The sequence below is a fragment of the Paraburkholderia sp. BCC1885 genome (assembly GCF_900996235.1).
Classification (GTDB): domain Bacteria; phylum Pseudomonadota; class Gammaproteobacteria; order Burkholderiales; family Burkholderiaceae; genus Paraburkholderia.
Map to the genome: position 1 here is coordinate 1 of NZ_CAAJGM010000077.1, position 57,671 is coordinate 57,671.

General features: G+C 62.0%; 49 protein-coding genes and 1 riboswitch (1 of these 50 running past the window's edge). Of the genes, 29 read left to right on the forward strand and 20 right to left on the reverse strand.

All coding sequences use genetic code 11. The features are described from left to right. Positions 1–481 precede the first annotated feature (481 nt). The 3 genes from FQ755_RS06040 to FQ755_RS06050 form a co-directional block, all read right to left on the reverse strand. Positions 482–886, reverse strand: a complete 405-nt coding sequence (locus FQ755_RS06040; protein ID WP_144152122.1) for a hypothetical protein — start codon at positions 884–886, stop codon at positions 482–484. 106 nt (positions 887–992) lie between these two features. Further along, positions 993–2,255: a multidrug effflux MFS transporter gene (locus FQ755_RS06045; RefSeq protein ID WP_144152125.1), complete on the reverse strand. Its 1,263-nt coding sequence runs from the start codon at positions 2,253–2,255 to the stop codon at positions 993–995. Between the two features lie 224 nt (positions 2,256–2,479). After that, the gene (locus FQ755_RS06050) at positions 2,480–3,685 is read right to left on the reverse strand and encodes a porin (RefSeq protein ID WP_313957424.1); all 1,206 of its coding nucleotides are present in this window, start codon (positions 3,683–3,685) and stop codon (positions 2,480–2,482) included. Between the two features lie 801 nt (positions 3,686–4,486). Here FQ755_RS06050 and FQ755_RS06055 point away from each other — a divergent pair. From FQ755_RS06055 to FQ755_RS06075, 5 genes are all read left to right on the forward strand, one after another. Further along, complete coding sequence (locus FQ755_RS06055) at positions 4,487–5,440, forward strand: ABC transporter substrate-binding protein (RefSeq protein WP_222105719.1); 954 nt, start codon at positions 4,487–4,489, stop codon at positions 5,438–5,440. A gap of 160 nt (positions 5,441–5,600) precedes the next feature. Continuing rightward, complete coding sequence (locus tag FQ755_RS06060) at positions 5,601–6,560, forward strand: aliphatic sulfonate ABC transporter substrate-binding protein (protein ID WP_144152430.1); 960 nt, start codon at positions 5,601–5,603, stop codon at positions 6,558–6,560. Positions 6,561–6,620: 60 nt separating this feature from the next. Then, a complete protein-coding gene (locus FQ755_RS06065; RefSeq protein ID WP_144152131.1) occupies positions 6,621–7,553 on the forward strand; it encodes a LysR family transcriptional regulator in 933 nt (310 codons plus the stop codon). Between the two features lie 205 nt (positions 7,554–7,758). Further along, positions 7,759–8,526 (forward strand): SDR family NAD(P)-dependent oxidoreductase, encoded by a 768-nt coding sequence (locus tag FQ755_RS06070; protein WP_144152134.1) that lies wholly within the window; start codon positions 7,759–7,761, stop codon positions 8,524–8,526. 32 nt (positions 8,527–8,558) lie between these two features. Next, positions 8,559–8,855 carry an ArsR/SmtB family transcription factor gene (locus FQ755_RS06075; protein ID WP_144152137.1) on the forward strand — a complete coding sequence of 99 codons (297 nt, stop codon included), beginning with the start codon at positions 8,559–8,561 and terminating at the stop codon, positions 8,853–8,855. 12 nt (positions 8,856–8,867) lie between these two features. Here FQ755_RS06075 and FQ755_RS06080 read toward each other — a convergent pair whose 3' ends face one another. Beyond that, positions 8,868–9,500 (reverse strand): TetR/AcrR family transcriptional regulator, encoded by a 633-nt coding sequence (locus tag FQ755_RS06080; protein ID WP_144152140.1) that lies wholly within the window; start codon positions 9,498–9,500, stop codon positions 8,868–8,870. 233 nt (positions 9,501–9,733) lie between these two features. On the opposite strand from FQ755_RS06080, the gene FQ755_RS06085 reads away from it, so the two are divergent. Further along, entirely contained in the window at positions 9,734–10,045 is a 312-nt protein-coding gene (locus FQ755_RS06085) for a hypothetical protein (RefSeq protein WP_144152143.1), read from the forward strand. 291 nt (positions 10,046–10,336) lie between these two features. Further along, positions 10,337–12,199, forward strand: a complete 1,863-nt coding sequence (ilvD, locus tag FQ755_RS06090; RefSeq protein ID WP_144152146.1) for a dihydroxy-acid dehydratase — start codon at positions 10,337–10,339, stop codon at positions 12,197–12,199. A gap of 109 nt (positions 12,200–12,308) precedes the next feature. Here ilvD and FQ755_RS06095 read toward each other — a convergent pair whose 3' ends face one another. After that, entirely contained in the window at positions 12,309–14,567 is a 2,259-nt protein-coding gene (locus FQ755_RS06095; protein ID WP_260858352.1) for a TonB-dependent receptor, read from the reverse strand. A 276-nt stretch (positions 14,568–14,843) separates the two neighbouring features. Then, positions 14,844–15,025: riboswitch (yybP-ykoY riboswitch) on the forward strand. Between the two features lie 14 nt (positions 15,026–15,039). Between FQ755_RS06095 and FQ755_RS06100 the strand changes: the two genes are divergently transcribed. Further along, on the forward strand, positions 15,040–15,630 hold the full coding sequence (locus FQ755_RS06100; RefSeq protein ID WP_144152149.1) for a TMEM165/GDT1 family protein: 591 nt from the start codon (positions 15,040–15,042) through the stop codon (positions 15,628–15,630). Positions 15,631–15,714: 84 nt separating this feature from the next. Here FQ755_RS06100 and FQ755_RS06105 read toward each other — a convergent pair whose 3' ends face one another. Together FQ755_RS06105 and FQ755_RS06110 are read right to left on the reverse strand one after the other, a co-directional pair. Then, positions 15,715–16,368: an ureidoglycolate lyase gene (locus tag FQ755_RS06105; protein WP_144152151.1), complete on the reverse strand. Its 654-nt coding sequence runs from the start codon at positions 16,366–16,368 to the stop codon at positions 15,715–15,717. An 81-nt stretch (positions 16,369–16,449) separates the two neighbouring features. Further along, on the reverse strand, positions 16,450–17,751 hold the full coding sequence (locus FQ755_RS06110) for an aspartate aminotransferase family protein (RefSeq protein WP_144152154.1): 1,302 nt from the start codon (positions 17,749–17,751) through the stop codon (positions 16,450–16,452). 78 nt (positions 17,752–17,829) lie between these two features. On the opposite strand from FQ755_RS06110, the gene FQ755_RS06115 reads away from it, so the two are divergent. Continuing rightward, positions 17,830–18,714 (forward strand): LysR family transcriptional regulator, encoded by an 885-nt coding sequence (locus FQ755_RS06115; protein WP_144152157.1) that lies wholly within the window; start codon positions 17,830–17,832, stop codon positions 18,712–18,714. 61 nt (positions 18,715–18,775) lie between these two features. Here the strand turns inward: FQ755_RS06115 and FQ755_RS06120 are convergent, their stop codons facing one another. After that, positions 18,776–19,870, reverse strand: a complete 1,095-nt coding sequence (locus FQ755_RS06120; RefSeq protein ID WP_144152160.1) for an MBL fold metallo-hydrolase — start codon at positions 19,868–19,870, stop codon at positions 18,776–18,778. An 84-nt stretch (positions 19,871–19,954) separates the two neighbouring features. On the opposite strand from FQ755_RS06120, the gene FQ755_RS06125 reads away from it, so the two are divergent. Next, a complete protein-coding gene (locus FQ755_RS06125; RefSeq protein WP_144152164.1) occupies positions 19,955–20,569 on the forward strand; it encodes a TetR/AcrR family transcriptional regulator in 615 nt (204 codons plus the stop codon). Positions 20,570–20,578: 9 nt separating this feature from the next. Here the strand turns inward: FQ755_RS06125 and FQ755_RS06130 are convergent, their stop codons facing one another. After that, complete coding sequence (locus FQ755_RS06130; RefSeq protein WP_144152167.1) at positions 20,579–22,000, reverse strand: aldehyde dehydrogenase family protein; 1,422 nt, start codon at positions 21,998–22,000, stop codon at positions 20,579–20,581. 100 nt (positions 22,001–22,100) lie between these two features. On the opposite strand from FQ755_RS06130, the gene FQ755_RS06135 reads away from it, so the two are divergent. Then, the gene (locus FQ755_RS06135) at positions 22,101–23,048 is read left to right on the forward strand and encodes a LysR family transcriptional regulator (RefSeq protein WP_144152170.1); all 948 of its coding nucleotides are present in this window, start codon (positions 22,101–22,103) and stop codon (positions 23,046–23,048) included. Between the two features lie 40 nt (positions 23,049–23,088). Here the strand turns inward: FQ755_RS06135 and FQ755_RS06140 are convergent, their stop codons facing one another. Then, a complete protein-coding gene (locus FQ755_RS06140) occupies positions 23,089–23,946 on the reverse strand; it encodes an alpha/beta fold hydrolase (protein ID WP_144152173.1) in 858 nt (285 codons plus the stop codon). 242 nt (positions 23,947–24,188) lie between these two features. Further along, on the reverse strand, positions 24,189–24,407 hold the full coding sequence (locus FQ755_RS38010) for a hypothetical protein (protein WP_260858353.1): 219 nt from the start codon (positions 24,405–24,407) through the stop codon (positions 24,189–24,191). On the opposite strand from FQ755_RS38010, the gene FQ755_RS06145 reads away from it, so the two are divergent. Then, the gene (locus tag FQ755_RS06145) at positions 24,397–26,199 is read left to right on the forward strand and encodes a putative bifunctional diguanylate cyclase/phosphodiesterase (RefSeq protein ID WP_260858354.1); all 1,803 of its coding nucleotides are present in this window, start codon (positions 24,397–24,399) and stop codon (positions 26,197–26,199) included. The genes FQ755_RS38010 and FQ755_RS06145 overlap by 11 nt on opposite strands. Positions 26,200–26,220: 21 nt before the next feature. Here FQ755_RS06145 and FQ755_RS06150 read toward each other — a convergent pair whose 3' ends face one another. Next, positions 26,221–26,673, reverse strand: coding sequence for a MarR family winged helix-turn-helix transcriptional regulator (locus FQ755_RS06150; RefSeq protein WP_144152178.1), 453 nt, complete (start codon positions 26,671–26,673; stop codon positions 26,221–26,223). A gap of 104 nt (positions 26,674–26,777) precedes the next feature. On the opposite strand from FQ755_RS06150, the gene FQ755_RS06155 reads away from it, so the two are divergent. The 5 genes from FQ755_RS06155 to FQ755_RS06175 all read left to right on the forward strand — a co-directional run bounded on the left by FQ755_RS06155 (position 26,778) and on the right by FQ755_RS06175 (position 31,207). Further along, positions 26,778–27,743, forward strand: a complete 966-nt coding sequence (locus FQ755_RS06155) for a zinc-binding alcohol dehydrogenase family protein (RefSeq protein ID WP_144152181.1) — start codon at positions 26,778–26,780, stop codon at positions 27,741–27,743. Positions 27,744–27,950: 207 nt separating this feature from the next. Next, positions 27,951–28,454, forward strand: a complete 504-nt coding sequence (gene msrA / locus FQ755_RS06160; RefSeq protein WP_144152184.1) for a peptide-methionine (S)-S-oxide reductase MsrA — start codon at positions 27,951–27,953, stop codon at positions 28,452–28,454. 391 nt (positions 28,455–28,845) lie between these two features. Beyond that, complete coding sequence (locus FQ755_RS06165) at positions 28,846–29,217, forward strand: GFA family protein (RefSeq protein WP_144152187.1); 372 nt, start codon at positions 28,846–28,848, stop codon at positions 29,215–29,217. A gap of 264 nt (positions 29,218–29,481) precedes the next feature. Then, positions 29,482–30,525 carry an alpha/beta fold hydrolase gene (locus tag FQ755_RS06170; RefSeq protein WP_144152190.1) on the forward strand — a complete coding sequence of 348 codons (1,044 nt, stop codon included), beginning with the start codon at positions 29,482–29,484 and terminating at the stop codon, positions 30,523–30,525. 286 nt (positions 30,526–30,811) lie between these two features. After that, positions 30,812–31,207: a hypothetical protein gene (locus FQ755_RS06175; protein WP_186308430.1), complete on the forward strand. Its 396-nt coding sequence runs from the start codon at positions 30,812–30,814 to the stop codon at positions 31,205–31,207. Here FQ755_RS06175 and FQ755_RS06180 read toward each other — a convergent pair. Beyond that, entirely contained in the window at positions 31,204–31,605 is a 402-nt protein-coding gene (locus tag FQ755_RS06180; RefSeq protein WP_144152193.1) for a VOC family protein, read from the reverse strand. The genes FQ755_RS06175 and FQ755_RS06180 overlap by 4 nt on opposite strands. Between FQ755_RS06180 and FQ755_RS06185 the strand changes: the two genes are divergently transcribed. Then, complete coding sequence (locus FQ755_RS06185; protein ID WP_144152195.1) at positions 31,604–31,804, forward strand: hypothetical protein; 201 nt, start codon at positions 31,604–31,606, stop codon at positions 31,802–31,804. The two genes, FQ755_RS06180 and FQ755_RS06185, sit on opposite strands and share 2 nt — an antisense overlap. Before the next feature lie 57 nt (positions 31,805–31,861). Here the strand turns inward: FQ755_RS06185 and FQ755_RS06190 are convergent, their stop codons facing one another. Next, entirely contained in the window at positions 31,862–32,506 is a 645-nt protein-coding gene (locus FQ755_RS06190) for a TetR/AcrR family transcriptional regulator (protein WP_144152197.1), read from the reverse strand. 298 nt (positions 32,507–32,804) lie between these two features. Here FQ755_RS06190 and FQ755_RS06195 point away from each other — a divergent pair, with 298 nt between their 5' ends. The 4 genes from FQ755_RS06195 to FQ755_RS06210 all read left to right on the forward strand — a co-directional run bounded on the left by FQ755_RS06195 (position 32,805) and on the right by FQ755_RS06210 (position 38,090). Next, a complete protein-coding gene (locus FQ755_RS06195; RefSeq protein WP_186308431.1) occupies positions 32,805–33,803 on the forward strand; it encodes a DUF1571 domain-containing protein in 999 nt (332 codons plus the stop codon). Between the two features lie 487 nt (positions 33,804–34,290). Beyond that, positions 34,291–37,026, forward strand: coding sequence for a DNA-binding protein (locus FQ755_RS06200; protein WP_144152201.1), 2,736 nt, complete (start codon positions 34,291–34,293; stop codon positions 37,024–37,026). 121 nt (positions 37,027–37,147) lie between these two features. After that, on the forward strand, positions 37,148–37,660 hold the full coding sequence (locus tag FQ755_RS06205; RefSeq protein WP_144152203.1) for a low affinity iron permease family protein: 513 nt from the start codon (positions 37,148–37,150) through the stop codon (positions 37,658–37,660). A 136-nt stretch (positions 37,661–37,796) separates the two neighbouring features. Next, complete coding sequence (locus tag FQ755_RS06210; RefSeq protein ID WP_144152205.1) at positions 37,797–38,090, forward strand: hypothetical protein; 294 nt, start codon at positions 37,797–37,799, stop codon at positions 38,088–38,090. 19 nt (positions 38,091–38,109) lie between these two features. On the opposite strand, the gene glgA is transcribed toward FQ755_RS06210, so the two are convergent. Then, complete coding sequence (glgA, locus tag FQ755_RS06215) at positions 38,110–39,693, reverse strand: glycogen synthase GlgA (protein WP_144152207.1); 1,584 nt, start codon at positions 39,691–39,693, stop codon at positions 38,110–38,112. A 444-nt stretch (positions 39,694–40,137) separates the two neighbouring features. Here glgA and FQ755_RS06220 point away from each other — a divergent pair, with 444 nt between their 5' ends. Then, positions 40,138–41,172: an alpha/beta hydrolase gene (locus tag FQ755_RS06220; protein WP_144152209.1), complete on the forward strand. Its 1,035-nt coding sequence runs from the start codon at positions 40,138–40,140 to the stop codon at positions 41,170–41,172. Positions 41,173–41,215: 43 nt separating this feature from the next. On the opposite strand, the gene FQ755_RS06225 is transcribed toward FQ755_RS06220, so the two are convergent. The 5 genes from FQ755_RS06225 to FQ755_RS06245 form a co-directional block, all read right to left on the reverse strand. After that, entirely contained in the window at positions 41,216–42,778 is a 1,563-nt protein-coding gene (locus FQ755_RS06225) for a methyl-accepting chemotaxis protein (protein WP_144152211.1), read from the reverse strand. A gap of 50 nt (positions 42,779–42,828) precedes the next feature. After that, complete coding sequence (locus FQ755_RS06230) at positions 42,829–45,186, reverse strand: EAL domain-containing protein (protein ID WP_144152213.1); 2,358 nt, start codon at positions 45,184–45,186, stop codon at positions 42,829–42,831. A gap of 24 nt (positions 45,187–45,210) precedes the next feature. Next, entirely contained in the window at positions 45,211–45,837 is a 627-nt protein-coding gene (locus tag FQ755_RS06235; RefSeq protein WP_144152215.1) for a methylamine utilization protein, read from the reverse strand. 138 nt (positions 45,838–45,975) lie between these two features. Continuing rightward, entirely contained in the window at positions 45,976–47,532 is a 1,557-nt protein-coding gene (locus tag FQ755_RS06240) for a methyl-accepting chemotaxis protein (RefSeq protein ID WP_144152217.1), read from the reverse strand. Between the two features lie 269 nt (positions 47,533–47,801). Continuing rightward, entirely contained in the window at positions 47,802–48,965 is a 1,164-nt protein-coding gene (locus FQ755_RS06245; protein ID WP_144152219.1) for a sensor domain-containing diguanylate cyclase, read from the reverse strand. A 203-nt stretch (positions 48,966–49,168) separates the two neighbouring features. On the opposite strand from FQ755_RS06245, the gene FQ755_RS06250 reads away from it, so the two are divergent. From FQ755_RS06250 to FQ755_RS06275, 6 genes are all read left to right on the forward strand, one after another. Beyond that, positions 49,169–49,570 (forward strand): DUF302 domain-containing protein, encoded by a 402-nt coding sequence (locus FQ755_RS06250; protein ID WP_144152221.1) that lies wholly within the window; start codon positions 49,169–49,171, stop codon positions 49,568–49,570. A 112-nt stretch (positions 49,571–49,682) separates the two neighbouring features. After that, on the forward strand, positions 49,683–49,895 hold the full coding sequence (locus FQ755_RS37185) for a hypothetical protein (protein WP_186308432.1): 213 nt from the start codon (positions 49,683–49,685) through the stop codon (positions 49,893–49,895). Between the two features lie 59 nt (positions 49,896–49,954). Then, entirely contained in the window at positions 49,955–51,769 is a 1,815-nt protein-coding gene (locus tag FQ755_RS06260; protein WP_144152224.1) for an ABC transporter transmembrane domain-containing protein, read from the forward strand. Positions 51,770–52,696: 927 nt separating this feature from the next. After that, positions 52,697–54,472: a hypothetical protein gene (locus FQ755_RS06265; RefSeq protein ID WP_144152226.1), complete on the forward strand. Its 1,776-nt coding sequence runs from the start codon at positions 52,697–52,699 to the stop codon at positions 54,470–54,472. A gap of 275 nt (positions 54,473–54,747) precedes the next feature. Next, on the forward strand, positions 54,748–55,758 hold the full coding sequence (gene deoC / locus FQ755_RS06270) for a deoxyribose-phosphate aldolase (protein ID WP_144152228.1): 1,011 nt from the start codon (positions 54,748–54,750) through the stop codon (positions 55,756–55,758). A 13-nt stretch (positions 55,759–55,771) separates the two neighbouring features. Next, positions 55,772–57,671, forward strand: partial view of an aldehyde dehydrogenase family protein gene (locus tag FQ755_RS06275; protein WP_144152230.1) — the 5' portion only. Its footprint extends 497 nt past the window's final position; only the first 1,900 of its 2,397 coding nucleotides appear in the window; the start codon lies at positions 55,772–55,774; its stop codon lies off the right edge, out of view.

The window sequence follows — 57,671 nt, forward strand, 5'->3', positions numbered from 1 at the left end:
CTTTCAGTTTTGTTCACCGGCATGAGGGGCCGGACAGAGACGTTTGCGAACTATTGATTTGAGATATGGCAGTACCCCCTGGAAGGTGAAACGCGTCGTGAGACGCGTGATCCGGGCGGCAATCCGACCTTTGGAACCCGTGCGGGCGACAGGGCGAACAACCCCGGCGCCATTCTTCACGTAAGAGCGTCCCGGCCTTGCAAAGGTCTTGTTCGAGCAGGGCTTTTCCCATTTCAGGTCGGCACCGTGATCGTGCAGGGGTGCGATGATCTGTCCTTCGCGAAGATGGTTGACCTGCGTGAGCGAGCTTGGCGGCGTGTCCGGTGCTGTGCCTCGAAATTTTCGCGGGCGGACCGGTGCTCGCATAGAGTTTTGGCGCGGCTTGCCGAAGCTGGTCGGCCCGTTCACCATCTGTGCGAAGTCGCGAATCTGTGAGAATGCCTTTTGGTCCCCTTTCAGGCAACTGGCTCGGCAGGCGCGCCTACTCCCCGCACTTGAAGTCTTGTTTCGGCACCACGATGATCACCGCGTGCACTTCGCCATGATCGAGCTCGACGCGCGTGGCGACCGTCGTCGTCGCGCTATCGCTGTCGTCGTACACGCTGGCCTTTTCGTGCTGCAGGTTGGTGAGGCCGGTACAACCTGTCGCCCGGCCGTCGTCCCCGACCTGGCATTGAATCGGGTTGTCGGTCACGTAGCGATATTTGTCCCGATCCGGCAGCGCCATATATTCACGAATGCTTTGCGCCGATCCGCCCACGCCGTTCACATATCCGCTATCGCACGGCTGTTGGGATGCATTGCCGGCGTCCGGCGTGGCGGCTAGCACGGCCGTGCTGGCGGCCGTCAGGCACGCCGCGAAGATGGCTGCAAGAAGGTATTTCATGGCGCGGATCGCAGAGATGGGATCGGAGTGCTGGATTGTAGTGGCATTTGACGCAGGCAGCCTGAAAAAGCCGCTGCCTGCCACCGTGCACGCGTGTGTGATGTGGCTATGCCGCTTCTTCGTTGCCGCACACCACAGGCTCGGGTGTCGTTCGCGCCAGGTGCCTCAGCAGCTTCGTCACCATGACGACAACGGTTAGCGCGAGAACCACGAAGAACACCGCGAGCGGTGTCAGGTCCTGCACGGAAACGAAGCCGGCGAGCCCCATCATCGCAGACGACACCAGCAGCAACGCACATCCAAGAATCGCGCTGGTCAGCCCGGCGATATGCGGGAACAGCGAGTTGCCCTTGGCCATCAGCGTGGGATACATCGCGCCGGCACAGAAGCCCATGACGAGCACGGGCGTGGCGAGTGTCCAGACCCGCAGGCCGACCGTCAGCGCCAGCACCAGCATGGCGAGCGAGGCTGCCGCCATCAGGCGCGTGCCGATGCGCAGACGCTGCTCCGTGCTCGGCAGACGCGGGCCGTGCAAACGGTTCGACAGACCGCCCATGAAGTACATCAAGCCGATACCGAGCGCGAGGTAGCCGAAATAAGTGGGCGGTTTGTGCAAGGTGTTCTGCACCATGAACGGCCCGACGATGTTGAACACCAGCAGGATGCTGTAGCACAGCCCCTGGGCGAGAAAGCAGCTCTGGAACACCGGGCTCGAAAGCACCTTGCCGGTATTCTTCAGCAGTGTGCGCGGTTCCAGGCGCACCGCTCGCGGCAGGGTCTCGCGATAGCGCCACACCAGCACCCACATCACCACCGAATAGACGAGCAGGAACACGAGGCAGGCGCGCCAGCCAAACCAGGTCTGCAGATGGGCGCCTATCACGGGTGCGATGATCGGCGCGAGGCCCCAGGCGGTGGCCATATAGGTGTAGGCGTGGATCAGCGTCTGTCCCGAGAACGAATCGGTGATGATCGCCTTGGCGAGCAGGTTGGTGCTGGCGATACCGAAGCCTTGCAGGCAGCGCGCCAGCAGGAAGGTTTCCAGATTCGGCGCGGCGAGCGACAGCAGGCAGCCGATCGTGAAGATGACGAGGCCGAAAGCCAGTACGGGCTTGCGGCCGTGCGCGTCGGCGATCGGCCCGAAAATAAGCTGGCCTAGCGCGTAGGCCGCCATGTAGCCGGATACGCTCGACTGGATCGCCTGCGGCGAGGTCGCGAAGTAGCGCGCCATGGTGGGCAGCGCGGGAACGTAGATGTCAATCGCGAGCTGCCCGGCGGAGGCGAACAGGCAGATCAGGACCAGCAGAAAACGCGGCGAGTTCGGCGTGCGGGCAGGCGTGCCGGCGCGCTCAGGGAGAGTGTGGGTCATGACAGCAATGAAGGGCGGATTCGGGCGGCGTGACGGCGCTCGGTGCGGCTGTGGCTCGCAGCGTGCGTGGCGCCATTGCCCTGCATTGTGCCTGTAGTCGCGCGAATCGGCTTGATTGCCGTCGTTGACGGTAGGGTTGCCGGTAAACGGAAGTGGCCCGGCGCAACAGCACCGGGCCACTGTCTATCAGATCAGCCGCTCAGTAGAGCGGCCGGCCTGCCACTTTAGAAGCGGTGAGTAATGCCGAAGATACCAGCGAGCTGGTGCTTGTCAGCCGAGTACGAGCTGCCGCTCAGGTCGGCAACGGCTGCCTTGCCCGTCGAGTCGATACCCGAAGCCAGTTCGTAGAAGCCGATTGCGTACAGGGAGGTGCGCTTCGACAGCGAGTAGATTGCGCCCAGGTTGAACTGGTTGTACTTCGCGCTGCCCAGATCGTCTGCACCACCGTTGTGCGTATAGATGTACGCGCCGGCCAGCAACAGGGACGGGTTCACCTGGAACTTCAGGTTGACTTCGCCCGAGTTGAACGTCGCCGTGCCGCCCACGTACTTCGGAGCCGCGATCTGGCCCACTGCGTTGACCGAACCGAGGTTCTGGAATTGCGTGTTCGAGTACAGCAGGCCGATCGTTGCCGGTCCGATTGCGTACGAACCGCCCGCCACGATGATCTGCTGCGAACCCGCCGAAGCGTAGCCACCGAAGATCTTGTTGTTCATGTTGTCGTTGGCGGAGGCGCTCGGCGTCGTGCTCGGCGACGACGAATTGCCCTGGTTGCCGAAGTACGAGTAGTACGGGTCCTTCACGAACGTATAGCCGGCGCCGAGGCTGATCGGGCCGTTCGAGTATGCAACCGATGCGTCGAAAATCGAGTTCTGCGAGAACTGGCCAGCCACGCCGCCCAGGCTATACAGCACGCCGGCTTGCAGGCCATTGTAGTTCGGGCTCACGTACTTGATCGAGTTCTGGATGCGGTTCGACGTATCGACGTTGTCGACGTCGTTCGCACGCGTGCCGTAACCGAGGCCCGAAGCGGCCCAGTCGGCGCCCGAGGCGAAGTTGGCGGTCAGGTCGTTGCTGACCGAGTATTGACGGCCGAGGGTGACCGTACCGAACTGCTTGCTGCTCAGACCGACGAAGGCTTTACGGCCGAATTCCAGGCCGCCTTGCGACAGTCCGCCCGTAGCCGTGGTGAAGCCGTTTTCCAAATCGAACACTGCCGACAGGCCGCCGCCCAGATCTTCAGAGCCTTTCAGGCCCCAACGCGACGAAGTTGCCTGCGAAAGTGCGTACTCGTGCAGACCCTTGATGTTGTTGTTGATCAGGATACCGGTGTCGACGATCCCGTAGAGAGTCACACTGCTTTGTGCTTGAGCGGAGCCGGCAACCGCGCCAAGCGCGAGGAGGGCGACCGTGGTCTTTGTCAGTTTCATCTGTTTTTCACTTTGTTTGAGTAAGGATCTCTCGCACGTGCGGCGAATTTGACCCGTTGATGTCAACGTCCCGAGGCCCGGATAATATGTACTCCGACATAAATTGAGCCCCCGGCTGACTTGCCAGGCGCAAGAACAGATGACCAAAAACGCTGCTCTTGCCAATTCATCAGGCTTGCGACAGTCCCCGCCTCAGGTCGAAGGTTTTGCCGGTGCCCAATTGAATTGCAGCGAATATAGCTAATGCATAATTGCGCGGGAACCGTTAATTTTGGAATGTATCCTGCTTACAACAACGCATGAATGTCATCCATCAATTCGTCATGTGCTTATGCGATAGCTACGGTAAGCGGCGCTGTGAATCGTCGGCGAAACGCCTGCCGGCCGGCCTCAGCGGGATGGGCACGCTACCTTTGCGGACGGTTTCGTCGTGGGCGGGACCGCTGTTTTAGCGGTCGCCGTGGCGCGTAGTCTGTTAAGAAATCACTTAACATAATTGCCCCGGCGTTTCGAATATGCGGGCGTGTGTCGCGGATTGGACACAGGCGCTGCGCGCTTAAACCCATTGCGCGGGTTTCAGGTTTTCGTGTACGCGCGCGAGGCGCGTTGGCGGCACGGCGCGCGAGACGCTTAGCGCCGCTACATATATGCATATGCTCAAACGGCATTTATCCGGCATGGATCGCGGCCTGTAGACTACGCGCCAATCGCACGAAGCATTTCAACGAAGATATGAAAATCGGCATCCGGGGTTCGGCGGTCACGCGTTTCGCGCAGGCCATGGTTCTTGGCGGGGCGGTGATGCTCGGCAGCGCCGCGCACGCTGAAGGCAAGATCAGCATTGCACAGCAGTTCGGCATCGGTTATCTGATTCTCGATGTCGTCCAGGATCAGCACCTGATCGAAAAATACGGCAAGCAGGAAGGGCTCGACATCAAGGTCGAGTGGCGCACCATTTCCGGCGCGACAGGTATGAACGAGGCGCTGCTTGCCGGTGCGCTGGATGTCGTGTCGGCGGGCGTGCCGCCCATGCTGACGGTATGGGACCGCACGCTGGGCCGGCAAAACGTCAAGGCGGTCGCCGCGCTCGGTTCGATGCCCAACTATCTGCTGACCAACAATCCCAGCATCAAAACACTCAAGGACTTCACCGATAAGGACCGCATTGCCGTGCCGGCGGCCGGTGTCGGTTTCCAGTCGCGCACGTTGCAGATCGAAACGGCTAAAGTCTTTGGCGACAGCGAATATAAAAAATTCGACACCATCTCGGTCAGCTTGCCGCATCCCGATGCGACCGCCGAGTTGATTGCGGGCCACACGGAAATCGACGCGCACTATTCGAGCCCGCCGTTCCAGTATCAAGCGCTCGAGCATCCCAACGTGCACAAGGTGCTGAGTTCGTATGACACGCTTGGCGGTCATGCGACCTTCAACGTGCTCTATACCACGCAGAAGTTTCACGACGAAAATCCGAAGACCTATCGCGCCTTCTATGAGGCGCTGGTCGAAGCCGCGCGGATCATCAACAGCGACAAGAATGCGGCTGCTGCAGCTTATATCCGCGTCGAGCACTCGAACTTGCCCTTGCCGTTAGTGCAGAAGATCGTCAACGATCCGGAAATCGAATTCACGGTTTCACCGCAACGCAGCTTCGTCTATGCGAGCGCGCTCAATCGTCTCGGTGTCCTGAAGAATAAGGCCGGGTCGTGGAAGGATTACTTCTTTCCTGAGGCGTACGCGTTGCCGGGCAGCTGAGTTTTGCGCGGATCGCGTGTCGTTATGCGCGGGGATACTAAGCATAGTTGAAACGCTTGCTTATCCGGACGATGCGGGGTTGCTACGATCACAGGTTGTATTGACCTGACCGGAATCCTGAGCCGTGACACTTTCTATTTTTCGATGGTTCGCGCGCGTGATGCTGGCCTCACTGCTTGTGATGAGTGACGTCCATGCGCAAAGCGCCGCCGCCCCGACGCCCATAAAACTGCGGATCGGCTATCAAAAGTCGTCTACGCTCATCACCATTCTGAAAGCGCGCGGCTCGCTCGAGCAGGCGTTAGCGCCGCTGGGCGTGAGTATTACGTGGAACGAATTTGCGAGCGGCTTGCCGCTGACCGAAGCACTCAATGCCGATGCCGTGGACCTGAGTGCCGATGTCGCGGACACGGTGCCGGTATTTGCTCAGGCTGCCCACGCGCGCTTCGTGTATGTGGCGCAGGAAGCGCCCTCGCCAGGCGCCCAGGCCATCATCGTCAAGCGCGACGGGCCATTGCATACGCTTGCTGACCTCAAAGGTCAGCGCATTGCGGTGACCAAGGCCGCCGGCAGCCATTATCTGCTGCTGGCGGCGCTGGCGAAGGCGGGGCTCACGCCCGCCGACGTGCACATCAGCTATCTGACGCCCGCCGACGGACGCGCTGCGTTCGAGCGCGGCAGCGTCGATGCATGGGTCACCTGGGACCCTTATGTCGCCGCAGTCGACAAAGCGCCGGACGTGCGCATCCTCGCTAACGGCGATGGCCTCGCGTCGTATCAACGGTACTACCTTGCGTCCACCAGTTTTGCGACCGCACATCCTGAGGTGATCGGCACGGTGGTCGCGCAATTGACCTCGGCAGGGGAATGGACGCGCGCGCATCCCGACGATGCGGCGAAGCTCCTTGCGCCGATCTGGGGGCTCGACGCTGCAACGATCGAACGCGCCAACGACCGCCGCAGCTACGCGGTGCGCCCGGTGGATGCACACGTTTTCGCCGAGCAGCAGAAGATTGCCGACACCTTCTACCATGCGGGATTGCTGCCGGCCCCCGTCGATACCTCCGCGGCGCTGCGCTGGAATTTCACTGCGAAACGCGCTGAAGCGATAGGCGGTTAAGCTGCAGCGATCCCCGGTAAACTGTGCAGTCCGATTCGACAGTTTGCAGGAGACGCCCGCATGGACCGCATGACCGCGATGGAAACCTTCGTGACCGTGGTGGACGCCGGTTCATTTTCGGCGGCTGCCCGGCGGCTGAAGCTGGGTCAGCCGGCCGTCTCGAAGTCGGTCGCGCAACTGGAAGAGCACCTCGGCGCGCGGCTCCTGCTGCGTTCAACCCGAGGCCTGACGCCGACGGACGCGGGGCAGCGATTTTACGAACACGCCCGCCGGGCGATCGATGAAGCGGACCAGGCCGAGCAGGCGGTGCGCGAATCGTCGGACGGACTCACGGGACGTTTGCGCATCGGTGCCGCTGTCACGTTCGCGCGGCTGCACGTTCTGCCCGCGCTCAAAACCTTCCTCGACCAGCACCCGAAACTGAGCATCGACATCATTCTCGACGACCGCTCGGTGGATCTGCTCGAACAGGGTGTCGACGTGGCGCTGCGCATGGGGACGCTCGACGACTCGACGATGACCGCGAAACGCATCTTGCGGGGCCGGCGCCTCGTGGTCGGAACGCCGCGTTATTTCGCGGAAGCCGGCATTCCGCAAACGCCGGCCGATCTGAGCCGGCATCAGGCGATCGTTTATTCGTTGCGAGGCGGCGGCGAGTTGTGGTCGTTTAGCGGCCACGATGGCGCGCAGGTGTCGGTGGCTGTGTCGGGACGGGTTAGCGTCAGCGCCGCCGAGGGCATCCGCACGGCGGTGCTGGGACACATGGGCCTTGCTGTCGCGTCGGAATGGATGTTCTCTCCCGAACTCGCGGACGGCACCGTGCAGGCGGTTCTCACCGAATGGACGCTGCCGTCCATCGACATCTGGGCCGTCTTTCCGTCTGGCCGCATGGCGACGACCAAAGCGCGCGCCTTCGTCGCATTCGTCGAGCATCTGCTGGGCGAGTACGGCGGCGATGCACAGGCCGATCACAAATTCACCTCAGCCCCGTAGGCGCGAATCTGCGGCGGCGCAATTCGTCAATGCGACGCCGGCGGCTTCGCCTCATTCGATTCCCAAAAGCCTTCCTCAGGCAATAACAGTTATTCCTCGCGAGTGACTACCGCCCGTTTCGACGCCGGTAGACGATACGCCTCAACCCGTGCATGACGCATTGGGCACCCATGCAGGCTCTTCAAAACTCATTCTCGAGGTAATCATGACTCATGCTCTGAAAGGCAAACTGGCACTCGTGACCGGCGCTTCCCGTGGCATCGGCGCGGCCATCGCAGCACGGCTGGCGCGGGACGGCGCCGCGGTTATCGTCCACTATGCGGCGAGCGCGGCGCGCGCCGAGGCGGTGGTCAAGGCCATCCGCGATGCAGGCGGCGAAGCTGAAGCGTTCGGCGCCGATCTGGCCAAGCCCGAGGGCGTGACGGCGCTGATCGATTCGTTGAACGGCGTGTTCGGCGGCAAGTTCGAAGGCCGGCTCGATATTCTCGTCAACAATGCAGGCACCGTCGAATACGGACCGTTCCTCGAATCGTCGGATACGTCATACGACACCCACTTCAATCTGAATGTGCGCGCGCCGATCGAACTGGCGAAGGACGCGGCGAGACGCATGATCAAGACGGGCTGGGGGCGCATCGTCAATGTGGGTTCGGCTTTCGGCGAGGCCGCGCCGCTGCCTGGCGTGACGCTTTACATCGCGTCGAAATTCGCTATTCGCGGCTTTACACGTGGCCTTTCGCGTGAACTCGGCCAGTATGGCGTGACGGTCAATGCAGTCCAGCCGGGTCCGATCGATACCGAACTGGCGCCCCAGCCCGGTACTGAAGCCCACGCCACGATGACGAAGCTCGCCAGTGTGGGCCGTTTCGGCAAGCCCGAAGAAATTGCCGCGGCGGTCGCCTATCTGGCGAGTCCCGAGGCTGGCTACACCACCGGCGAGAGTTTGACGGTCGACGGCGGCTGGATTGCCTGAAGAAGACAATCGGATGGGTTCTGAAGCAGAACATGGACGACGACATCAGAATGCTTGCCTTGAGCGCCATTGCCCACCGGTCGCGCTTGGCGATCTTCCGGATGCTCGTCGTTGCTGGACCGGGCGGTTTGCCTGCCGGCGAGATTTCCGCGCAATTGGGCATCGTGCCGTCCAGCCTGTCTTTCCATCTCAAGGACATGTTGCGCGCAAAGCTGGTATCCGGGCGGCGGGAGGGGACGTTCATTTATTACTCGGTGGCCCGCCACGCCATTCGCGGGGTCATCGATCTTCTGACTGAAAATTGCCTCTCTGACTCCGCGGACCGGTAGCGCGGGCAGCCGTCACTTTCTTTTTCCCTGCTTCGATACCGACGCCAGATACAGCCGGACGAGTTCGCGCATTTCGGCCAGAAGAAGGGCCCGCACCGCGGGCTCTTCATTAGCAATGCCAACGACTCCCTTGAGTATTGGGATCAGCACAACAGCCATGATTTTGGCCTTTGCCGGATTCAAGCCGGGTACCGCCTCGCGCAGAATCTCCGCTATGGCGCCACGCATTACTTCGCGGAAGCGCGCGCGTTCATCGTCATTGCCGCCGCGTGCATCCACCAAAGAGATCGCGAAACTGCGCTGCGTCTGAAGCATCAGCATGAAGTCGACCAATGCGTCGGCCACGCTGTCGAGTGTCATGTCGGGGACCTGCTGCGCCAGTTCGGCGAGGCCGCTCTTGACGTGCAGCATGTAACGCAGCAGCAGCGCGTCGGCGAGCGATTCCTTGGACGGGAAGAACCGGTAGAGCGAGCCGATTGCCGTGCCGGAGCGGGCGGCGATTTCGGTCATCGTAGCCGCGTCGTAGCCCTTTTCGGCGAACACTTCGACGGCGCTCTCCAGGATCGCGGCGACGCGCAGGCGTCCCTTTTCCCTTTTCGGTTCGGACGCGCGCGCGGTTTCTGCGATGGGCTTGGATGAGGGCATGCTGATGGGCCGGTGTGCGAGGATTTGATAGGTATTCCTCGCATAATATCACGCTAGGGAAAGATCACAGATTCGCAAAATACATAGAGGAATAGCGGTGTCAAATTGTTGTCGTTGACATATGCGAGGGTGATCTCTACTATATTTGAGAGGATATCCTCGCAAATATGGGGGACACGGGGCGAACTCCCGCTCACGGTCTTTCGCTCAATCATCCACCCTGTCGAAAATCCATGCACTTCCTCTCCTTGTTCTTTGTCGGCGCTTTCTTCTGCAACTGCGTTCCGCATCTGGTGGCGGGGTTGCAAGGCGCGCCGTTTCCGTCGCCGTTTGCCAAACCGCACGGCGTCGGCAATTCTCCGCCGCTCGTCAATTTTCTTTGGGGCGCGCTCAATCTGGTGATTGCTTTGGTCATCCTGACGCGCAATCCCATCACGCTCGGGGCCAATCTCGAATGTCTGTCGGTGGCGGTGGGGGTGCTCGTGCTTGGCGTCTTTATGTCGGTGCATTTCGGCAAGGTGCGGCGCGAGGGAATCTCCGCTTAAGGTCCACCACGTACCGCCTGTCTCGTGCTGGCCCTACAGCGCGAGGCCGTTGCAGCCGGCTGCAACGGCCTGCTCCAGCCTTGCCGCTGGCCGGTTCACCGCGCCGTTCGCCTTTCCCACGCACTCGCGATCAATTAATACTTTTTTCGACCTAATGACGTCATAAAAATATATTGGACGTCTTACCGGCGCTCTCGCACTATTCGTACAATCCCCGCCTGAACCACGCGCACGACTGCTGGCCGCCGCCGCGGGAATCCACTATTCCAAGCCCCAATACAGAGGATAAAAATGCCTGAATACCGTTCGCGAACTTCGACGCATGGCCGCAACATGGCCGGCGCCCGCGCCTTGTGGCGCGCCACCGGAATGAAGGACGGCGATTTCGGCAAGCCCATTATTGCGGTGGTCAACTCCTTCACCCAGTTCGTGCCGGGCCACGTGCATCTGCGCGACCTGGGCGCGCTGGTCGCGAAGGAAATTGAAGCGGCTGGCGGCGTCGCCAAGGAATTCAACACTATCGCGGTGGACGACGGCATCGCCATGGGTCACGGCGGCATGCTGTACTCGCTGCCTTCGCGCGAGCTGATCGCCGACTCGGTGGAATACATGGTCAATGCGCATTGCGCCGACGCCATGGTCTGTATTTCCAATTGCGACAAGATCACCCCCGGCATGCTGATGGCCGCGATGCGCCTGAACATCCCCGTGGTGTTCGTGTCCGGCGGCCCGATGGAAGCGGGCAAGGTCAAGTCGCCGACGGACGGCCAGGTGATCGCCAAGATCGACCTGATCGACGCCATGATCAAGGCGGGCGACTCGCGCGTGAGCGACGCCGAAGTGGCGGAGATCGAGCGCAACGCCTGCCCGACGTGCGGTTCCTGCTCGGGCATGTTCACCGCGAACTCGATGAACTGCCTGACCGAAGCCATTGGCCTCGCGCTGCCGGGCAATGGCACGATCGTCGCCACGCACGCATGGCGCAAGAGCCTGTTCGAACAGGCCGGCCGTCTGGTCGTCGATCTGTGCCGCCGCTACTATCAGGAAGACGACGCGTCGGTCCTGCCGCGCAGCATCGCCAGCAAGCAGGCCTTCGAGAACGCGATGGCGCTCGACGTCGCCATGGGCGGCTCGACCAATACCGTGCTGCACCTGCTGGCCGCCGCGCAGGAAGGCGGGGTCGACTTCACGATGTCCGACATCGATCGCATCTCGCGCAAGGTGCCGTGCCTGTGCAAGGTCGCGCCCGCCACCGACAAATTCCATATCGAAGACGTGCATCGTGCCGGCGGCATTCCCGGCATTCTCGGCGAGCTGGCGCGCGCGGACCTGCTGGATCTGTCGTGCGGCAACGTGCATAGCGGCACCCTGGGTGAGGCGATCGCCAAATGGGACATCGCCGGCGGCGCCGGTGAAGCGGCGCAGAAGCTGTTCCGCGCCGCGCCCGGCGGTATTCCGACCACGGTTGCATTCAGCCAGGAAGCGACCTTCGCGTCGCTCGATACCGATCGCAAGGCCGGCTGTATTCGCAGCAAGCAGAACGCGTATTCGAAAGACGGCGGCCTCGCTGTGCTGTACGGCAATCTCGCGGAGAAGGGTTGCATCGTCAAGACGGCGGGCGTCGACGAATCGCAATGGATCTTCTCCGGCCGCGCGCGCGTCTTCGAAAGCCAGGACGATGCCGTCGAAGCGATTCTCGGCGACAAGGTGGTGGCGGGCGACGTCGTCGTGATCCGTTATGAAGGGCCGAAGGGTGGTCCGGGCATGCAGGAAATGCTGTACCCCACCTCGTATCTGAAATCCAAGGGGCTCGGCAAGTCTTGCGCACTGTTTACCGATGGCCGCTTCTCGGGCGGCTCGTCGGGGCTGGTGATCGGGCATGCGTCGCCGGAAGCGGCCGAAGGCGGCACGATCGGTCTGGTGGAAGAGGGCGATGTCATCGAGATCGATATTCCCAATCGCAAGATGCATCTCGCGGTGCCGGATGCGGAACTGGCGCGCCGTCGCGAGGCCATGAACGCGCGCGGCGCCGACGCGTGGCTGCCGGCGAGTCGCGAGCGCGTGGTGTCGCAGGCGTTGCAGGCCTATGCGGCATTGGCGACTTCCGCAGATCGCGGCGCGGTGCGCGATCTTTCGCAACTCAAGCGCAAGTAAAAGCCCCAACAAGCGCCGCTGAAATTCAAGCGCGCATCAAGCAAAACGGCCCTGCCGCCACGAGGCGAGCAGGGCCGTTTTTTATCGACCCGCTAAAACGCTAAAGACTTCAGAAATTGCCGTGCAGGTTCACAAATGCGCTCAGCGGCTGACCCACGTAAGCGCCCGCGGCATTCGCCGCGACGAAATAGCGCCGGTCGCCGATGTTGTGAACATTCACGTCGATCCCCCACCTGCGCGTCTCATAGCCGGCTGCCGCATTGACGATCACATACGACGGAATCGAATTGACGTTGGTGATGTCGCTATAGCTCTTCGCCTCGTAATTCACGCCCGCGCCGACGTGAAACCCCGGCATGCCCGCGATCGAGAAATCATAAGTTGTCCAAAGATTTGCCATATACGCCGGCGCGCCTTGCGGATGGTTGCCCACCGACGTGATGCCTTGCGGGTTATCCGTGATCACCGCGTGCTGCGCCGTCACGTTGGCGAGCACATGCCAATGGTCGGTGAGCGCCGCGTCGATGGATGCCTCGCCGCCTTTGGTCCTCTGACTGTCGAACACCACCGACTCCACCCCGTTGAGCGTGACCGCCGCCGCGACGTTATCGCGCGAGACGTCGAACACGGCCGTATTCAGCACGACGCGGTCCTGGAGGAACGAGAACTTGATGCCCGCTTCATACTGCAGCGCCGACTCCGGTGCACCGATACCGTCCTGCGCGTTTTCGGAATTGAAGTTGGTCAGATAGCTCTTCGACACGCCGAAATAAGGCGACATCCACGGCAGCAGCTTGTACAGCGCGCCGAAATTCCAGCTGACAGGCGCGTTGTTTTGCGTTTGTCTGACACCGGCGAGCAACGGCTGGCCATTGGAGTTGAACGCGCCCGGAACCGAGATCGCCGGCGTCAGCGACGTATCCCACCAGTCCTGCCGAATGCCTGCGCGAATCTTCAGCTTGTCGGTCACGTCGATCTGATCGGTGGCGTACAGGCTGTAGTAATTCGCCACCATGTGATCGTCGTCGCACGAATGCTTGGCGTCGCACAGGAAGGTCAGGCCGGCGAGAGACTTCTCCGGCGGCACCGGCGAAAAGGCGTCGGGGATGTTCGGCAGATCGGCGGTGCTGCGCGTCGTATCGATGGTCTGATGCTGGTATTCGAAGCCCGTCAGCAGCGTATGGCCGACGCTTCCGGTTGCAAAACGCCAGACCGGCTCAAGTTGATAGTCGAAGCTGTTGTCGTTGTCGTCCTGCTCGCGCAACTGCCGCCCGACCACCTCATCGCCGACGATCTTCGTGTTGGTGCTGTCGCCGTTGCCCAGCACGTCGAGGGTGCGGTGCAGATAGGAGAAGCGGTTGTTGATCGTCAGGAAGTCGTTGATCTTCCAGGCGTCCGAGATCGTCGGACGAACGTAGTTCTCGTTGGCGAACGCAAACGGCGTCGAGTATTTCGAGTTGATCGACACGTCGTTGATGGGCGTGCCGTGGAAATAGATCAGGCCATACGAGTCGGGCGTTTCATGCGTCTGCCGCAGATCGAGCGCGAAATCGATCGTATGGTTGCCCAGTTGCCATTGGAATGCCGGGCGGATTTCGTCGTCGCGGCTGTACAGGTCACGGAAACCGTCGGCGCGCGAAAACGTCGCGTCCACGCGATAGTTGAGTCCTGCAATGCCAGTGGGACCGGTGATGTAGTCGCTGTTCGAGACGGTGCCGTATGAGCCTGTCTCAAGGCTTGCACCGACATGAAACTCCGGCGACGGCGTGTAGTGGACGAGGTTGATGGTGCCGCCCGGCGGCCCGCTGCCGAACAGCGCGGAACCCGGGCCTTCGAGAATCTCGACGCGCTCGACGCCGTTCAGCGAATGCGAGATGCCGCCGAGCAGATCGCCGTCGGAGAAGCCGTCCTCGTAGATTTGCGCATTCAGGCCGCGAATCAGAAAGTGATCGTAATAGCCCTTGCTGTCCTGGCCGCCCACATTGATGCCGCTTGCATTGCTGACGCTGTCACGCAGCATCGTCGCGCCCTGTTCGGACAGCAGCGCGCGCGGGATCACCTGCACGTTCGACGGCAGGTCCTGCAGCTTCGTGCCGGTCTTGCTGGAACTGGCGGTCTGTTTCGGATCGTTGATGTTGTCGTTGCCGCCATACGGACCATAGGGCGCTTTGCCTTCCACCTTGAGCGCCGGCAGCGTAATGCCCGGCGCCGCGCCCGGCGAATTCTGCTGCGTATCCTGCGGCTGGACGGCCTGCTGCGCCAGCGCGGGCTTCGCGGATGTCAATACCGCCAGAGATAGCATCGTGCCGCCGACGTATTTGCATACCTCGGACCGGCACACCGTCTGTCGGCTCCCTTTGTCGCTCATCGTGATTCCCCTTCGTCTTCTCATGACAGATTGCTTACTGTTTTCACAGGAGGCGACAGTCGTTGGCATTGACTCGTCCGCCGCAATTCCGTGGTCTCGTTGCGTTAATGCAAATCAAAGTGATTCTCATTAACGAGTGAGCAAACGAAGGGTGGGAGGGGTTTATTCCAGCCGAAGTGAAATTTTTTTCACGAAGGGGGATCCGGCGCGGTGGCATCTCGAAATAACCTTTCGGGGTGAAAGGTTGCATTTGTCATCTGCCGCACGATAAAATCGCGCCTGCTCATTGGGGAGTAGCCGCCTCGAACGCGACGTTCGAGGGCGCACGTCAACATGCTTGGCAAGTCGCAAGACTTGCCATGGCGTACGCAGCCAAATGCCTGGCAAGACCGATGACACGCATTCCGACCTAACCGGGTCGCCGGAATGCGCGTCATCGCGTGATGTCAGCGCGGCCCGGGTACAAGATTCCATGCAATCCTTTCTCGTTTCGACCAGCGTTGTTGGTCTCGCTGAAATCGGCGATAAAACACAGCTACTTTCGCTTGTGTTGGCTGCACGGTATCGCAAGCCCATTCCCATCGTTCTTGGCGTACTCGCTGCAACACTGATCAACCACGCGGCATCCGGCGCATTGGGGGCATGGCTCGCGAGCGTCCTGAGCCCGGGCATTCTGAATTGGGCCGTGGTGGCGTCGTTCGCGGTGATGGCGGTGTGGATCCTGGTTCCGGACAAGCTGGACGATGCCGACGCGGCCGAGACGAAGAACACGCTGGGCGTGTTCGGCACGACGGCGGTGACGTTTTTTCTCGCCGAGATGGGCGACAAAACGCAGATCGTCACCATTGCGCTGGCTGCGCGATTTCATGATTTCTTCGGCGTCGTGGCAGGCACGACGCTGGGCATGATGCTGGCGAACGTGCCGGTCATCTACCTTGGACACAAGTTCGCCGATCGCCTGCCGACCAGAGCCGTGCACGTTCTCGCGGCGATCATCTTCGTGGTGCTCGGTGGACTCGCGCTGCGCACGGCGCTTTATCCGCAAGCGCATCCGCTGATTTGATGCGCGTGGTCGCGCAGCGGCGCGCCATCGCAAGCGCAGTGCCGGTGAAGATTCAGTAGCCGGCGGCCGGCCATTTTCAGCAAATTACGCGTCGCTGGCGATAGGCGCTTCGAGCAGGCAACCGAATTCGCTTGCGAACTCCACGGACACGCGAGCATGCACTGCGCCCTGTTTGTCGAAGAACCGCTGGGTACCGCTTAGCGTGAAGACACCTTCATGCCAGATGTTCGGATGAATGTAGAGACCCTGCTGGCCGTCGAAGCGAAAGCACACGAATTTCTCCGGAGTGATGTCGTCTCCGGGTAACGCCAGGGGGACATAGAAGGGACGCGGGTCGAGCGGGAAAAAGAGTTGGCCGCCGTCCGGATGATAGTTAGCATGCCAAAGCAACATGCGCTTCGGCGTATCCGGATTGTCTTCGCGCGCGGTTTCGGGCTGCGTGGCGTAGGCCAGCACGTAATGGCCGCCTACCGCTTCGTTGCGGCCGTAAAGAATGTCGCCGTGCCATTCGCTGACGAATACACCTTCGGTCGTGCCCGCCTGGTCGCCGGTATCGGCGTCGATGGGTCTTGATCCCTGCGCCGGCCACCGGACGATTTCGACGGCGCATTCGTTCGGGTCGGCGACGAGCTTGCCATAGCCTTCGAGCGTCGACGGCGTGGCGTCGACCACCGGCATCGTGACGCGTCGAAGGCCGGCGGGAAGGGCGGGGTTGAGGTAATCGATCGGTTCGGACATGCGGGCATTTTATACGACTCGGGCACTCTTCGAACGCGGCGGCGCCACCGCCGCCGTGCCGCCAACGTGCTGCCGCCGTAGTTAAAGCGAACGCCCGATTGCCTGCCCGAGCAGTTCGAGGCCGAGATCGATCTCTTCCTCCTTCACGGTCAACGGCGGCGCAATCCGGAAGACCCCGCCCATGCCCGGCAATTGCACGATATTCATGCTGAGCCCGAGCTTCATGCATTCGCGCGTGATCTTTGCGCCCAGTCCATCCGCCGGCTCTTTGGTGCGACGATCCTTGACGATCTCCATACCCAGCAACAGGCCGCGTCCGCGAATGTCGCCGATGCACTCGAAGCGTTCCATCAGATCATAAAGGCCGCGTTTGAGCCGCTCGCCCATCAGATTGGCGCGCGCCACCAGCCCTTCGCGCGCCACCACGTCCAGCACGCGCAAGCCAACGGCCGCCGGCAGCGGGTCGGACACATGAGTCGTATAGAACAGATAACCCAGTTCGTGAGCGCGCTCTTCGATCGCCGTGGAGGTCACCACGGCCGCGAGCGGCAGGCCGGCGCCCAGCGTCTTCGACAGTGTGAGGATGTCGGGCGTGACGCCATCGTGCTGGCAGGCGAACATCGTGCCCGTGCGTCCGACGCCGGTTTGCGCTTCGTCGAGAATCAGCAGCATGCCGCGCTCTTCGCATTTGCGTTTCAGCGCGGCCATATAGCCCGGCGGCAATTCGATGATGCCGCCGGAACTGAGGATCGGCTCCGCAATGAAGGCCGCGAGATTGCCGCTCGATTGACGGTCGATCAGGTCGAAGGCGTAATCCAGCTCGGCGAGGTAATCGTATGCGCCGTTACGCTCGAAGCGCGGGCGGTACGCAAACGGCGCCGGAATCGCGAACGAGCCGACGGCCGCCGGACCCACACCCTTGCGACCGGCGCTGTATGTCGCCGAGGCCGCGGCGCCCGTCATGCCGTGCCAGGACTGCGCGAATCCGACGATTTCATATTTGCCGGTGACGAGCTTCGCCATGCGAATGGCGGCCTCGTTCGACTCTGCCCCCGTGCTGAGCAACAGGGCCCGGTCGAGTCCGGCGGGCGTGATGTCGGCGAGGCGGGTCGCCAGATCGACCACCGGCCGCGAAAGCATGCCGCTAAAGAGGTGATCGAGCTTGCCGGCGTATTTGTTGATGACGGCGACGATCTCCGGGTGGCTGTGGCCCAGCACGGCGCTCATCTGTCCCGAGGTGAAATCGAGGATCGCGCGGCCGTCCGCGTCGTAGACGAAGCTGCCCTCGGCGCGCTCGATGATCATCGGCTCGAAAGTGCCGCCATAGCGAATCAGGTGCTGCCTGGCATTGCGCCAGAAAACTGCATCGTCGTTGCCGGACACGTTGCTTCTCCTTGAGCGGATTCGGGAATAGCTTGCAGTCTAGATGGCTCTCTGCTTTCATAGAATCGAATACTTCTTATGGAAGATAGAAATGGATCTAATACCTTGAGCCTTTCACTCGAAATCGACCTGCTGCGCTCTTTTGTCGTCATCGCCGATGTCCGCGCGCTAAGCCGGGCGGCGAGCCGGATTGGCCGCACCCAGTCCGCGCTGAGCCAGCAGATGAAACGCCTCGAAGAGATCGTCGATCAGCCGCTCTTTCAGCGCACCGGCCGTGGCGTGGTGCTGACGAATCCCGGCGAACGCCTGTTGATCCATGCCCACCGCATTCTGCGCATGCACGACGAGGCGATGGCCGATCTGTCGGGGAAGGGACTTTCGGGGACGATCCGCTTCGGCTGTCCGGACGACTACGCCGCGGTATTTCTGCCGCATTTGCTGCGGCAGTTCTCGAGCCAGCACCCGCATGCCCTGGTGGAGGTCATGTGCGCGCCCACGCCGCGCCTGCTCGAACAACTGGCGATGCATGCACTGGATCTCGCCATGATCTCGGTGCCGGAGGATGCGCCGGACGACGGCGTCATCCGCCGCGAGCCGCTGGTATGGGTGGGCTACCCGGGGCTCGATTCCGCGCACTTCGATCCCTTGCCGCTGGCGCTTTCCGATCCGGATACGCTCGATCACGTCGCGGCCTGCGAGGCGCTGCAACGTGCGGGGCGCGCCTACCGCGTCGCCTGCGCGAGCAGTAGCCTCGCCGGCCTTACGGCGCTGGTCCGGTCAGGGCAGGCTTTTGCGGTGATCACGCAGACGGCCGTGGCGGCGGATCTCGCCATTCTCAACGGCGATCCCGCGTTGCCGCCGTTGCCAACCATCGGCATTACGCTGAAGTTCGAGCGGGCGCATCCTTCGCATCTGACCAAGGTGTTCGCGGAACACATCAGATCGACGCTGCCATTGTTATGACGTGCGCCGCGCGGCGCGCGTGGGTACGACGAACGACGGGCAGGTCGGTCACGCCGCGTCTTCAGGTCGTCAGCGAATTCAGGCCGTAGGCGTCCGGCGCGGCCACATTGCGCCACCACCGTTCGCCGCGATGCGGCGCGGCCAGATCGAGCCGCTCGCCCATGCGCGGCGTGGCGAGCGGAATGCCGCGCGCGGTGGTGAGCCCGACCACGCGTTCGAACGGCTCCTGCCAGCGGTGCATCGCCAGATCGAACGTGCCGTTGTGAATCGGCATGAGCCAGCGGCCGTGCAGATCGATGTGCGCCTGCACCGTCTGCTCCGGCTGCATGTGGACGTATGGCCATTGCGCATCGTAGGCGCCGGTTTCGAGCAGCGTCACGTCGAACGGACCAAAGCGCTCGCCGATTTCCTTGAAGCCATCGAAGTAGCCCGTATCGCCGCTGAAAAAAACCCGCAGGCCATCGTCGACGATCACCCACGAGGCCCACAAGGTACTGTTGCCGTCGAACAGGCTGCGACCGGAGAAATGCTGCGCGGGCGTGGCCGTGAACGACAGGCCGTCGATCTGCGTGCCTTGCCACCAGTCGAACTGCTGGACCTTCGCGGCGGCGATGCCCCACTCGATAAGCCGGTCGCCCACGCCCAGCGGCGTCAGAAACACGCCCGTCTTGCCGGCGAGCGCCAGCACGGTCTCGCGGTCGAGGTGGTCATAGTGATCGTGCGACAGGATCACGCCGCGCAGCGGCGGCAGGTCGTCGAGCGCAATCGGCGGCGCGTGAAAGCGCTTCGGACCGAAACGCCGGAACGGCGAAGCGCGTTCGGCGAATACCGGGTCGGTGAGCCAGAACTGGCCGCGCAGCTTGAGCAGCATGGTCGAATGTCCGAGGCGAAACAGGCTGCGATCGGGCGCCGCGTCGAGCTGGGCGCGCGTGAGCGTATCGACGGGCAGTGGGCCGGCCGGCGCCGTGCCTTCCGGCTTTCGGAACAGCACGTTCCACGCGATCCGCAAGGTCTTGCCGAAACCTTCGACGGGACGCGGCTTGACGTTGCGAAAGCGCGCGCTGTCATGCTGCGCCGACGAACCAAACGATTCGCGCCCGCGCTGGGCCGCTGTCAGGCCCAAAGTGCGGCGAAGGGATTCGGTGAACGAGGTCATGTGGAGCGTTCCTGTACACAAAGTAGACTGTTCAGTGTAGTTTATCTCGAAAAAAAGTAAACTGCATGGTGTAAGATTTTAACTATGGATGCCATCGATACCCGTCTCCGTCTGACCGACCGCAAGCGCGCCGCCATCATCGGCGCGGCGATCGAGGAATTCCTCGCGGCCGGTTTCGACGCCACCAGCATGGACCGCGTCGCCGCCCGCGCGAGCGTCTCCAAGCGGACGGTCTACAACCATTTTCCGAGCAAGGAAGCCCTGTTCGCGGCGATTCTGCGGCAGTTGTGGGATTCGAGCGACGCGGGCGAGGCGCCCGCCTATTCGTCTTCGCAACCGTTACGCGGACAGCTGCTCGATCTGCTGTCGAAGAAGCTGAGTCTTTTGAACGACGAGGCGTTTTTGTCGCTTGCGCGCGTGGCGATCGCCGCGGGCATTCATTCGCCGGAGCGCGCGCGCGACATGGTGGCGCGCATGGGCGAGCGTGAAGAAGACCTGACCGTGTGGATTCGCGCAGCGGCGGCCGATGGCCGTCTCAAGACGACGGACCCGGTATTTGCTTCGTATCAGTTGCAGGGGCTGGTGAAAGGCTTCGCTTTCTGGCCGCAGGTGACGATGGGTCAGGCGCCGCTTAGCGAGGCTGAGCAGAAACATATCGCCGAATCCGCCGCCGATATGTTTCTGGCGCGCTACGCCTGAGCGCCGCCGTCACAAGACGCCGAGAACCGACTTCGGTTCGAGAAACGCTTCCAGACCGAAGGTCCCATACTCGCGACCGATTCCCGATTGCTTGAAGCCGCCGAACGGCGCGGCTGGCTCGTGCGCGAGCGTGTTGACGAGGACCCGGCCGGCGTCGATGCGCGAGGCGACCTCATGAGCGCGCTGCGTGTCCGCTGAAAATACATAGGCCTGCAAACCATATGGAGTGTCGTTGGCGAGTGCGATGGCTTCTTCCGTATCGCGATAGGTCAGAATCGACAGCACAGGTCCAAAGATTTCTTCGCGCGCGATGGTCATGTCGTTCTTTACGTCGCTGAAAACCGTTGGGCGTACGAACCATCCTGCCTCGATGCCATCGGGACGACCCGCCCCGCCTGCGATCAGCCGCGCGCCTTCGTCCATGCCGATGCGGATATAGCGCTGGACGCGCTCCCACTGTTTCTGACTGACCATCGGGCCGACGCTCGTGCGTGGATCGCGCGGGTCGCCGGCCTGGGTGCGCGCCACTTCTTCTTGCACGCGCGCTTCGAACTCAGCGAGCCGCTGCTGCGGCACAAAAATACGCGTGCCCGCGATGCACGCCTGGCCGCTGTTCATGAAGCCCGCCTGGATCGCGAGCGGCACCACTTCGTCGAAGTTCGCGTCGTCGAGCACGATGACCGGCGACTTGCCGCCCAGTTCGAGCGTGACGCGCTTCAGGCTTTCGGCACCGGCGCGCAGAATCGTTTTGCCTACCGCCGTCGATCCGGTGAAGGAGAGCTTTGCGACATCGGGGTGCGTGCTGATTTCGGCGCCGACTATCTCGCCGCGTCCCGTGACGACGTTGAATACGCCTGCCGGCAAACCCGCCGCATGCAGCGCCTCGGTGACGATGCGGGTCTGGATGGCGCTCATCTCGCTAGGCTTGATGACGGCGGTGCAGCCCGCCGCCAGGGCCGCCGCGAGTTTGCCGCAGATGAACCCGGCATCGCTATTCCAGGGGGTAATGAGGCCGGCGACGCCGAGTGCCTGCATGACTACTTCGGCCGTGCCTGCACGGCGGGTAAATGTGTAGTCCTGCAAAACTTTTGCCGCTTCGACGAGGACGTTGCTTGCGTGCTGGGCCATCCAGCGGCCACGCGAAACCGGAGCACCGTATTCTTCGGTGATGGCCTCGTAAAGCTCGTCTTCTTTCGCCACCACGGCCGCGTGCATGCGTTTCAGCATGTCGATTCGCTCGCGCTTGTCCGTGCGGGAAAAGGCTGGAAATGCGCGCCTGGCGGCAGCGATCGCAGCGCGCGCGTCCTGCGCGTCGGCGAGGCGCACGCGACCGATCACCTGCTCGGTGGCCGGATTGAAGAGGTCGAACAGTTCCTCGCCGTGCGGCGTGACGAATGCGCCGTCGATATAAATCTTGTCGATCATCTGCATGACTGCTCCCGCTCGAAGTTTCAAAGGAGAGACGATAGACCGGCACGATTGAGCTGACTAGCCGTACAATCGTGCATGCAACGTTGAGCGATTCAGGATAATGAATACTTCAGGTCTGGGCGAACTGGAAGCGGTTTTGGCCGTGGCGCGCCTGCGCAGTTTTCGTGCGGCGGCGATCGAGCTAGGTGTCTCGACATCCGCGCTCAGTCATGCGGTGGCCGCGCTGGAGTCGCGTATCGGCGTGCGGCTGTTCAACCGGACCACTCGTAGCGTGTCGTTGTCGGAGGCGGGCGCGCAATTCGTCGATAGCGTGGCGCCGGCATTGTCGACTATCCGCGGCGCCCTTGAACAGGCCGGGCGCTTTCGCGACACGGTGTCGGGTACGCTGCGCATCAATACTTCGGCGGGCGCCGCGCGGCAGGTGATGCCGGTTTTTATCGCGTTCCTGCAGCGGTATCCGGACATGAAACTGGATATCGTCACCGAGGGGCGCCTGATCGATATCGTCGTGGAGGGATTCGATGCGGGCGTCCGTCTCGCGGAAACGGTGCCGCGCGACATGATCGCCGTGCCGTTTGGCGAGCCGCAGCGATTCGCCGTCGTAGCGAGCCCGGCGTACTTCGCGCAACACGCGCCGCCGCGCACGCCTGCTGAGCTGCATGCGCATCAGTGCATTCGTGCGCGCATGCCGAGCGGTGTGATCTATCAGTGGGAATTCGAGCGGCGCGGCGAAGCGCTGCGTATTGACGGCAAAGGACCGCTCACGCTCGACGAGCCTGGCCTGATGCTCCAGGCCGTGCGCGCGGGTCTTGGCGTCGCTTACCTGACGGAGTGGAACGTCGCCGCGGACCTGCAGGCGGGCACGCTGGTGCGCGTGCTCGAAGACTGGACGCCGCCACTCGACGGCCTCTGCCTGTACTATCCCGGCCGCCGTCATGTGCCGGCCGGATTGCGCGCGCTGATCGAGATGATTCGCGAGTATGCGGACGCGCGGCGCGTGCGGCCATCGTCGAAGGGCAGGGCGGCGCGCGGCGGCCGGCGCGCGTAAATCGCTCGCGCGCCTTCTCACTACGTCGCCCTCGCACTTCTTACGCGTCGCTCTCGGACAAAAACTGCGCGACGTGCGTCACAAAGCGCTCCGGATACTGATAAAGCGAGCCATGGTTCGCGTCCGGGTAGATGATCAACTGCGCGTTCGGGATGTTCTGCTGCAGGATCCACGAGTTGATCGAATAGATGATCACGTCGTTGTCGCCGTTGACGACGAGTGTCGGCTGCTTCAGCGCGTGCAGATAGTCGTATGGATTTTCGCGGGGCACACCCCATTTGGCGAGCGCGGCGAGTTGCGCCGGGGCGACCTTTTCGTTGACTTCGGGATCGCGATTTTCGCTGCGCAGACGAAAGCGCTGCAGGAATTTGCGGCCGGCCGCCTGGCTTTGCTCCGAGGGCGAGAAATGCACGCGCAGCCACAGATGATCCGGCTCGGCGTAGCTCGCACCAAAGATATCCTGTGCTTCCGGCGTGAGCGAGGCCATGCTGTCACCGCTGCGCGGACCGGTGCCGACGAGGATCAGGCGCCGCACGAGCTGCGGCTCCGCCAGCGCGAGTGTCTGCGCAATCAGGCCGCCCATGGAAAAGCCGAGAACGTCGACCTGTGTGAGGCCAAGCGCGCGGATAAATGCGGCGGCATTAGCGGCCATTGCTTCAATCGATTCGGGCACCTCGCCCGACGTGCTGGAAATGCCGGCATTGTTGAACAGGATCACCTCGCGGCCTTGCGCAATTCCGTCGGTGACAGCCGGATCCCAATGATCCATCGTGCCGGTGAAATGGATGTTGAACACGAGCGGCACGCCGCCAGTTTTGCCGAAACGGCGGTAGGCGAAACGAATGCCGTTGGCTTCGATAAATTGGGTCGGAGCGGTTTGGTGCGTATGGTTAGTCATGATGGTCTCTTCCGATAAGGTAATCTGGTCGTCTCACGCTGTTAAAGACGGGCGGATATAGATGGAATGCATGGAGCGAGCCGCCCGCGAATAGGCGTTGCGTCGCTGCCTGAGACGTAATTTAGAGGGTGAATGCGGCGAGGAAAACGACTTTGTAGGCTGGCGGGCATGCCTGCCAGGCATATCGCAGTGACGCAAGAGTTTTAAGTCGTCTATCGGCCAATTAACCTGAGGATTGGCGTTTACGTAATAATTGCGCTATCGGTCTGTTTCGATCCACTAACCATTAAAAATGCGCAGGTCATGGCTTTCAGCGAACCAAGGTCTCCATTTTTCAAGTGGGTTGTCTCTTCCGCCCAGCATTTGAGCTCGGAAAACCGGCAAATCTTACTTGCCAATCTGTTCACGCGAACGGCATCCATCATCTTCGCGTCGGTCTGCGAAATCAGCGTGTGTGCCACGGCTTACTATCTCCACCCGGACCGCGGCCTGTACGCCCTGTGGGGTAGCGCAGTCATCGCGCTGCTGATCGCACGCCTGAGCTTGATTTACCTCTGCTGTCGCCGCAGTGCGCGCGGCCAGCCCACGCCCACCTCGGCATTTCTGTTGGCCAGCATATTGTGGAGCGCGCTATTCGGCTTCGGTAGCTTGCTCTGCAATATCAGCGCAGACGCGACGCTGTTTCTGCTGGGCAATGTCTGCGCGGTGGGTGTGATCGGCGGCCTGGCGGGACGCAATGCCGGCACCCCGCGGCTCGTGCTGATTCAGATCACGCTCATTCTCGGGCTGCTAGGGCTGGGAGCGGCGCTTTCGCCTGGTTCGGGGAAACTGGTCCTGCTGTTTCAGGCGCCGTTCTGCGCGGCGGGCTTCATCACGGTTGCCTTGCGCAGCAATCGCGATACCGTCGCTCTGTTGACCGCGCGTGAAAGCAGCCACCGCCTCGCGCGCCACGATAGCCTCACCGGACTGCCAAATCGCGCGCGCATCAGTGAGATTTTGCTGGAACGTACCGAAGCCGGCTTTGCCAAAGCGGATTTGTCGTTCGCAGTGCTACTGATCGATCTCGACGGTTTCAAGGCCATCAACGACAGCCTCGGCCACGCTGCCGGCGATCAGATCCTGCAGGAAGCGGCGATTCGTTTGCGCGAAATCCTCCCTGCTGGCGGTGTCGTCGGACGGCTTGCGGGCGACGAGTTCGTCGCCATCTCGGACGGTATCGCACCGGGCCACGACGTTAGCGCGCTGGCGGGGCGCATCGTCAAGGCGCTGGCACGCCCGTTCGTTTTGACCGAGGCGCGCGTGCATATCGGCGCGAGCGTGGGTATCGCGTTCTATCCGCAACATGGCAAGACGGGGCCGCAACTGCTGATCTGCGCAGACCGCGCCCTGTACGCGGTCAAGCGCAACGGCAAGAGCGCGTTCGCCATCTTCGATGCGGACAAGCACGCGTCCGATGAGAGTCTAAGCCTGCTGCGCAGCGACCTCGAAGGCGCGATGCAGTCGTTCAGCGGCTTGCGCATGGAGTATCAGCCTATCTTCGATCTGAGCGACGGTAGCATCTCGAGCCGCGAGGCTCTGCTGCGCTGGACCCATCCGACGCGCGGCGAGTTGTCTCCCACCGCCTTCATTCCAACTGCCGAGCGTACCGGTCTCGTGCTGGCTCTGGGGGAGTGGGCGTTGCAGCGGTCCTGCTCGGAAGCCGCGGCATGGCTAAAGCCGGTGGCCGTTGCGGTGAATGTCTCGCCGGTGCAGTTGCGCGAGGAATCGTTTGCCGCGACGGTGTCGTCGATACTTCGGAAAACTAACTTACCGCCGGCGCGCCTCAATATCGAGGTCACCGAGTCGGTTCTGCTGAGCGACGATGCCGCGACCCGCCGCAACGTCGCACAACTTCGCGCGATGGGCATTGCGCTTTCACTTGACGATTTCGGCACCGGCTTTTCGACGATGTCGACGCTGGTGCGCTTCTCGTTCGACAAGCTCAAGATCGACAGCTCTTTCGTCATGGAATCGGTTCACCGCCGCGAATCCGCTGCTGTGGTGCGCGGGATCGTGGCGCTGGCGCGGGAAATGGGCATGCCCACTACCGCGGAGGGTATCGAGACGCCGGAGCATCTGGAGTTCGTGCGCGCCTGCGGATGCACTCACGCGCAGGGCTTTCTGCTGGGCATGCCCGAGCGCGCTGAAGAGATTCCGCGCCTCGAAGAGAGCTTCGCCGAACCAGGCGTCGGCAAAGGGCAGGCGGTCGGGTAGGCATCCTGACGATGGCCGCGGCTATAGCGTTCCCACCCAGTCGAGTGCATCGTCCGCGAATTTGCGCAGCAGACGTGCCAGCATGCGCACGTCTTCGGTTTCCCAGTCGGCCAGCAATTTCTCGATGATCTTCTGACGCGCGGCGTCGAGCGCGCTGGTCATCACGCGGCCCTTGTCAGTGATGATGGCCGCGCGAACCCGGCCGTCCGCCGGGCTGGCACAACGCGCGACCAGACCCAGGCTCTCCAGTTTGGCAATCTGCCGGCTCACCGTGCTGTAGTCGCGTCCGGCCAGTTCGGCCAACTCCACAATACCTAGCGGTCCCTGACGGTCCACGCGCGCGAGCAACGGAAACAGCGCGCGATCCAGATCGACGCCGGCCGTTTCGATCAGCGCCGCGTCGGGTTGCGGCCGATTCAGGACACCGGTCAGATCCATCAACGCCCCGCGCAATTCGCGAATTTCCTTCTTCATTGCGACCTCATTTTAAATCTCGACATGTGTGCATAATACACGTATATTTTCGTCATCCAATTCCGGATGACGCCGGCGCCCACCCCCGGCAAAGGAGAGCAGAGATGAAAGCAGCACTTGTCAAAGAACCGGGCGCAACGCCCGTCTATGCCGATTTCGCCGAGCCGGCCGCGGGCGATGGCCTCGCGCGCGTCAAGGTGATTGCCTCCGCACTGAGCCACGTCACCAAAAGCCGGGCTTCGGGCAAGCACTATAGCGCCTCTGGAATGATGCCTCTGGTGCCAGGAATCGACGGCACCGGCATTCTTGAAGACGGCACACGCGTTTATTTCGTACTCCCGGAGATTCCGTTTGGCGGCATGGCGGAGTACGCCATCGTGAAGCCGGCACGATGCATTCCGTTGCCCGCGGATCTGGATGCGGTAACCGCTGCGGCGATCGCGATTCCGGGCATGTCGTCATGGGCCGCTTTAGTCGAGCGCGCCAACCTGGTCAAGGGAGAAACCGTCCTGATCAACGGGGCGACTGGCGTTTCGGGACGTCTCGCCGTGCAAATCGCCAGATATCTGGGCGCGGGTAAAGTGATCGCGACCGGACGCAACGCACAGGCGCTGCAGTCCCTGCATGCGCTGGGCGCAGACGTGACGATCAGTCTCTCCCAGGACGACGCGACGCTGGCACATGAATTCGAGGCGCAGTTTCAGGCGGGCATCGACGTGGTTCTCGACTATGTCTGGGGGCCGAGCGTGGAATTGTTACTGGCTGCCGCTGCCAAAGCGGCGCCGGAGGCCGTGCCGATCCGCTTCGTGCAGATCGGCGCCGTTAGCGGGCAGCCCGTCAGTCTTGCGGCGGCGGTGCTGCGCTCGTCGTCCATTGAACTGAAGGGCAGCGGCATAGGCAGCGTGCCGATGCCACGTATCCAGCATGTCATCGAACAGGTACTGAACGCCACGGTTCCCGGCGGCTTCAAGATCGCCACGAAGCCGGTGCCGTTGGCGCAGGTGGAAGCGCATTGGGCGGACGACGGCAGCCAGGCGCGCATCGTATTCACTACCGGGTTGCAGGGCTAAGCGAACACGTCACAGCAGTGGTGGCACAATCTCCTTCACTTCTTCGCCGCCGCAAGCCTTTGCCTCCCGGCCGGCAAAACTGGCCGATCTCTGGCATGCTGGCGGGATTGCCGCCGGTGACAAACCGCTTAAGAGACCAGCCGGCGAGCGAACGAACTTACGAATTGTGTACTCGGCAGAGTCACGCCACTGACGGAGATGAATGAAATGACGACCCAAACCGAAACCGCGCTTCTCGCCGGCGGTTGCTTCTGGGGCATGCAGGACCTGCTGCGCCGCTACCCCGGCGTGGTCTCTACGCGCGTGGGCTACACGGGCGGCGATGTGCCCAACGCCACGTATCGCAACCACGGCACGCACGCGGAAGGCATCGAGATCGTGTTCGATCCGGCCAAGATCAGCTACCGCCAGATCCTGGAGTTTTTCTTCCAGATTCATGACCCGTCGACCAAAAACCGTCAGGGTAACGACATTGGCACGAGCTATCGCTCGGCCATTTTCTATCTCAACGATGAGCAAAAGCAAGTCGCCTTGAACACCGTAGCGGATGTCGATGCTTCGGGTCTGTGGCCCGGCAAGGTGGTCACCGAAATCGTCCCGGCTGGCCCGTTCTGGGAAGCCGAGCCGGAACATCAGGACTATCTGGAGCGCCTTCCTAACGGCTATACGTGCCACTTTGTCCGCAAGGACTGGAAGCTGCCGGCCCGTTAAGCTGCGACGCGCGCAGCGGTTGCAAAACCTGCGCGCATTTGGACATTACGGCGAATCATTGCAACACGTTTTCATGTTGCGACGATTCGCCGTTCTTGTATTGATTTACATAGATAGGATTGCTAAGAATATTTGAATCGAAATGTAATCCGATATTCGGGACGATCAGCCGTCCTGACACAGATTTCGAAGCTGGGCCAATTCGCCATCCTGTTCGGCTTGCAGCAGATGTTAGCGATGACTGCATTGGAACGCCCGTTCGTATCTGGCTGATGTCGCCGGGATGCTTCGGTGCAATGTTTTGTGTCAGGGGAGCGTGTAGATACATTGCGATACAAAGCGTCGCGTGTGTTGGGCTATAAAGCACCCATTCCTGACGCGGAGCATATCCATGAACACCGACCTGTTGCGAGGATCCTGTCATTGCGGATCTGTGAAATTCGAAGTCCGAACTAAGCTGACGCCTGCGTCGCGCTGCAATTGCAGTCTGTGCCGGCGTAAGGGCGCGTTGATGACGCCGCCGTTCGCCGCGAGCGAACTCAAGATACTGAGTGGCGAAGCGTCGCTGACGCTGTACCAGTTCAATACACGCACGTCGAGGCATTACTTCTGCAAGCACTGCGGCATTTATCCGTTTCATCAGACACGTATTAACCCGCAGCTTTGGCGCGTCAACATCGGTTGCCTGGAGGGTGTCGATCCGTATGCGCTGGAAGCGGGCGTAGTCGACGGCGCCAGCCTGTCTGTCGTGGACGACGCGTAAGACTTTGAGACCCATCGCGCGACGCCGTGGCTTCGTATCCCAATGTATCCACCTCGCCGGCCAATACATAACGTTGCAATGACGCTTCCTGTAGACACAAGCCAGATACGTCCAGGGGTTCTAACACTTTCAGGCCGGAGATTCGGGTTTCGCAAGCCGGTCCCGGCTCGCTTTACTTCAAGCCGTGAGCCCTGCTGAAGTTCACCAGAGAGAAGCCTGTGTAAAGCGGCCTCTGGGTTGGCTAATTTTTGAGGAGAATCTGCAATGACGGAAGAGATCAACACGCGACGTCGCCGTCTGCTAGGAACGACGGTGGCAAGCATCGGGCTGCTGGATCTGGGTTTGAGCGGGCTGGCACACGCGCAGTCGAACGAAGCGACCACGGGCGGCAAAACCGGATTGCGCGTGGCTTCATTCGACAACCTTCGCCAGATCAATGCCGGGACACTTGGCATTGGATATGCGGAAGCGGGGCCGCAGAATGGCCCCGCCGTGATTCTGCTGCACGGTTGGCCGTATGACATCTATAGCTTTGCTGAAGTCACGCCGATCCTGGCGGCTCAAGGCTATCGGGTGATCGTGCCGTATCTGCGCGGCTATGGCTCGACGCGCTTTCTGTCCGCGGACACGCCTCGCAACGGCCAGCAGGCGGTGGTCGCGGTGGACATCATTGCGCTCATGGACGCATTGAAGATCGACCAGGCAATTTTGGGCGGTTTCGATTGGGGTGCGCGCACGGTCAATATCATTGCGGCGCTGTGGCCGCAACGGGTCAAGGCCATGGTGTCGGTGAGCGGCTATCTGATCGGTAGCCAGGCCGGCAACAAGGCGCCGTTGCCGCCGAAGGCCGAGTTCGCGTGGTGGTATCAGTTTTATTTCGCCACGGATCGTGGCGCCGCGGGTTATGAAGCAAACCGCCACGATTTCAACAAACTGATCTGGCGCCTGGCATCGCCTAAATGGAATTTCGACGACGCGACTTACGACCGCTCGGCTGCGTCGTTCAACAATCCGGATCACGTGGCCGTCGTGATCAACAATTACCGCTGGCGTCTGGGACTGGCCAACGGCGAGTCGCAATACGACGAGCTTGAAGCACGTCTCGCGAAGGCGCCGTCCATCGCCGTTCCGAGCATCACGATGGAGGGCGATGCCAACGGCGCGCCGCATCCCGAGCCGGCCGCGTATGCCAGGAAATTCACCGGCAAGTATCAGCACCGGAACGTCGATGGCGGAATTGGCCATAACCTGCCGCAGGAAGCACCCAAGGAATTCGCGCAAGCGATCATGGATGTGGCTAGCCTCTAGGCGTTCTGCATATCGGAAGATGTTCAGCAAACCGATCGTCTGATCCGTCGCTGAACATCTGATCAAAAAACCGTTAGCGAAGCGATGGGTCCGGCATTTTTTCCAGCACGTTCCAATGCACTGCACCATTCGATCGGCGCGGTGCGCTATCGCTCCTAAGGGCCGGTCCGGGTGGAAAAGTGCAGGAAAGCAGACTAGATTGATCGTTGGCACTCTTGAGCGTCGAAACCCGGCGCTGGGCCAGGTGGTGGTATGCGGTTTTTACGTCTTCGGGAGAGGGGAAACCATGGGCACACAACTGAGCCATCGCTGCAAGACCTCGCTATACCGTCTGATGTTTGGCCACGCAGACGACGAAAGCATCGTATTTCTGATGGCCGCCAATCGCGATGCAGCCCGCAAGGAAGCGACCGATGCGCTGGCCGCCATTCATCGCATCAAGCCCGATAACGTGTGCCTTTACAATCTCGTCTCGTTTCGCGAACTGATCGACTGCGGCGTTAGCGAAGATGAAGACCTGCGCATCTTCGAGGTGGCGTGGGAAGGCCCGAACGTCAGCACCTGGGCGGACCATCCGCTTTTTTTGACCGACGACGCGACCTTGCTCGGCAAGTGGGCTGAACTATACGCGGATCGGGCGCAAGAACTGGCTACGAGCGCGATCAATCGGGCACGGAGTTAATTCGAAAACAGCTTTTGCCACTGTTCCTGCTTGTCCTCACGTGTATTTATTTCGATCAGCACGCCGCCAGGCGAGCGGCAAAAAAACCGCGACCCACGCGAGTTATTGAAGACTTCGGTTTCCATCTGAACTCCACCTGCAAGAAATTCCTTGTAGAGGGCGTGGACGCCGTCCAGCGTCTCGACCTCAAGGCCGAAGTGGAAATTGCTGGGCCAAACCGGCACAGCGTCCGTGACATGGTCCAGGACGATGTCGAAGCCATCCCGTTTGAGCAGGCAGCTATCGCCGGCGGCCACGATTTCGCAGCCAAGGTATTTTTCGAAAAACGCGGCCGTCTCGGCGACGTTGGTGGTGGGGAAGCTCAGGTGATTGAGCTTCGCTTCTTTATGAAGGTTCATGAGCGATCTCGCGGAAAAATTGAAAAGACGTCGTGGAAGCGCTCGCCGAGCCAATGGCGCCGTGCTTAATCGCCAAAGATCAACTAACGTCCACACCTTCAATTTTGCGAGCAATTACTCGATTTTTAAACTCGCATTGCGAGGTGCGCCTGTGGATGGCACCCAGGCCAACGCGGACGGGGGTTTTGCGAGTATTTGACCGAACAGCTGCGAGCCATTGCTCGCATTCAGGCCGGTACGAGAAGGTACGCGCGCCTCACCGGGCTGCGACCCGCGGCCTTGCCGACGCCTGCTCCACGATCCCAAGGTAGCCAAACAGGGCTCGCCTGACGCGTGCTTCGAGTGCGCCACGATCTACCTCGCCGCGCTCGCCCGCCGCGTCGACGATGGCGCGCAGAATGGCGAGAAGGTCGTCGATTGCAATCGCGGTATCCGCTTGGCGCGGAATATCGTCGTGCGCCAGAATCTGCCGCATCAATTCATCGAAGGGAGCCTTGCATGCCGCGAGCTCTTTGCTGATGGCAGGACGGTTTTCCTCGAAGTCGAGCGCCCGCGCAAGCAGGGGACGCCGCAGCTGCTGGTGAACGGAGACCGTAATCAGGTATTTCAGGGCCCGCTGGCCGTCCGGCTGACTGAGCGCGCCTTGGGCCTCCGCGAGGAATACGGCAAGCTCGCGCTTGCTTAGGGCGACGATGATCGCGTCCTTGCCCGGAAAGTATTGGTACAGGGTGCCGACACTGACGCCCGCGCGCTGCGCGACGAGATTGGTATTCAGGCCATCAAGTCCTTTGGCTTCGAGAATGCGTGCCGCTGCCTCGAGAATCGCGGCGACGGTCTGTTCGGCGCGAGATTGCTGCGGGATTTTGCGCGGCTTGAGGGAATGGCGCCGGGTCGTTGTCACGATGTAACCTGATGAGAAGCGAGTGATAGCTCGAATTTTACAACGAGACGTCGCACTAACGATTGCCGCGACGGCAGTTCATACCTTGGCAGGTGGCCCGGGTCATGCTGCTGGGACGCCGCTTCACACTTAATGTAAAACGCGGGAATAAAGTGCCTTCCTGCGTCGTTTACCCTTGTGGCTGCCATCTCCTATGGCCGCCGGTCGCGAGCGCCGCCATCCCGCGCGGCGCGAGTCCGCGCCAGAACGCCGTGCCGGGCGACGCCTCTGACACGGCATGGAAAACGTCGGGAAATTCATGCGTCCATCTATTCTGGACAACCTGTTTCGCGTCGGGACATCGCCCGGGCGTGTCTGTCAGGCGGTTCGTGCGTCGATATGGCTGTTGACGCTGACGTGCGCGATCGTCTCGACGGACGCGCTCGCCCAGTCGATGAGCCCGCTTTCGCCGGTGGTTTTAACCAGCGCGCCGGCCGGATGCGCGCGCGCGGGCGACCCAGTGACCGCCAATGCGGACCTCAATCAGTTCCGCAGCCTTCAGCCCGATGAGCAGGCCAGGTGGTGGCGCAAGCGCGTCGAAAACCACACTCTGCTATCGCTCAGCGACGCCCAGATCCTGGCCCTGATGGACGCAATGAAACCGGAGGCCTTCGTCGACTACGCGAAATTCGACATGGTGCTCGACAACACCTACGAATACAGCATGTTTCGCCAGGAGCGCGTGGCCGGCCGATGGTCCGACCGGCCCGATCACATGACGATCCGCTATCAGGACTCGCCGCGAAAAGTCTACGCAAAATGGCTGCCGGACGGCGCCCATGCAGGACAGGAGATTCTGTACGACGAAACCACGGACCCCGATCGCATCTACGGCCACGCTGGCGGCCTGCTGCGCATCGTGTCGGGCAAGATTGCAATCGACGGCACGTTTGCGCACGCCCAGTCGCGCCATAGCGTGCGCGATCTCGGCCTGCAATTCATCGCGCGCACCGTCGATCACGACGCGCGCAGCTATCGTGACGAAGGCGTGACACCGCGCCCGACACGCATCGAGATCGTGACCATGCAGGGCAAACGCATGCTGGCGTGGACGTGGATCGCGCCAGCCGGACCGCCCGCGCATTATGCGCAGCGCGTGCGATTGCTGTTCGATCTTCAGCACCCCTGGCCCAGCGGCGAAATTGCATGGGACGAGCGCAACAGACCGCTGGAGCTGATTCGTTTCGAAGACGTGACACCACGCCATTGGAGCGACGCCACCTTCGATCCGCACAACCCGGAATACGGCTTCCACTAACAGCGCGGGTTTGGCATACCGCTGCGCGCCCACGTTTCGCGGACCGGTGCACCACACACCACACCGCGCCAGACCTAAACATTTCCTTAAAACGGCCGTAAACACCTGGGCAGAGTATCCAGTTCCATGGCGACGTAGAACGGGGCATGCGCGGGACGGCAGGGCAACGCCGCCAGTCCAGTCATCTGGCGGTTACAGCAAACAAGGAAGCACCGTGCCGCCACCGCCACAACGAAAGAAGCGGATGACCGGCAGACGTTCTGAGCAAAATGCGGAAACCCGCCGCACGTCCCGCGCTGCGGATGAAATCAAGCGGTTCCTTACTTCTGGCGCCAAAGCGGCGTCAAGGAGTACCCTTACGCGCGTCCCGCCCCGCGTGGCCACGCGACCGTACCCATTGTTTTCCTTTCAACGGGAATTTCGCCGGACGTAGTAAGGTATCGGGGATTTTATTTTCCGCCCGGGCACATTGATTTTTGAGGCGCTTATGTCCAAAGACGCAGACTTGATCACCGACGAAGACGTCGCCGCCATCGCCGACAGGATGGTTGCCGAAGGCCGGCGGGTTACGCCAGTGACAATCTGGTCGGAGGCGCGCGGCGGTTCGCTGGTGGCGATCGTGGCGGCGCTCGAGCGTTGGCGCGAAGTGCGTCAGCCCAGAACGCCTGACTTGCAGATCCCGGCCGGATTGCCGGACGGCCTCGCCGAAAGCATCATGAGCGCTGCGGGCCAGATCTGGACCGTCTCGCAGGAAGAAGCCGAAAAGGCATTCAGCCAGCGGCTCTCTTCAATGAGCCAGCAGGTCGAAACCTCGCTCGCCGAACGGGACGAGGCGCTCACCGAGTTTCAGAAGATCGCCGACGAAGTCGAAGCAAGGGGCGAGCGGCTCGCCGCCTTGGCGAGTGAGCTTGAGGCTTCGCAACATACGGCGTCCCGGCTTGAGACGGACCTTGCGAGTACAACCGGTCGCGCGGATGCGGCCGAGACGCGTGTCGAGGAATTGACGCAGCAGGTGTCGCTGGCCGACGCCGATCTGCGAACCTCGCAAAGCGCGCTCGAAGAAGAGCGCCGGGCGCGTGACGAACTGACGGCAGTCGTCGCCGGCAAGAATGACGAGCTTGCGCGTCTGACGCAGGAGCGTGACGACTCGCAGCAGGAGGTCGTGTCGTTGGGCGACGCCTTGCAGGCGAAGTCGCAGGAAATCGACAAGTGGTCGCAGGACGCCGGCGCGCTGACATTGCGTGCGCAAGCAGCCGAGGCGCGTGTCGAGGACCTGCTGCAACGGGTGTCGACAACGGATGCCAGTTTGCAAGCCTCGCAGGCATCACTCGAAGAAGAGCGCCGGGCGCGCGACGCGTTGGCAACCGAAGTCGCGAGCAAGAGTGATGAAATCGCGCGGCTCTCGCAGCAACTCGATGGCGCGCGGCAGGAAATCGCTGCTTTGACCGATGCGGGTCTCGCGAAGTCGGAAGAAATCGCGCGGTTGACCCAGGAGCGCGACGACTCGCGACAGGAGGCCGCAACTATCAGCGCCGCCTTGCTGGCGAAGTCGGATGAGGCCGAGCGATGGTCGCAGGAGGCGAGCGTCGCTGCGTCGCGTGCGCAAGCCGCCGAAACCCGCGTGGAAGCGCTTTTGCAGCGCGAGTCGGCGGCGAATGCCGATCTGCAAGCCGCGAAGACGTCGCTCGAAGCGGAACGCAGGGCGCGTGACGAACTGGCTGCGGACGTATCGAGCAAGAACGATGAGCTCGCGCGACTCACGCGCGATCTGGAAGACGCGCGTCAGGAGATCGCCACGTCGAGCGCGACCAGCGAGGCGCAGTCGCAAGAAATCGCAAGGCTGTTGCAAGAGTCGAGCGCGGCCACCGCGCGTGTGCTTGCCGAACAGACGCGCGCTGAAGAACTGGCGCAGCGTGTGCAGGCGGCGCAGACGCGTATAGACGAACTTCTCCAGCGCGAGTCGCTGGCAGAGAGCAAGCTGGGAACGACGCAGGCCTCGCTCGAAGAAGAGCGCCGGGCGCGTGAAGCGCTGGCCGCTACGCTCGCAGACAGGAGCGAAGAAATCGCGCGGCTTACGCAGGAGCGCGACGATTCGCAGCAGCAGATTGCAGCGCTGAGCAATGCCTCCCAGCTCAAGTCGGAACAAATCGAAAGCATCTCGCAGGAAGCCAGAACGGCGGCGGCGCGTGCGCAAACCGCCGAGGCGCGTATCGAGGAATTGCTGCAGCAGGCATCGGTAGAAAACGCCAATCTGGAAACGGCCAGGACTTCGCTCGAAGACGCACGACGCGCACACGACGAGTTGGCCGCCGCTCTCTCCAGTAAAGGTGACGAGATCGCGCGCCTTACCCAGGAACGCGACGAATCGCGGCAACAGAGCGCGACGTTGAGCACGACCTTGACCGACGCCGCCCAGGCGAAATCGGAAGAAATCGCCAGGTGGTCGCAGGAAGCCGACGCGAGCGTCACGCGGGCGCAGGCCGCCGAGGACCTCGCAAACGAACATCACGCGCGGCTTGCCGCACTCGAAGCCGAACTGAACGAGGCTCGCGCGGCGTTGGCAAGTGAACGTCAGGCAACCGCGGCGCGGCTCGATGAAGGATTGGCTCAGGACGGCGAACTGCAACGAATCAATCAGGAGCTCGAACAAACCCGCGCTCAGGTGGGCGCTGTCACCGAAGCGCATGCAGCAGCGAGTGCCGAACTGGCCCGTGTATCGCACGAAGCCGCTGCCGCGAGGGAGCGCGCCGATACTGCTGAGCGTCATGCCGCCCAATTGACGCAGCGTCTCTCTGAACTGGCCGAAACTGCCTCACAGGACGGCCAGCGCGGCCAGCATCCGGGGGCTCATGCGGACGACGAGGACAGTGCGGAAGAACTCGCCGTCCTGCAACGTCAGATGGCCGCTCAGGCGAAGGCGCATGAAAAGGCGCTCGGCGAACTGCGCGCCAATGCCGAGCAGTGGGTCGCGCATGCGCGGGATCTGAAACAGCGGCTCGGCCAGGCCGGCGAAAGAATCCTCTTCATCGATGCACGCAGCACAGGGGAAGTGGCGCTCGTGCGGCGGCTCGCGGCTGAACTGGAGCGGCTCAAGCCCGATCACGAGTTGGTCTCGCGCGAGGCGCAGCAAAAGGTGATCGGCTCGACCATGAGCTTGCAGCTTTCCCAGAAGGGCTACCGGTATGACCCGAGTACGGCGGTGATGTCGAAGATCGAGAGTTGAGGAGGCGAGGGCTCTGCTTTGGGCGAAAGCTCGCCTGAAGTCCCTTGTCATCCCGCTCGGCCGCCCTCCACGGCATGAATCGTGCTCTCTGAAAAGAGATGCCAACCCTCTGGAGCCGGTCATGCCCAACAAGCCTGTGCCCCCGTCGTCAATAGACGAACTCGGTACCGTCCCAGACACTGCGAGCCCCGCCTACGCCGGCCGCCATCCTCTCACGCGAGCCTTCGACCGCTTCGCCAGCCTCGTCACCCGCTGGACCGGTTCACCCACGGCATTTTGCCTGGCGGTCCTGACGGTTGTGGTGTGGGTCGTCACAGGGCCGATTTTTCATTATTCGGACGGGTGGCAACTGGTCATCAATACCGGCACCACCATCGTCACGTTTCTGATGGTTTTCCTGATCCAGCAAAGCCAGAACAAGGACAGCGTGGCGGTTCACCTGAAGCTCAACGAGCTGCTTTCCTCGCATCGCGCCGCCAACAATCATCTGATCGGCATTGAAGATGCTTCGGAAGAAGAATTACGCCGGCTGGCTGCGGCCTATTTGCGCCTGTCCACCGAGCCCAATTCCGACAAGGTGTCCATAAAAGAGGGCGATGCGCTGGCGCCGCGCAAGGACGCGATCAAAAGTTGAACCGAGCCCCCCTTCTTCTCGCGCGCTACCTGCCGCTTTTGAGCGTGCGCGTGAGTCGTAGTTCGCCTGGTACGCGCCGCCGCAGAAGGTTCGCAGGCGTCGTATAAGCTCCAGCCCTTATCTTTGGGAAGTCATCATGACGCGTATCGAGTTTGAAAGCAGGCTGGCCATGATCCTGCAGGATATTGCCCTCGGCACGACCGCGGACCTGACCGACCGGGCAGTTGCCTATTGGAATGGCGAGCGCGTGGTGTACGCCTATTTGCGTGACGACGATAGCGGCCTGATCGACGCCGAGTTCAAACTAGAACTGCATTGGCACGAATGGCGCGACTGGCTCAACGAATGGATGACTGAGCCGGTCTTCAGCGTGCGGCCGGAGCTGCAGGATGTATTGTTGCCCGCGCCGCCTTCCGGCGCGGCTTCCTAGCGTCCCCGGTCGGCGGTGATTACTGGGCGATGGCCTGCGCGTTGTCGGCGCTTGCCGGCCGGCTCGAAGCGCCGCGGCGCGCGGCGGCGATGACCGGAATCGCAGCGGGTTGCTGGCGCGGCGCCACGGGGCGGGCCTCCGTCAATTCGCAGTACAGATCGATGTAGCGACTGACCGCCGCCCCCCAGCCAGAATCGCGCGTCATGGCATTGCGTTGCAGCGTGCGCCACAACGACGGGTTCTTGAAGGCCTCGACGGCACGAGCGACGCCGCCGGCCACGTCCTCGATCGTTTCGCCTTCGAACAGGAAGCCGTTTGCCGCGCCCGATTTGCCGAGTTCGAGCGCGTAGTCGCAGATGGTGTCCGCGAGGCCGCCCACGCGCGACGCCACTGGAATCGTACCGAAGCGCATGGCGTAAAGCTGGGTGAGCCCGCACGGCTCGAAGCGGCTGGCGTGCAGCAGCATGTCCGCGCCGGCGTGCAGCATGTGCGCCAGCGTTTCGTCATAACCGATGCAGGTGCCCACGCGGCCCGGCCACTGTGCCGCCAACTCGCGCATGCGCGCTTCGATGCGTGAGTTGCCCTGACCGAGGATGGCGAACTGAAGCCGCTCGTGACGCGCCAGCATCGCGGGAATCGCTTCGGCCACCACTTCGGCCATTTTTTGCTCGGTCAGGCGGCTGCCGATGGCGACGAGCGGCACGAACGGTTCGCGCGCCAGGCCGAAAGCATGCTGCAGCGCGCGTTTGCATGCGTATTTACCGGCGACGTTGTCCGCCGAGTAGGGGCTCGCGATCAGCGGATCGGTCGCGGGGTCCCACATCTGCATGTCGATGCCGTTGGTGATGCCCGACAGCTTATGCGCCTCCGCATTCAGCACGCCCTCCATGCGATGGCCGAAGCGCGGCGTGAGAATTTCCTTGGCATAGCGTTCGCTCACCGTCGTCACGCGTTCGGCGTGGACGATGCCCGCTTTGATCAGACTAAGCTCGCCATAGAACTCGATGCTGCGCTCGTCGCTGAGCGCGGGCGTCAGTAATTCCGGCGGCACGCCGATCCATGCCCCGGCGGCGAGCGGATAGTTGCCTTGAAACGCCAGATTATGGATGGTGAAGACGCTACGCGCCTGCACGCCGCCGAGCTTCATATAGAGCGGTGTGAGTCCTGCGTGCCAGTCGTGAGCATGCACGATGTCCGGCCGCTTGATGCCGCGCACGCCCCGCGCAATCCGCGCCGCCGCCGCGGCCAGCGAGGCGAAGCGCACGAGATTGTCCACGTAGTCGCGGCCGTGCCGGTCCTGGTAGATGCCTTCGCGCGTGTAGAGGTGATCCATCTGCAGCAGCAAAACGGAGAGGCCGGTATCGGGCATGCGGGCGCGGATGATCACGCCGTCGCCGCCGGGCAGCCCCGCGAGTTTCGCCACGCGGGTCGCGCCGAGCACGCGCTCGAGCGCGCCGGGGTAGGCGGGCATGAGGATGGAGGCGGCGACGCCGGCGTCGCTCAGTGCGGCTCCGTATGCGCTGACCATATCGGCGAGGCCCCCGGTTTTTGCCAGGGGAGCGGCTTCGGAGGCGACCAGTAAGACGTTAAGCGGCGTCGGCATAGTTGAAAAGAAGTTGGCGTGGCGTGTGCGGGGAGCGGTGCGGCGCAAATGTGCGCAAATCAAAACCGTAGGTTTTCAGCAAGCGCCGTGCCTGCCTGTTTCCGTTGCGTTCTATGGCCACGGAACGGCTCCAGTAAAGGCAACCCTAGGTTCTCGCCGTTTTCGGACGAACTCGTGACGTGTCTGTGACGCGTGCATGACACCCCATGATGGGGAAGAGCGTGAATCCATGGCAGTCTTTACGCACCGCAATTGCACGACGGCCGAGGGTGAAACGGCTCTGTTATGGCCGGATTTCCGGCAACGGCACGGCGCTTGCTGAAATTCGCTCAAGACCGTGAGCGCCTGGCGGGCGATGGGTTCACCGTTGCCCGAGCCCCGAAAATCCCTTACGAATGCCGCTTTTCCTTATTTTCTTTAGCTTGTTTGATCTGGAGTGGTGTCATGACAATTGCCGATACGCTCAAAGGCATGATTGGACTCGATCCAACCGCCCATGCCGACGCCGACATGAAGGCCGTCCTCGACGCGCTCAAAAGCCTGAATCCGAAACCGATCGAGGAATGCAGCGTAGCCGAAGCGCGCGAGCAGCCGACGCCGGCCGACGCGGTCAGGCATCTGCTGACGCAGGCCGGCCATGCCGGACGCCTGCCGCTCGAAGTGGAAGCGGTCCGCAGCGACGACATGCTGATTCCGGGCGCGGTGGGCAGCATCGCGGCACGCGTCTATCGGCCTGCCGGCGACGGCCCGTTCCCGCTGATCCTGTATTTCCACGGCGGCGGCTGGGTGATTGCGGATCTGGATGTCTACGATGCGACGCCGCGCTCGATTGCGGCGAAGAGTAATGCGATCGTGGTGTCGGCGCACTATCGGCAAGCGCCGGAACACAAGCTGCCCGCCGCTCACGAGGACGCTTATGCCGCGTGGCGCTGGATCGTCGAAAACGGCGCGGGTCTCGGCGGCGACCCGACGCGGATTGCGGTGATGGGGGAGAGCGCCGGCGCGAACCTCGCCATCAACGTGTCGATCCACGCGCGCGATTCGGGACAGCCGATGCCGTTGCATCAGGCGCTGATCTATCCGGTGGCGAGCAACAATATCGTTTCGATCTCCTATGAAGAAAATCGCAACGCCAAGCCGCTCAACAAGAAAATGATGCTGTGGTTCGTGCAGAACGTGATCAACGACGAGAGCGATTTAAGCAATCCGCTGATCAATGTGGTGAGCGCGGACCTTTCGAACCTGCCGCCCACGGCGTTGGTGACCGCCGGCATCGATCCATTGCGCTCAGACGGCGAGAAGCTGGCCGAGAAGCTGCGCGATGCAGGTGTCGGCGTGGAGCACCGCAATTATCGCGGCGCCACGCATGAGTTCTTCGGCATGGCGGCGGTGGTGCAGGCCGCGCGAGATGCGCAGACTTTTGTTTCACTCGCGCAGCGGCAGGCGTTTGGCGGGGTGCCGTTGGAGGCGGCGGACTGATTGGCTTAACGCTATCGCGGTGCCGCCGCCAACGTGGCGGGCATTATGCGAGCTGCGGCTCCCCATTTAGTTTGAACACGGAAACCGTCTCGTCAAGGCGCATCACCTGTTCGTCGAGCGATTGCGCGGCGGCTGCGGATTCCTCGACGAGCGCGGCATTTTGCTGCGTGACCTCGTCAATCTGGGTGATCGCTACATTGACTTCGTTGATGCTGTTGCCTTGCGCATCGGACGCAGCAGCGATTTCCTCGACAATGCCCGCCACGCGACGAATGGCCTGTCGTACTTCAGCCGTTGCACGACCCGCTTCCTGAGCCTGTTGCGAGCCCGAGCTGATCGTCGCGACCGATTGCTCGATCAGGTTCTTGATCTCCTTGGCCGCGGAGGACGAGCGTTGCGCAAGGCTGCGCACTTCCGACGCAACCACCGCGAAGCCGCGTCCCTCTTCGCCCGCGCGCGCGGCTTCGACCGCGGCGTTCAGCGCGAGGATATTGGTCTGAAACGCGATGCCTTCGATGATCGATGTGATTTCGGCGATCCGCGATGAACTCGACGCGATTTCATTCATGGTGCCGACCATCCGCTCCACCGCGCGATTTCCTTCGTCGGAAACCTGTGTCGTGCCGGCCATCAGCGAATTGGCTTGCCGCGCGTTGTCGGCGTTTTGCTGCACGGTGGACGTCAATTCACTTAGCGTGCTGGCCGTCTGCTGAAGCGAAGCGGCTTGCTGTTCGGTGCGCGACGATAAATCCAGGTTGCCTGCTGCGATCTGTCTGGACGCGACACCCACTGCATCGCTGGAGGCGCGCGTAATGGCGACGACACCCGCCACCCGTTCGAGCAGACTATTGAGCGCGGTCGCCGTGTAGCCGATCTCATCCATCCGTTCGACGCGTGCCCGCACCGACAGATCGAGCGACTCGCTCACTTCCCGCAAGGTGTCCTGCATCTGACGCAGACCGCCGCCTATCAGACGATAAAGCCGCGCACCCAAGATGCCGGTGGCGACGAGCGCAGAACCGGCAATGGCGAGCATCAACGAGAACGCAAGGCGGTAGGCTCTCGCATTGTCCTGCCGGACCAGATTGGAGCGCGCGATCTCGTCGCTTTGATGCGCGTGCAAGCCTTCGTTGAGCGCGAGCGCAGCATTGTGTACGCCGCCGCCGTCATGAAGCATGGCGAGCGCGCCATCGCGGTCGCCGGCATGCATCTTCTCGAAGAATACACGCCGCGCGTCGCGGTATGCGGCCATGTGGGCGCGATCGGCGTTATCAAGCGTGGGGTCTGCGCCGTCAAGAGCGTCCTGGGCTTGCGTGGCCGCGATTGCTGCGTCGAAGCGCTGGTCCGCGTCAGCGATTTCGCGTTCCATTCCTTGACGGCTGGCGTCGTCGATACCGTCCACTACGTAGCGGTAGACGGCGAGGCGCATGGCGTCGACGTTGTCGAGCGCGGCGGAAATGGATTTCAGGCTGGGAATGGTGCGCGTTTCCGCGTTTTCGATGCGCTGATACGAAGCGTGCAATTGCGCTAATCCATACCCGCTAACCACGCCAAGCGCGAGTAGCACGCCACCCAATGTCACAATAAGCCGGCGAACGATGGTCATGACTTCAGTCTCCCCGATTTCATTTGCGTCTGTCTAACGAGTTCATCGCCTCAGACGGCGGTCGATAATGTGCTGGTGCGATTCGAAATCCATACTTCAAGTGCTTCGGCCGTCAACGGACGGCTCAGGTAATAGCCCTGCGCAATATCGCAATGCAACGTTCCTAGCGCCTCCAGCGTGGCCGCGTCTTCGACGCCTTCGGCCACCACGCTCAAGCCCATGTTGTGGGCAAGTGCGATCGTCGAACGGACAATTACTTCGTCATCCATATCTTTGACCATGCCCGTCACGAATGAGCGGTCGATCTTGATCTCGTTGACCGGCATGCGCTTCAGATAGGAAAGGGACGAATACCCGGTGCCAAAATCGTCGATAGACAGACGGATGCCTAAGCGGCGCAAACGTTCGAGCGTGGCGATTGCTTTTGCAGGGTCTTCCATTAGCGCGCTTTCGGTAATCTCGACCCATAGCCAGCGAGATTCGACGCGGTGACGGCGCAGCGTCGTTTCGAACAGGTCCGGCAAGTCCGTATCGAACAGGTCGCGCGCCGACAGGTTGACCGAGACGCTAAGCTCGATTCCTTTAGCCTGCCAGCGGGCGCATTGAGCAATGGCCTCACCGATAACCCAGCGTGAAATCCAGCGGATGAAGCCGGTCTGTTCTGCAAACGGAATGAATTCGCCCGGCGGCACCATGCCACGCACGGGATGCTCCCAACGTACCAGGGCTTCCACTTGCGCCATGACATTGGTGTTGAGATCAACCTTGGGCTGGTAAAACAGTCGCAACTCGTCGTGCTCGATCGCGTGGCGCAAGCCGCTCATCAGGGAGAGGCGTTCGGCACCGTGCATCTCTTCGTTATGGTCGTAGACGGACATGCCCGCGTTGGCACGCTTGGCCGCATACATGGCGACATCCGCGCGGCGCAGCAGGGCATAGGCATCGGCGCCGTCGCGCGGGAAGGTGACGATGCCAATGCTGGCCGCGACGTCCACCAGGTGGTTTTCCATCAAAACCGGTTGTTCGAGTGCTTTCAGAATCACACGCGCCACGTCTTGCGCGGCGCCCACGTCGCCCGTGGGCAGGAGAATGGCGAATTCGTCGCCGCCGAGGCGCGCAACCGTATCCGATGCATCAGGCAGGCAGCCTCGCAGACGCCTGCCGACTTCGGCCAGCAGCAGGTCGCCGAAGTGATGGCCCAGCACGTCGTTCACATACTTGAAGCGGTCCACGTCCAACACCATCATGGCGATCGACGTGCCGCGCGCAGCAGCGGATGCGATGGCCTGCTGGAAAGTTTCGTTAAATGAAATCCGGTTGGGCAGTCCGGTGAGCGCGTCGATGTAAGCGAGTTCCGTGATGCGCGCCTGCCGCTCGGCAATGCCTTCGCTCATCTGGCCGAACGCGACGGCGAGTTCGCTGATTTCGTCCTTACGCCGGGTCTGGATCGGCAAACTGTAATCGCCGCTTCCGATGCGTTGTGCGAAGCGCGTCAGTTCCGCCAGCGGACGGGTCACGCCGCGTGCGGTCAGGGCGGCCCCCGCAATGGAGACGATGACGCCGCCCAGTGTGAGCAGCACCAGCATCGATTGCAGCTTACGGTACGGGGCCATGGCCTCATCGAGCGACTTCTGCAGCACCGCGACTACCGGTTGGCCAGGCGACGCAAGCCGTACCACGCGCGAACCGAAACCGTCGTTAAGCAGCACATTGGCGCTCCTTTGCGTCTCCGGCATGGTCTTGTGACTGGCAAGCAGGAGCGCGGCACGCTGTTGGGTAGGCAACGAACTGGCGAGAACCGTCCATGAACCGTGCGGCTGCAACGCCATGAACGAGACGTCGAGCGACGTCACCGCCCTCAGGTCGCGCGCCAGTGCATCGTCGATTGCAAAGCCCATCGCCACCCACGCAATCGTCAAGGGCGCTTTCACCGGCACGGTCACAATGACATAGGGCCGGCCGTTGATCACGCCAATCTGCGACATCGCGTCTTTGCGCGCCGTATGCTGAAGCAGTGACGGAAACGGGAACTGCATGCCGGCGCTTGCCGGGTTGCGGCTGTCTGCGATCAGTTTGCCGTCGAGTCCGACCAGCATCACGATGTCGGCCTGGATCCGATCGCCCTGATTTTGCAGCGCGGATAGCACGGTGGTCTGATCGCGCAACGCCACGGCCTCACGAAAACCGAAATCCGCCGCGACGACGGCGGCCGCCTGGCTGAGCTTTTCGATGTCCGATTGCAACACGCGGGCAAAGACGCGCTCGCCCACGGCGAGTTCGCTGTCGGCATTGGCGCGCGCGACGGAGCCGATCTCCGTATTGGTCGCCACGAACACCGTGGCCTGTACCGCGAGCATCAGCAGTACGAACACCAGGGCAATTCTCGTCCACAGGCGATGTAGGCGCATATCGTTCCCCACGCAATGCGCCGGTTAAGCGGCGTCCAGTTTGATGGTGAACGTCGCGGGGCCTTTGGCGGCGGTGTCGAGCGTCTGCGTGGGGCGAGCGTTCGCGTCGCTCTGTCGATAATGCAGGACGGTCACGCGATAACTTTTGCCGGGCAGACCGGCCAGGTTTGCATTGCCGCTTGAATCGGTCTTGGCGTAAAAGGGTGTATCCACGATGAACAGGTACGCCACCATCATGTCGTGGATATTGCAACCGAGCACGACGAGGCCGGGTTTATCGAACACCACCGGATGCGCGGGGACGCCGCGATACAGCTTCAATTCCAGACGTTTAGGCGCCGAGAGCGAGTACACCTCATGAGCGATGTCGTCATAGTTCGGCAGATTGACCGACGCGCCGGTCTGGATCACCGTCACGAGCGGCGTGAACATCTTGTTTCGCTGCGCAATGACAGCACCGGCAGGCGGTCGCGCCGGTAGCTTACCGTCGACAGGGACGGCATAGACAATCGCGTCCTCGACGGGCTTCCCGGCCTGGTCTGCAACGTGCACGCTGAGCGACGCGGCAACGGCATGACCCACAAACAGGACGTTAGCCAAAGCAACCCGACAGCCGCCAAGGATTGTCCGCAGATAGGTTCTTTTATTCATTTCCGTGTGGTAGGCAGCGGCGAACGTCCAGGACGTCTGCCGACGTGTTATTGGTCTCGTCGCCTATACAACACCATGCAAATGAACTTATTCCCCTCCGGCCAGATTAAATTTGCAAAATGCGATGATCGGCAAAAGTTATAGCGGTGCGCCGGCCAATCTGAATACATCAACTACCTGCGCCAGATTGCGCGCCTGCCCCTGCAGCGATTCCGCGGCTGCGGCGGCTTCTTCGACCAGGGCGGCGTTTTGCTGGGTGACTTCGTCCATCTGGCTCATAGCCTTGCTGATCTGCTCGATGCCGGTGCTCTGTTCCTCGCTGGCGGCGGTGATCTCGCCCATGATGTCGGTCACGCGCTGCACGCTGGCGACGATCTCGCTCATGGTCGATCCTGCCTGATTCACCAGTTTGCTGCCCAAGTCCACCTTGTCCACGGAGTCGCCAATCAGGGTTTTGACTTCGCGCGCCGCCGCCGCGGACCGCTGGGCCAGGTTTCTGACTTCGCCGGCCACCACGGCAAATCCGCGTCCCTGTTCACCGGCGCGGGCTGCTTCGACCGCTGCGTTCAAGGCGAGGATATTGGTTTGAAAAGCGATACCGTCGATTACGCCGATGATGTCCACGATTTTCGCCGCCGATTCGCTGATCGAGCGCATCGTGTCCACAACCTGCGAGACGACAGCACCGCCTTTGACCGCTACTTCGGAGGCCGAAACAGTCAGCTGATTCGCCTGACGGGCATTGTCGGCATTCTGTCTGACCGTGCCGCTCAACTCCTCCATGGCGGCGGCCGTCTCTTCGAGCGAACTGGCCTGTTCCTCGGTGCGCGACGACAGATCCTGATTGCCGCTCGCAATCTGGCTCGATGCGGTTGCAATGGTGCCGGTGCCGGCGCGCACTTCGCCGACGATCTTCTTCAGACTGTCGTTCATGTCCTTGAGGGCTTGCAGCAGTTGGCCGGTTTCGTCCGTTGTCTGCACGGTGATGCGGCTCGTCAGGTCGCCGGTGGCGACCGCCTGCGCAACCTGCACCGCTTCCTGCAGGGGACGCGTAATCGAGCGAGTGATGACATAAGCAAAGCCGACACCGATGACGACAGCCGCGAGTCCCAGTTCGATCATCAGATTGCGCGCCGACTCGATGTCTTGCTTGGCCTGCGCGCCGCCCGCGTCCACGAGCCGTTTCTGCAGGTTGGCCATGGCGGTGATGTCCTGCTGTAGTGCGTCGAGCGCGGGCAGCGTTTCATTGCTCATCATGCTGGCGGCTTCATCGCGCTTATCGTCGGCCAGCAATCCGGCAACCTTGCTGAACGAGACCACATACGCCGCGCGTGAGGTTTTGATGTTCGCCAGTAGCGCCTTGCCGTCGGACGAATCGGTCAGCTTGTCGAGCGTCGCCAGTGCGTCGTCGATGATTTTCTTGTTAGCGTCGATGGATTGATGAATGCTTGCGAGTTTGTCTTTGTCGCTCGTGATGAACAGTTCCATGGTGCGCCGGGCATTGGCGCGGGTGGTGGCGTTGATGGTTTGCACCGCGTCGGTCATGACCCAATCGCGGTCGATGATCCGGTCGTCAATGCGGCCGATGCTCGCGAGGCGCACGAGACCCACGCCGATCAGCGCGACCATCAGCACCATCACCAGACCAAAGCCAACGCCGAGGCGCGCACCCATTTTCAAATTCGGCAGACGCATTCTATTGTTCCCGCTTGTTTCTGGTTGTCGCCCGTGGCTATCTGGCTGTTCACAGACCGTGTTTTGCATCGAGCAGGTGTGGAAAACAAAAAACGTCCCTTGCGTCCGGCCGTAAAGGACCGGATTCAGGGGACGTCGTTGTCCAGCAAACCGTAATGATGCTGTAATGCGTTGCGCGTTTTTCAGGTCGGATCGTCGTTGATCGGACCGGCCGCATTATATGTAAACAGAATACGCCGCACTACCAAATGATTTTGACGCGCCGCGCCTTAGTGGACTAGCGAATTCTCTTGATGAGTATTGGCTGTGGCCAACGTCACGCGGTCCCGTCCGTCGCTTTTCGACTGATAAAGCGCGGTGTCGGCGCGGGCCAGCGTGCTGGAGAATGTCTGCGTACCCTGGGCGAGCGCGATGCCGAAGCTCGAACTGATGTTGCCGAGTTCCGGCATATCGTCGAAGGCGCGCGGCACGCTGGCGCGGATTCGGTCGATGAGGCGGAAGGCTTCAGCGGCGTTGGTATCCGGCAGTAGCAGCAGGAACTCTTCGCCGCCGAGTCGAGCAGCGGTATCGCCTTTGCGAACGGACGTGCGAATGTGCTGCGCGAAACGGCGCAAGACTTCGTCGCCGACGGCGTGACCGAAACGGTCGTTGATCGACTTGAAGCGGTCGATGTCGGCAATCACCACGGCAAGCGGATGTGTCTCCGAGGCCAGCTCCAGCAGCCGCGCCGCGCCTTCCTCGGTGCCGCGCCGGTTCAGCAGTCCGGTGAGGGCGTCGGTGCGCGCCTGGTCGCGCAGGTTGCGCGCGAGATCGGCGGACACGATCAACAGGGTCAAAATGCCCGAGCCGATCATGCCCGTGGGCGTACCGATTGAAAGCACCGCAATAAACGCCTCATTCGACATTTCGCCGCCGGGCCGCGCGAGCCATGCGGCAACCCCGACGCTGGCTGCATACAGCCCATAAAACGCCAGAATCCAACGGGCGATCCGGCCGGCGCCGCGTGCATGGCGAAGCGTGGCGACGATGATCGCGACCATCACCGCATCGGCGAGGCCCGTCACGATGCGCGAGTCCGTGCGCCAATCGACGCCGTGGCTCATCCAGGCCCACACGAGCACCACGATCGACACGCCCCACGCCAGATAGACATGGCGTGCATCTTTTCTCGCCCGCCGGCGAAACCCCCACGCCAGAAACGCGAAACTGGCGATAGATGCATGACAGGCGAGCATGGCGAACAATTCCTGCTGCGGCTTCCAGATGCCGCCGCTGATGCGCAGACCATGCCCCACCGCGGCCGCCATGAAAGACAGCGCCCATAGCGCAACGTGGAGATCCAGTTCGAAACTCCACCAGGCGACCAGCAGCGCCACGCCAAAAAGCAGGCTGATGACAACGATGCTGGCCGATTCGATAACCACTGATAGCATATTTTGCGTTTCCGATTCTCGCGCGCAAGTCCTGGATGAGAACTCGCGCGACGTCAAAAGCGCCATGCATCCTATGGACTTCATGGCACCTCGGGTTTACGTCAGGTTGGGGCGAAAACTTTAGGCAATCAGAGCGTTTTTTAGCAGTGCTTTAGTCCAGCCGCTAAACTCAGGCGACCGAGCATTCTTTGGAAGGAGAAGCCATGTCCACTCAGACAGCCGATAACGGCATCGTCACCTTGCGCGCGCATCGCCCGGTGGAAGAGGCCGCCGACAAACTGGCGGCGCTCATCGAAGCGAAAAATATCATTCTGTTCGCGCGCATCAATTTCGCGGCGGACGCGCAGCACGCGGGCCTCGCGATGAATCCGTCACAGCTGCTGGTGTTCGGCAATCCGCGCGCAGGAACGCCGCTCATGCAGGCGGCGCCCACGGCGGCGCTCGATTTGCCGCTTAAAGTGCTGGTATGGCAGGACGATGACGGCGAGGCGTGGTTCTCGTATAACGCAACCCATTACCTGCAGACGCGCCACGGACTGCCCGCGGATTTGATGAAAGCGGTTGATGCGGTCGCCGCGCTTGTGCAGGCGGCAGCGGCAGATTGAGTAATCGTGGGGCGTCCAGCAGCAAGCACTCGAAACGCTAACGACGCCCGCTGCGACCCCACACATAGCGTATCCACCGTTGCCATCGGGTCCGCGGCGCAGCAGCAGGGTGATGCGCCGCAAATTCCTCGCGGTCGCGCTGGACGCTTTTCTGCACCTGCTCGTGGATTTGCCGCAACGTCATGCCGCCGGGGCCTTTTACTTGATCGGGGTCGGCATCGGGTTCGGGGGTGTCTGTCATGGCAGAGTGAATTCCGGATGTGTCCGCCCGATCTTGATACAGATGAGCGCTCGCGGCAAGCATGCCAACGCTTTCATCATATAGAGCGCCTTCAGATCCGCAGGACTGGCACAATCATCCGATCTTCGAGCCTTGGAATCCACATGTCAGACCCCGCTGCACAAACAGCCGCACCCACGTCGCGTATCGCCCCGCTTTTTGCGCTGTTTCCGTTTCTGCGGCCCTATGCGGGACGCTGGGCGCTCGCGTTCCTCGCGCTGGTGACATCCGCGGGCGCCACGCTGGTATTGCCGGTGGCGTTCAAATACCTGATCGATCGAGGCTTTGCCAGCGGCGACCGGGCGCATATCGACCGCTATTTTCTGGCCCTTTTCGCGGTTTCGCTGATCCTGGCCGGCGCCACGGCGCTGCGTTTCTATCTGGTGTCGTGGCTGGGCGAGCGCGTTACCGCCGATTTGCGGCGCGCGGTTTACGATCACGTGCTCGAAATGAGTCCGCAGTTCTTCGAAACCACGCAGACCGGCGAGGTGCTGTCGCGGCTGACGGCAGACACCACCTTGATTCAGGCGGTAGTGGGCACCAGCCTGTCGCTCGGACTGCGCAACTTCTTTCTGCTGATTGGCGGTGTGGCGATGCTGGTAGTGACGAGTCCGGTGCTGTCCGGCTACATCATCGCGACGTTGTTCGTGGTGGTGGCGCCGATCGTCATCTTCGGGCGGCGTGTGCGGCGCCTTTCGCGTGCCAGCCAGGACAAGGTGGCGAACGCGAGCGCGCTGGCGGGCGAAGTGCTCAATGCCATGCCGACCGTGCAGTCGTTCACACAAGAGCCTTACGAGGCGCGGCGCTTTGCGGGTGCGGTCGAAACAGCCTTTGAAACAGCGCTTACGCGCATTCGGGCGCGCGCCTGGCTGACCGCGGTGGTGATCGTGCTGGTGTTTACGGCCATCGTGTTCGTGCTGTGGCTGGGCGCGCAGGCGGTGCTGGCCGGGCGCATGTCGGCGGGCCAGTTATCGCAGTTCATCCTCTACGCGGTGTTTACTGCCGGCGCGGTGGGCGCGGTCGCTGAAGTGTGGGGCGATCTGCAGCGTGCCGCTGGTGCGACCGAGCGTTTGCTGCAACTTCTGGTGGCGCGCTCGCCCGTCGTGCAGTCCCCGACCACCGTCGCGCTGCCGGCGCGCGGCGACGGCATCCAGTTCGACAATGTCAGTTTCTCGTACCCGTCGCGCCCGGGCATTGCTGCGCTTGGCGGTCTCTCACTGCATGTTCGCGCGGGCGAGCATGTGGCGTTGGTGGGTCCTTCCGGCGCGGGCAAAACCACGCTGTTTCAATTACTGCTGCGCTTTTACGATCCCCAGGAGGGCCGCATTCTGATCAACGGCGTGCCGACGCAGGACGTGTCGCTGGTCGATTTGCGGCGCGAAATTGGCGTGGTGCTGCAGGAATCGGTGATTTTTTCGGGCAGCGTGCTCGACAACATCCGCTATGGCGCGCCCGACGCGACGCTCGCTCAAGTTCAGCAGGCCGCGGCGATGGCCGCTGCCGCTGGCTTCATCGAAGCATTACCGCAGGGCTACGACACGTTTCTCGGTGAGCGTGGCGTGCGCCTGTCGGGTGGACAGCGCCAGCGCATTGCCATTGCCCGTGCAATCCTGAAGAATCCGCCGATTTTGCTGCTCGACGAAGCCACCAGCGCGCTCGACGCCGCCAGCGAACGCCTGGTTCAAACGGCGCTCGACAATGCCGCGCAAAACCGCACGACGCTGGTAATCGCACACCGTCTTGCGACGGTGCAGCAGGCCGATCGCATTGTCGTGCTGGAGCAGGGCCGCATCGTTGCGCAGGGGCGTCACGCGGAACTTCTGGCGAATTCGCCGCTTTACGCGCAACTGGCGGCGTTGCAGTTTGGAGAGCCGTTGGCGCGTACAGCGACGCCGGTTGCGGTGCGCGAAGACTCCTAAGCCGTTCCGCCTGCTTCCTGCGAATTGAATCCGTCCGTGCGAGCAGCCGGCGAACCGGCGCGATCTTCGCCGGAGCAACGACGATCGAGAGATTGCCAGATGCAATCGCAACTGGCGCCAATCAACACCCGTGAAAACGACGACCCGCAGGCGACACAACGGTAGTGCTCGACAGCGGGAACACCACGCAATTCGCCCACGCCGAGCAGCGCCATTTCGCACAGTTGCGTCGAGGCGGGGCGGCCGTGGAGATCAGAACACGAATTGCAGGTCGGCATGCGGTGCTCCCGTGGGGGCTGTCCATTTCAGACTAGCACGAGCTTGCGAGGCTGCAAAGATTTTGCCTGCTTCGATTGGCGAGCCGGTCGAATTTGCCGATGTCTGATGCACCGTATGAGTGCGTCATTCGTCTTCGCATTTACGCCGCTTGCTTCGCAAACCGTCCAATTTATTCCTGCTACGACTCTTAAGATGATTTTGCGCTTCGGGCATCTAAACGCAGCCTGGTGTCGTGTCGCGCCTGGTCTTGGAGATTCATCACGTAGAAATCCAAAACGCGGTTTTTAAACTGACGTGCATGACACGGCGGACCGCGCTTTCGCCGAACTGTCGCCGACGAGATATCGCATGCTGAATACTCTATCGAGGATACTGTCCAGGCCGGGATCCGCTAACAGCAGCGCCGCCGATACCGCGAGCAAGTCGCAAGGAAAAAAGCCCGATGGGCAGCCATCCGCCACGCCGGGTTCCGTTGCGCCTGAAATCGCGCGGCTCGCCGCGAGTTCAACCCCGGCGACACCGCACGGCACAAGTCAATCGCGAAAGACGGTGACGTTCGCCGTGAGCCCAACTGACGGGCAAGGCAGCAAAAGCGCAACCGATGCGCACGGGTCGGCCAGACAGCCTCCAAAGCTGCTGGACAAAGCCTTGCCTGCGCTGCCAGGCAGCGCGGCTGCGCCGGGCAATACGACAGAGGCAAAGCTAAAGGCGCCGGCAAAAGCCCTACCGTCATCACCCGACGCGGCGGATAAAGCGGCCAAGCAGGATACCGAAAAGCATGCCGACGTACAGTCGCCGCTCGCCAAAGTGGAATCCTCGAGTTCTCAACCCATTGCTTCGTCATCCAAAGTAAAACTGGAGGACCTGCCCAAAACACCACAGGAAACGCCGCCGGAAACACTCGCTGAAACGTCGGCCGAAACACCGCCCGACACCCAGGCCGTCGAAGATCCTGGTTTCAAAATGCCCGCACGTGCGCAACGTTTTGGCCAACCGGTAGATCGCGACAAGCCAGGCTTCTCGCTGCTTGAAACCAACAAGCTGCGACCGGGTGCGTCGATGGCGGCGGCGGTCGGCATCAGCACGCATACGACGGTGGGCGCGGCGGACGCTGCCTTGGTCGGCGGCAGTGTCACGGCAGCGCACGAGAGCCTCGGCGCGGTGATCAACGGTCATGCATTTCTGGCTGCGACACAGCGTAAGAAACGCTACGGTGCGCAGCTCGACTCCATGCTGAAAGACGATTTAGGCAAGCTGGACGAAAACCGTCGCAACGGCGTGGCCATGCCGCCCGAGACGATGATTTTCAAACGCAAGAACGGTATCCGGAAACTCGAAGACGTGTATGACCCGAAGGCCGCCAAGCGCGACGGCAAGCGGCGCGACGACGGTAAAACCGCTGCTGCTTCATCGGCTAAACCCATTGAACTCGAATACGACATGGAGGCGGTGAAAAGGCTCGCCGCGTCGGACGATCCCAAGCTCAAGAACGAAAGTGCCCATGCGAAGAACGTGCTGCTTACCGCGTATCTGAAAGACGACGTCGCCGCCAAGCAGGGCAACCGCGCCGCTTATGAATTTATCCGCAATACGGTGGCCATCAGCGCCGCGACAGCGACAGCCGTCGGCACGCACGGCGCAGCGGTGGCGGTTGCCGGCACGCATGCCGCTCACGTCGCGGCAGGCACGCGTATCGCGGGCAGCGCGATTTCGGGGGCGAGTTCACTCGATGTCGCCAAGGGCATCCGCGGCCTTAAGCAGCGCATGCGTAACGACAAGGCGGAAGTGGTCGACAGTTACGCCCTACAGAGACGCCAGGCATTTGCTGAGGAGTACGCAGGTCCTAAAGCGACGCCGGAAAAGAAGGCCGTGATGAGCAAGCTGGAGGAGAGCGGCGATAAAGAAAAAGTGGTCAAGGACACGCATCGGGCTTTTCTTGAGCAGGCACGCGTGCAGGCAGGCAAAGAAACCTTCGGACGGGTCTTCAAGGGTTCATCGATCGACGACACGCGCTCGACTACCGCAAAAAAGGAAATGCGCGACGTGGTCGGAAAACACGCCTATACCGTGGTGAATTACCACATGGGCCTGAGCGACCCCAAGAAGTCCGAGCATCTCGCCGGCGAATGGGACAAGATCATGAAGACCCCCAACAGCACGCGCAAATCGCGTCAAAAGCAGTTTGCCGATCTGTTCGACAAGGACCCGGGCACGAAGACCGCTTACCACCTGTTGCGCGACACCGGCATGGGACGCGGCGAATCGATCTACACGATGCAACGCATGATCGAGATGTCGATTGAAACGAAGATGGCGGCGGACCCGGAGATGGCGGCGGTAGGCGGGTCAGCGGATTTCGCCAAAGACGACGCCGCACAAAAGGCCACCACCAGCCGGTTGACTACAGCCATGGGTCGCCGCTGAGCGGTTGATATTCAACTGCTCAAAGTGCAAGCGTGGCGTGTGAGGCTTGCCTCACGCCTCGCACTTCTTCGCAACCTTCACCCTGGTGAAAACACCAACGAGCGGCCCGGAATACACCGGGCGCTTAGCCCTGCGCGCTATTTCCCATTCCCCCTGTATAAGAAATGATCGTAACGACACTTGTTACGATCCTATCATTCGATGTAGGATGGTTGCGAACAAACCACCGGCCGTTGTTGTGCGTCGCACAAAATCACGGAAATCACGGAAGTCCCATGCCTGAAGCTCCTTCTTCGTCTTCGTCGGTCATCGCGCTGCGGCGCGGCCTGATCGCTCACCCGGAACGCAATCCCGGCATGCCGTTCGACGCCGCCTGGCTCGATGGCTTGCGGGTCAACCAGTCGGCGGTCGAACGGCGCACTGCCACGCTCGGCACGCGCCGCACCGTCAAGAAAGACGCGCAGGCGGCCTGGTTGCTGAAAGCGGTCACCTGCATCGACCTGACCACGCTGAACGGAGACGACACCGAAGGCCGCGTGCGGCGTCTGTGCGCGAAAGCGCGGCAGCCCGTGCGTGCCGATATCCTCAGCGCGCTCGGCATTGCGCCGCAGACCATCACTACCGGCGCCGTTTGCGTGTATCACCGCTTCGTGGCGGCCGCGGTCGATGCGTTGCAAGGCAGCGGCATTCCGGTGGCGGCGGTATCCACCGGTTTTCCGGCCGGCCTGATTCCGCATCCGCTCAAGCTGAAAGAGATCGAGGCCTCGGTAGCCGACGGCGCGCAAGAGATCGACATTGTGGTCACGCGTGAATACGTGCTGACGGGCAACTGGCAAGCGCTCTATAACGAAGTGCGCGATTTCCGCGCGGCGTGCGGCCCGGCGCATCTGAAGGCGATTCTCGCCACCGGCGATATCCGCACGCTGTCGAATGTGGCGCGGGCGTCGATGGTCTGCATGATGGCGGGCGCCGATTTCATCAAGACCTCCACCGGCAAGGAAGGCGTCAATGCGACGCTCGATGTTTCGCTGGTGATGGTGCGGATGATCCGCGATTATCAGGAACGCACCGGTGTCCTGATCGGCTTCAAACCGGCCGGCGGCGTATCCACCGCGAAATCCGTGCTGAACTATCAAATCCTGATGAAAGAGGAACTGGGGCGCGCGTGGCTCGAACCGGAGCTGTTCCGTATTGGCGCATCGAGCCTGCTTGCCGATATCGAACGGCAGCTCGAGCATCACGTAAGCGGCCGTTATTCCTCCTTCAATCGTCACCCCGTTGCCTGAGCAGACCGATCCCATGAGCGTAGCCGAATATTTTTCTTCAATGGAGTACGGTCCCGCACCCGAGGACGATCAGCCCGCACGTGCGTGGCTTGCGCAGCACGAGGCGCGCTTTGGCCATTTCATCGGCGGCGGGTGGCGTGCGCCGGCTGCGGACGAGCACTTCGAATCGCGCGAACCGGCCACCGGCGAATTGCTGGCGCAGATCGCCCAGGGCGACGAGGCCGACATCGATGCCGCCGTGGCAGCCGCCCGCGCGGCGCAGCCGGGCTGGCTCGCGTTAGGCGGCGCTGGGCGCGCGCGTCATCTGTACGCATTGGCGCGCATGGTGCAGCGGCATAGCCGCCTGTTCGCGGTGCTCGAAGCGCTGGACAACGGCAAGCCGATTCGTGAGACGCGCGACATCGACGTGCCGCTGGTGGCGCGTCACTTTCTGCATCACGCGGGTTGGGCGCAGTTGCAGGACAGCGAGTTCGCCGATTTTGCGCCGCTTGGCGTGGTCGGACAAATCGTGCCGTGGAATTTCCCGCTGCTGATGCTCGCGTGGAAGATTGCGCCGGCCATCGCCACCGGCAACTGCGTCGTGCTCAAGCCCGCGGAATATACGCCGCTGACCGCCTTGCTGTTCGCCGAACTGGCACATCGAGCCGGCTTGCCGGCGGGCGTGCTGAATGTCGTGACGGGCGATGGCCGCACCGGCGCGGCGCTCGTCGAACATCCCGAGGTGGACAAGCTGGCGTTCACGGGCTCCACTGAGGTCGGGCGGCAGATTCGCTCGGTGACCGCGGGCTCGGGCAAGTCGTTGACGCTTGAACTCGGCGGCAAGTCGCCGTTTATCGTGTTCGACGACGCTGATCTCGATGGCGCGGTTGAGGGCGTGGTGGACGCGATCTGGTTCAACCAGGGGCAGGTTTGCTGCGCCGGTTCGCGCTTGCTCGTGCAGGAAGGCATCGAAGCGCGCTTCATCGACAAGCTGAAGCGCCGCATGGAGACGCTGCGTATCGGCTCGTCGCTCGACAAGAGCATCGATATCGGCGCGATTGTCGATCCGGTGCAGCTCGAACGGATCGAGTCGCTGGTGGAAGCCGGCCGTCGTGAAGGCTGCGCGGTATGGCAATCGGCGGATGCCGCCGTGCCCGCGCAAGGTTGCTATTTCCCGCCCACGCTCATTACCGGCGTGGCGCCTGCGTCGACGTTGGCGCAGGAAGAGATTTTCGGTCCTGTGCTGGTGACGATGAGCTTTCGTACACCTGACGAAGCGGTCTCGCTGGCCAACAATACGCGCTATGGGCTCGCCGCGAGCGTCTGGAGCGAAACCATCGGCCGTGCGCTGGATATCGCGCCGCGCCTCGCTTGCGGCGTGGTGTGGATCAATGCAACCAACCTGTTCGATGCGGGCGTCGGCTTTGGCGGCTACCGCGAGTCGGGCTATGGACGCGAAGGTGGGCGCGAGGGCATTTACGAATATCTGAAGCCGCGCGCCTGGCTTAAGCTCGTTGAGCGTCCTGCGCGCGCTGCGCTGACGGTGTCGTCAAAGGCTGCGCCGGACGGGACGGGTTTGAACGTGACGTCGATCGATCGCACCGCGAAGCTCTTCATTGGTGGCAAGCAGGTGCGTCCCGATGGCGGTTATTCGTTGCCCATCTATGGTGCAGACGGCGGGCTGGTCGGCGAAGTGGGCGAGGGCAATCGCAAGGACATTCGCAATGCCGTCGAGGCGGCACGCGGGGCAGGTAAGTGGTCGCAGGCGAGCACGCACAATCGCGCGCAGGTGCTGTACTACCTCGCGGAAAATCTCACGGTACGGGCCGACGAATTCGCGCGGCAACTGGTGGTGCGCACGGGTGTCGACGAAGCTGCCGCACATGCGGAAGTCGAAGCTGCACTCACGCGGCTCTTCACTTACGCCGCGTGGG

Bases quoted from the DNA above. Each gene is read 5' to 3' on its own strand.
- FQ755_RS06040 (WP_144152122.1), bottom strand. From the start codon at position 886: ATGAAATACCTTCTTGCAGCCATCTTCGCGGCGTGCCTGACGGCCGCC.
- FQ755_RS06045 (WP_144152125.1), bottom strand. From the start codon at position 2,255: ATGACCCACACTCTCCCTGAGCGCGCCGGCACGCCTGCCCGCACGCCG.
- FQ755_RS06050 (WP_313957424.1), bottom strand. From the start codon at position 3,685: ATGAAACTGACAAAGACCACGGTCGCCCTCCTCGCGCTTGGCGCGGTT.
- FQ755_RS06055 (WP_222105719.1), top strand. From the start codon at position 4,487: ATGCTCGGCAGCGCCGCGCACGCTGAAGGCAAGATCAGCATTGCACAG.
- FQ755_RS06060 (WP_144152430.1), top strand. From the start codon at position 5,601: ATGCTGGCCTCACTGCTTGTGATGAGTGACGTCCATGCGCAAAGCGCC.
- FQ755_RS06065 (WP_144152131.1), top strand. From the start codon at position 6,621: ATGGACCGCATGACCGCGATGGAAACCTTCGTGACCGTGGTGGACGCC.
- FQ755_RS06070 (WP_144152134.1), top strand. From the start codon at position 7,759: ATGACTCATGCTCTGAAAGGCAAACTGGCACTCGTGACCGGCGCTTCC.
- FQ755_RS06075 (WP_144152137.1), top strand. From the start codon at position 8,559: ATGGACGACGACATCAGAATGCTTGCCTTGAGCGCCATTGCCCACCGG.
- FQ755_RS06080 (WP_144152140.1), bottom strand. From the start codon at position 9,500: ATGCCCTCATCCAAGCCCATCGCAGAAACCGCGCGCGCGTCCGAACCG.
- FQ755_RS06085 (WP_144152143.1), top strand. From the start codon at position 9,734: ATGCACTTCCTCTCCTTGTTCTTTGTCGGCGCTTTCTTCTGCAACTGC.
- ilvD (WP_144152146.1), top strand. From the start codon at position 10,337: ATGCCTGAATACCGTTCGCGAACTTCGACGCATGGCCGCAACATGGCC.
- FQ755_RS06095 (WP_260858352.1), bottom strand. From the start codon at position 14,567: ATGAGCGACAAAGGGAGCCGACAGACGGTGTGCCGGTCCGAGGTATGC.
- FQ755_RS06100 (WP_144152149.1), top strand. From the start codon at position 15,040: ATGCAATCCTTTCTCGTTTCGACCAGCGTTGTTGGTCTCGCTGAAATC.
- FQ755_RS06105 (WP_144152151.1), bottom strand. From the start codon at position 16,368: ATGTCCGAACCGATCGATTACCTCAACCCCGCCCTTCCCGCCGGCCTT.
- FQ755_RS06115 (WP_144152157.1), top strand. From the start codon at position 17,830: ATGGAAGATAGAAATGGATCTAATACCTTGAGCCTTTCACTCGAAATC.
- FQ755_RS06120 (WP_144152160.1), bottom strand. From the start codon at position 19,870: ATGACCTCGTTCACCGAATCCCTTCGCCGCACTTTGGGCCTGACAGCG.
- FQ755_RS06125 (WP_144152164.1), top strand. From the start codon at position 19,955: ATGGATGCCATCGATACCCGTCTCCGTCTGACCGACCGCAAGCGCGCC.
- FQ755_RS06130 (WP_144152167.1), bottom strand. From the start codon at position 22,000: ATGCAGATGATCGACAAGATTTATATCGACGGCGCATTCGTCACGCCG.
- FQ755_RS06135 (WP_144152170.1), top strand. From the start codon at position 22,101: ATGAATACTTCAGGTCTGGGCGAACTGGAAGCGGTTTTGGCCGTGGCG.
- FQ755_RS06140 (WP_144152173.1), bottom strand. From the start codon at position 23,946: ATGACTAACCATACGCACCAAACCGCTCCGACCCAATTTATCGAAGCC.
- FQ755_RS06150 (WP_144152178.1), bottom strand. From the start codon at position 26,673: ATGAAGAAGGAAATTCGCGAATTGCGCGGGGCGTTGATGGATCTGACC.
- FQ755_RS06155 (WP_144152181.1), top strand. From the start codon at position 26,778: ATGAAAGCAGCACTTGTCAAAGAACCGGGCGCAACGCCCGTCTATGCC.
- msrA (WP_144152184.1), top strand. From the start codon at position 27,951: ATGACGACCCAAACCGAAACCGCGCTTCTCGCCGGCGGTTGCTTCTGG.
- FQ755_RS06165 (WP_144152187.1), top strand. From the start codon at position 28,846: ATGAACACCGACCTGTTGCGAGGATCCTGTCATTGCGGATCTGTGAAA.
- FQ755_RS06170 (WP_144152190.1), top strand. From the start codon at position 29,482: ATGACGGAAGAGATCAACACGCGACGTCGCCGTCTGCTAGGAACGACG.
- FQ755_RS06175 (WP_186308430.1), top strand. From the start codon at position 30,812: ATGGGCACACAACTGAGCCATCGCTGCAAGACCTCGCTATACCGTCTG.
- FQ755_RS06185 (WP_144152195.1), top strand. From the start codon at position 31,604: ATGAGCGATCTCGCGGAAAAATTGAAAAGACGTCGTGGAAGCGCTCGC.
- FQ755_RS06180 (WP_144152193.1), bottom strand. From the start codon at position 31,605: ATGAACCTTCATAAAGAAGCGAAGCTCAATCACCTGAGCTTCCCCACC.
- FQ755_RS06195 (WP_186308431.1), top strand. From the start codon at position 32,805: ATGCGTCCATCTATTCTGGACAACCTGTTTCGCGTCGGGACATCGCCC.
- FQ755_RS06200 (WP_144152201.1), top strand. From the start codon at position 34,291: ATGTCCAAAGACGCAGACTTGATCACCGACGAAGACGTCGCCGCCATC.
- FQ755_RS06205 (WP_144152203.1), top strand. From the start codon at position 37,148: ATGCCCAACAAGCCTGTGCCCCCGTCGTCAATAGACGAACTCGGTACC.
- FQ755_RS06210 (WP_144152205.1), top strand. From the start codon at position 37,797: ATGACGCGTATCGAGTTTGAAAGCAGGCTGGCCATGATCCTGCAGGAT.
- glgA (WP_144152207.1), bottom strand. From the start codon at position 39,693: ATGCCGACGCCGCTTAACGTCTTACTGGTCGCCTCCGAAGCCGCTCCC.
- FQ755_RS06220 (WP_144152209.1), top strand. From the start codon at position 40,138: ATGACAATTGCCGATACGCTCAAAGGCATGATTGGACTCGATCCAACC.
- FQ755_RS06225 (WP_144152211.1), bottom strand. From the start codon at position 42,778: ATGACCATCGTTCGCCGGCTTATTGTGACATTGGGTGGCGTGCTACTC.
- FQ755_RS06230 (WP_144152213.1), bottom strand. From the start codon at position 45,186: ATGCGCCTACATCGCCTGTGGACGAGAATTGCCCTGGTGTTCGTACTG.
- FQ755_RS06235 (WP_144152215.1), bottom strand. From the start codon at position 45,837: ATGAATAAAAGAACCTATCTGCGGACAATCCTTGGCGGCTGTCGGGTT.
- FQ755_RS06240 (WP_144152217.1), bottom strand. From the start codon at position 47,532: ATGCGTCTGCCGAATTTGAAAATGGGTGCGCGCCTCGGCGTTGGCTTT.
- FQ755_RS06245 (WP_144152219.1), bottom strand. From the start codon at position 48,965: ATGCTATCAGTGGTTATCGAATCGGCCAGCATCGTTGTCATCAGCCTG.
- FQ755_RS06250 (WP_144152221.1), top strand. From the start codon at position 49,169: ATGTCCACTCAGACAGCCGATAACGGCATCGTCACCTTGCGCGCGCAT.
- FQ755_RS37185 (WP_186308432.1), top strand. From the start codon at position 49,683: ATGCGCCGCAAATTCCTCGCGGTCGCGCTGGACGCTTTTCTGCACCTG.
- FQ755_RS06260 (WP_144152224.1), top strand. From the start codon at position 49,955: ATGTCAGACCCCGCTGCACAAACAGCCGCACCCACGTCGCGTATCGCC.
- deoC (WP_144152228.1), top strand. From the start codon at position 54,748: ATGCCTGAAGCTCCTTCTTCGTCTTCGTCGGTCATCGCGCTGCGGCGC.